The sequence below is a fragment of the Streptomyces sp. ISL-1 genome, assembly GCF_018614585.1.
In the GTDB taxonomy this organism is placed as follows: Bacteria; Actinomycetota; Actinomycetes; order Streptomycetales; family Streptomycetaceae; genus Streptomyces; species Streptomyces maoxianensis.
Map to the genome: position 1 here is coordinate 1 of NZ_JAGGOI010000022.1, position 56631 is coordinate 56631.

General features: G+C 69.0%; 55 protein-coding genes (1 of these 55 only partly in view). 38 read left to right on the forward strand and 17 right to left on the reverse strand.

Translation table 11 applies throughout. From position 1 onward, the window contains the following. Positions 1–203: 203 nt before the first annotated feature. On the reverse strand, positions 204–614 hold the full coding sequence (locus J7E87_RS16030; RefSeq protein ID WP_215094407.1) for a rodlin: 411 nt from the start codon (positions 612–614) through the stop codon (positions 204–206). A 276-nt stretch (positions 615–890) separates the two neighbouring features. On the opposite strand from J7E87_RS16030, the gene J7E87_RS16035 reads away from it, so the two are divergent. Further along, complete coding sequence (locus J7E87_RS16035) at positions 891–1130, forward strand: chaplin (RefSeq protein ID WP_215094409.1); 240 nt, start codon at positions 891–893, stop codon at positions 1128–1130. 149 nt (positions 1131–1279) lie between these two features. Here J7E87_RS16035 and J7E87_RS16040 read toward each other — a convergent pair whose 3' ends face one another. Continuing rightward, entirely contained in the window at positions 1280–1570 is a 291-nt protein-coding gene (locus J7E87_RS16040) for a hypothetical protein (RefSeq protein WP_215094411.1), read from the reverse strand. Positions 1571–1671: 101 nt separating this feature from the next. After that, a complete protein-coding gene (locus J7E87_RS16045) occupies positions 1672–1872 on the reverse strand; it encodes a hypothetical protein (protein ID WP_215094413.1) in 201 nt (66 codons plus the stop codon). Positions 1873–2121: 249 nt separating this feature from the next. Here J7E87_RS16045 and J7E87_RS16050 point away from each other — a divergent pair, with 249 nt between their 5' ends. The 3 genes from J7E87_RS16050 (at position 2122) to J7E87_RS16060 (ending at position 4340) form a co-directional block, all read left to right on the forward strand. Next, positions 2122–2622, forward strand: coding sequence for a DUF5949 family protein (locus J7E87_RS16050; protein WP_215094415.1), 501 nt, complete (start codon positions 2122–2124; stop codon positions 2620–2622). 181 nt (positions 2623–2803) lie between these two features. Continuing rightward, complete coding sequence (locus J7E87_RS16055; protein ID WP_215094417.1) at positions 2804–3667, forward strand: serine protease; 864 nt, start codon at positions 2804–2806, stop codon at positions 3665–3667. 43 nt (positions 3668–3710) lie between these two features. Continuing rightward, positions 3711–4340, forward strand: coding sequence for an alpha-ketoglutarate-dependent dioxygenase AlkB (locus tag J7E87_RS16060; RefSeq protein WP_215094419.1), 630 nt, complete (start codon positions 3711–3713; stop codon positions 4338–4340). On the opposite strand, the gene J7E87_RS16065 is transcribed toward J7E87_RS16060, so the two are convergent. Continuing rightward, positions 4341–5954: an amidohydrolase family protein gene (locus J7E87_RS16065; protein ID WP_215094421.1), complete on the reverse strand. Its 1614-nt coding sequence runs from the start codon at positions 5952–5954 to the stop codon at positions 4341–4343. 11 nt (positions 5955–5965) lie between these two features. Continuing rightward, positions 5966–7261, reverse strand: coding sequence for an alanine racemase (locus tag J7E87_RS16070; protein WP_215094422.1), 1296 nt, complete (start codon positions 7259–7261; stop codon positions 5966–5968). Between the two features lie 143 nt (positions 7262–7404). On the opposite strand from J7E87_RS16070, the gene J7E87_RS16075 reads away from it, so the two are divergent. The 4 genes from J7E87_RS16075 (at position 7405) to J7E87_RS16090 (ending at position 11430) form a co-directional block, all read left to right on the forward strand. Beyond that, positions 7405–8604: a sugar kinase gene (locus tag J7E87_RS16075; RefSeq protein WP_374195181.1), complete on the forward strand. Its 1200-nt coding sequence runs from the start codon at positions 7405–7407 to the stop codon at positions 8602–8604. Then, on the forward strand, positions 8601–9353 hold the full coding sequence (locus tag J7E87_RS16080; RefSeq protein ID WP_215094424.1) for an IclR family transcriptional regulator: 753 nt from the start codon (positions 8601–8603) through the stop codon (positions 9351–9353). Before J7E87_RS16075 ends, J7E87_RS16080 begins: the two co-directional genes overlap by 4 nt. An 81-nt stretch (positions 9354–9434) precedes the next feature. Continuing rightward, positions 9435–9845: a RidA family protein gene (locus J7E87_RS16085; RefSeq protein WP_215094426.1), complete on the forward strand. Its 411-nt coding sequence runs from the start codon at positions 9435–9437 to the stop codon at positions 9843–9845. A 112-nt stretch (positions 9846–9957) separates the two neighbouring features. Beyond that, complete coding sequence (locus J7E87_RS16090; RefSeq protein WP_215094428.1) at positions 9958–11430, forward strand: GntP family permease; 1473 nt, start codon at positions 9958–9960, stop codon at positions 11428–11430. A gap of 84 nt (positions 11431–11514) precedes the next feature. Here J7E87_RS16090 and J7E87_RS16095 read toward each other — a convergent pair whose 3' ends face one another. Then, complete coding sequence (locus J7E87_RS16095; RefSeq protein ID WP_215094430.1) at positions 11515–12855, reverse strand: M14 family metallopeptidase; 1341 nt, start codon at positions 12853–12855, stop codon at positions 11515–11517. A 317-nt stretch (positions 12856–13172) separates the two neighbouring features. Between J7E87_RS16095 and J7E87_RS16100 the strand changes: the two genes are divergently transcribed. Next, positions 13173–14498: an Nramp family divalent metal transporter gene (locus J7E87_RS16100; RefSeq protein WP_215094432.1), complete on the forward strand. Its 1326-nt coding sequence runs from the start codon at positions 13173–13175 to the stop codon at positions 14496–14498. 76 nt (positions 14499–14574) lie between these two features. Here the strand turns inward: J7E87_RS16100 and J7E87_RS16105 are convergent, their stop codons facing one another. Then, entirely contained in the window at positions 14575–16275 is a 1701-nt protein-coding gene (locus J7E87_RS16105; RefSeq protein ID WP_374195182.1) for a chitinase, read from the reverse strand. Between the two features lie 387 nt (positions 16276–16662). Here J7E87_RS16105 and J7E87_RS16110 point away from each other — a divergent pair, with 387 nt between their 5' ends. The 19 genes from J7E87_RS16110 (at position 16663) to J7E87_RS16200 (ending at position 34073) form a co-directional block, all read left to right on the forward strand. Beyond that, positions 16663–17541 carry a hypothetical protein gene (locus tag J7E87_RS16110; RefSeq protein ID WP_215094434.1) on the forward strand — a complete coding sequence of 293 codons (879 nt, stop codon included), beginning with the start codon at positions 16663–16665 and terminating at the stop codon, positions 17539–17541. 117 nt (positions 17542–17658) lie between these two features. After that, a complete protein-coding gene (gene cpaB, locus J7E87_RS16115; protein WP_215094436.1) occupies positions 17659–18372 on the forward strand; it encodes a Flp pilus assembly protein CpaB in 714 nt (237 codons plus the stop codon). A gap of 7 nt (positions 18373–18379) precedes the next feature. Continuing rightward, positions 18380–19630 carry an AAA family ATPase gene (locus J7E87_RS16120; RefSeq protein ID WP_215094438.1) on the forward strand — a complete coding sequence of 417 codons (1251 nt, stop codon included), beginning with the start codon at positions 18380–18382 and terminating at the stop codon, positions 19628–19630. Positions 19631–19698: 68 nt separating this feature from the next. Beyond that, positions 19699–20100, forward strand: a complete 402-nt coding sequence (locus J7E87_RS16125; RefSeq protein ID WP_215094439.1) for a pilus assembly protein — start codon at positions 19699–19701, stop codon at positions 20098–20100. 3 nt (positions 20101–20103) lie between these two features. Continuing rightward, positions 20104–20457: a TadE/TadG family type IV pilus assembly protein gene (locus J7E87_RS16130; protein WP_215094441.1), complete on the forward strand. Its 354-nt coding sequence runs from the start codon at positions 20104–20106 to the stop codon at positions 20455–20457. 39 nt (positions 20458–20496) lie between these two features. Beyond that, positions 20497–21837, forward strand: coding sequence for a CpaF family protein (locus J7E87_RS16135; RefSeq protein ID WP_215094443.1), 1341 nt, complete (start codon positions 20497–20499; stop codon positions 21835–21837). A gap of 59 nt (positions 21838–21896) precedes the next feature. Next, a complete protein-coding gene (locus tag J7E87_RS16140; RefSeq protein WP_215094445.1) occupies positions 21897–22838 on the forward strand; it encodes a type II secretion system F family protein in 942 nt (313 codons plus the stop codon). Between the two features lie 26 nt (positions 22839–22864). Continuing rightward, positions 22865–23752, forward strand: coding sequence for a DUF5936 domain-containing protein (locus J7E87_RS16145; protein WP_215094447.1), 888 nt, complete (start codon positions 22865–22867; stop codon positions 23750–23752). Between the two features lie 3 nt (positions 23753–23755). Beyond that, positions 23756–25126: a sensor histidine kinase gene (locus J7E87_RS16150; protein WP_215094449.1), complete on the forward strand. Its 1371-nt coding sequence runs from the start codon at positions 23756–23758 to the stop codon at positions 25124–25126. 62 nt (positions 25127–25188) lie between these two features. Then, on the forward strand, positions 25189–26181 hold the full coding sequence (locus J7E87_RS16155; protein ID WP_215094451.1) for a response regulator transcription factor: 993 nt from the start codon (positions 25189–25191) through the stop codon (positions 26179–26181). Positions 26182–26399: 218 nt separating this feature from the next. After that, complete coding sequence (locus J7E87_RS16160) at positions 26400–26669, forward strand: hypothetical protein (protein ID WP_215094453.1); 270 nt, start codon at positions 26400–26402, stop codon at positions 26667–26669. Between the two features lie 80 nt (positions 26670–26749). Then, on the forward strand, positions 26750–27301 hold the full coding sequence (locus J7E87_RS16165; RefSeq protein WP_374195183.1) for a hypothetical protein: 552 nt from the start codon (positions 26750–26752) through the stop codon (positions 27299–27301). A 29-nt stretch (positions 27302–27330) separates the two neighbouring features. After that, positions 27331–27921: a hypothetical protein gene (locus tag J7E87_RS16170; protein ID WP_251017537.1), complete on the forward strand. Its 591-nt coding sequence runs from the start codon at positions 27331–27333 to the stop codon at positions 27919–27921. Next, positions 27921–28559, forward strand: coding sequence for an OmpA family protein (locus tag J7E87_RS16175; RefSeq protein ID WP_215094454.1), 639 nt, complete (start codon positions 27921–27923; stop codon positions 28557–28559). The genes J7E87_RS16170 and J7E87_RS16175 overlap by 1 nt, the downstream gene beginning before the upstream one ends. 104 nt (positions 28560–28663) lie before the next feature. After that, positions 28664–29983 carry a hypothetical protein gene (locus J7E87_RS16180; RefSeq protein ID WP_215094456.1) on the forward strand — a complete coding sequence of 440 codons (1320 nt, stop codon included), beginning with the start codon at positions 28664–28666 and terminating at the stop codon, positions 29981–29983. A 214-nt stretch (positions 29984–30197) separates the two neighbouring features. After that, positions 30198–31760 carry a Hint domain-containing protein gene (locus J7E87_RS16185; protein WP_215094458.1) on the forward strand — a complete coding sequence of 521 codons (1563 nt, stop codon included), beginning with the start codon at positions 30198–30200 and terminating at the stop codon, positions 31758–31760. A 13-nt stretch (positions 31761–31773) separates the two neighbouring features. After that, positions 31774–32127 carry a DUF6086 family protein gene (locus tag J7E87_RS16190; protein WP_215094460.1) on the forward strand — a complete coding sequence of 118 codons (354 nt, stop codon included), beginning with the start codon at positions 31774–31776 and terminating at the stop codon, positions 32125–32127. Between the two features lie 13 nt (positions 32128–32140). After that, on the forward strand, positions 32141–33172 hold the full coding sequence (locus J7E87_RS16195) for a phosphotransferase (protein ID WP_308312952.1): 1032 nt from the start codon (positions 32141–32143) through the stop codon (positions 33170–33172). Positions 33173–33266: 94 nt separating this feature from the next. Continuing rightward, positions 33267–34073, forward strand: a complete 807-nt coding sequence (locus tag J7E87_RS16200; RefSeq protein WP_215094464.1) for a hypothetical protein — start codon at positions 33267–33269, stop codon at positions 34071–34073. Here the strand turns inward: J7E87_RS16200 and J7E87_RS16205 are convergent. After that, the gene (locus J7E87_RS16205) at positions 34066–34503 is read right to left on the reverse strand and encodes a DUF192 domain-containing protein (protein WP_215094466.1); all 438 of its coding nucleotides are present in this window, start codon (positions 34501–34503) and stop codon (positions 34066–34068) included. The genes J7E87_RS16200 and J7E87_RS16205 overlap by 8 nt on opposite strands. 105 nt (positions 34504–34608) lie before the next feature. Here J7E87_RS16205 and J7E87_RS16210 point away from each other — a divergent pair, with 105 nt between their 5' ends. The 3 genes from J7E87_RS16210 to J7E87_RS16220 all read left to right on the forward strand — a co-directional run bounded on the left by J7E87_RS16210 (position 34609) and on the right by J7E87_RS16220 (position 37654). Further along, entirely contained in the window at positions 34609–35472 is an 864-nt protein-coding gene (locus J7E87_RS16210; RefSeq protein WP_215094468.1) for an A24 family peptidase, read from the forward strand. An 88-nt stretch (positions 35473–35560) separates the two neighbouring features. Then, positions 35561–37117: a DUF2079 domain-containing protein gene (locus J7E87_RS16215; protein WP_215094470.1), complete on the forward strand. Its 1557-nt coding sequence runs from the start codon at positions 35561–35563 to the stop codon at positions 37115–37117. Between the two features lie 183 nt (positions 37118–37300). Continuing rightward, positions 37301–37654, forward strand: coding sequence for a helix-turn-helix domain-containing protein (locus J7E87_RS16220; RefSeq protein ID WP_215094472.1), 354 nt, complete (start codon positions 37301–37303; stop codon positions 37652–37654). A 269-nt stretch (positions 37655–37923) separates the two neighbouring features. Here J7E87_RS16220 and mgrA read toward each other — a convergent pair whose 3' ends face one another. Next, positions 37924–38961, reverse strand: coding sequence for an L-glyceraldehyde 3-phosphate reductase (mgrA, locus tag J7E87_RS16225; RefSeq protein WP_215094474.1), 1038 nt, complete (start codon positions 38959–38961; stop codon positions 37924–37926). Between the two features lie 106 nt (positions 38962–39067). Here mgrA and J7E87_RS16230 point away from each other — a divergent pair, with 106 nt between their 5' ends. From J7E87_RS16230 to J7E87_RS16245, 4 genes are all read left to right on the forward strand, one after another. After that, positions 39068–39829, forward strand: coding sequence for an isoprenyl transferase (locus tag J7E87_RS16230; RefSeq protein WP_215094476.1), 762 nt, complete (start codon positions 39068–39070; stop codon positions 39827–39829). Between the two features lie 317 nt (positions 39830–40146). Next, positions 40147–41469 carry a PhoH family protein gene (locus J7E87_RS16235; RefSeq protein WP_215094478.1) on the forward strand — a complete coding sequence of 441 codons (1323 nt, stop codon included), beginning with the start codon at positions 40147–40149 and terminating at the stop codon, positions 41467–41469. Between the two features lie 393 nt (positions 41470–41862). After that, entirely contained in the window at positions 41863–42555 is a 693-nt protein-coding gene (locus tag J7E87_RS16240; RefSeq protein ID WP_215094480.1) for a transglycosylase SLT domain-containing protein, read from the forward strand. Positions 42556–42673: 118 nt separating this feature from the next. Then, on the forward strand, positions 42674–44044 hold the full coding sequence (locus J7E87_RS16245) for an AI-2E family transporter (protein ID WP_215094482.1): 1371 nt from the start codon (positions 42674–42676) through the stop codon (positions 44042–44044). A 106-nt stretch (positions 44045–44150) separates the two neighbouring features. Here the strand turns inward: J7E87_RS16245 and J7E87_RS16250 are convergent, their stop codons facing one another. Continuing rightward, a complete protein-coding gene (locus tag J7E87_RS16250) occupies positions 44151–44684 on the reverse strand; it encodes an alkyl hydroperoxide reductase (protein ID WP_215094484.1) in 534 nt (177 codons plus the stop codon). A gap of 6 nt (positions 44685–44690) precedes the next feature. Further along, entirely contained in the window at positions 44691–45245 is a 555-nt protein-coding gene (locus J7E87_RS16255; RefSeq protein ID WP_215094486.1) for a peroxiredoxin, read from the reverse strand. Positions 45246–45374: 129 nt separating this feature from the next. Here J7E87_RS16255 and J7E87_RS16260 point away from each other — a divergent pair, with 129 nt between their 5' ends. Then, entirely contained in the window at positions 45375–46319 is a 945-nt protein-coding gene (locus J7E87_RS16260) for a LysR substrate-binding domain-containing protein (RefSeq protein WP_215094488.1), read from the forward strand. A 47-nt stretch (positions 46320–46366) separates the two neighbouring features. Here J7E87_RS16260 and J7E87_RS35875 read toward each other — a convergent pair whose 3' ends face one another. After that, positions 46367–46489 (reverse strand): hypothetical protein, encoded by a 123-nt coding sequence (locus J7E87_RS35875; RefSeq protein WP_285427341.1) that lies wholly within the window; start codon positions 46487–46489, stop codon positions 46367–46369. A gap of 40 nt (positions 46490–46529) precedes the next feature. Continuing rightward, positions 46530–47054 (reverse strand): PadR family transcriptional regulator, encoded by a 525-nt coding sequence (locus tag J7E87_RS16265; protein WP_215094490.1) that lies wholly within the window; start codon positions 47052–47054, stop codon positions 46530–46532. Between the two features lie 318 nt (positions 47055–47372). Between J7E87_RS16265 and J7E87_RS16270 the strand changes: the two genes are divergently transcribed. Then, positions 47373–49592 (forward strand): transglycosylase domain-containing protein, encoded by a 2220-nt coding sequence (locus tag J7E87_RS16270; RefSeq protein ID WP_215094492.1) that lies wholly within the window; start codon positions 47373–47375, stop codon positions 49590–49592. 183 nt (positions 49593–49775) lie between these two features. Here J7E87_RS16270 and J7E87_RS16275 read toward each other — a convergent pair whose 3' ends face one another. The 4 genes from J7E87_RS16275 to J7E87_RS16290 form a co-directional block, all read right to left on the reverse strand. Next, positions 49776–51626 carry a SpoIIE family protein phosphatase gene (locus tag J7E87_RS16275; protein WP_215094494.1) on the reverse strand — a complete coding sequence of 617 codons (1851 nt, stop codon included), beginning with the start codon at positions 51624–51626 and terminating at the stop codon, positions 49776–49778. A gap of 308 nt (positions 51627–51934) precedes the next feature. After that, positions 51935–52612: a DUF402 domain-containing protein gene (locus J7E87_RS16280; RefSeq protein ID WP_215094496.1), complete on the reverse strand. Its 678-nt coding sequence runs from the start codon at positions 52610–52612 to the stop codon at positions 51935–51937. 59 nt (positions 52613–52671) lie between these two features. Further along, complete coding sequence (locus J7E87_RS16285) at positions 52672–54066, reverse strand: aspartate ammonia-lyase (protein WP_215094498.1); 1395 nt, start codon at positions 54064–54066, stop codon at positions 52672–52674. Between the two features lie 338 nt (positions 54067–54404). After that, positions 54405–56096 carry a fumarate hydratase gene (locus tag J7E87_RS16290; RefSeq protein ID WP_215094500.1) on the reverse strand — a complete coding sequence of 564 codons (1692 nt, stop codon included), beginning with the start codon at positions 56094–56096 and terminating at the stop codon, positions 54405–54407. A 208-nt stretch (positions 56097–56304) separates the two neighbouring features. Here J7E87_RS16290 and J7E87_RS16295 point away from each other — a divergent pair, with 208 nt between their 5' ends. Beyond that, positions 56305–56631, forward strand: the start of a protein-coding gene (locus tag J7E87_RS16295) for a DUF1707 domain-containing protein (protein WP_215094502.1). The gene runs 333 nt beyond the window's last position; the window shows 327 of its 660 coding nt (coding positions 1–327); the start codon lies at positions 56305–56307; the stop codon falls past the right edge of the window.

Consider the following 56631-nt stretch of genomic DNA (forward strand, 5'->3'; position numbering starts at 1 on the left):
GGATCATCAAGGTTCCCGAAGGGCTGCGCAAGGGACTGCTGGGGTTCCACTGGATGCCGCCGGTGCTGTGGACCGGCATCATCGGGATGCTCATCCTGACCCGCTGGTGGGACTTCTGGACCGGCTGACCCGGACAGTGGCGTACACAGACGCAGCGAAGTCCCCGGCGACCGGCGCCGGGGACTTCGGTCTGCTGCTCGGACTCAGCCGTTGCTCTCGCCATTGCCCGACAGGACCGGGATGTTGCTGAGGACGTGCGACAGCGGCTCGTCGCCCTTGGCCTGGGTGGAGTTCTCGGTGCACTGCTGGCTCTGCGGGGCCGAGAGGACCGGGATGTCCTGGACCGAGACCGGTACGACGCCGACGAGGGAGCCGACGTCGGCCTTGGCCGGAAGGCCGACGCAGGGCTTGTTGAGCGAGCCCTGGATGAGACCGATCTGCGGGCTCATGTCACCGAAGGTCTCGGAGTTGCCGAACGTCTGGACGGCGTCGTTTCCGCTCTGCGACGTCGTACCGCCGTCGTCGCCGATGGCCATGGCCTGCGGTGCCATCGTCGCTCCCGCAGCCGCCACGGAAAGGGTAAGTGCCGCAGTCGTCATAACCTTCTTGAGCATGTTCTGTCCTTCTGTTGCATGGTCGCGTGGTCGCGTCGATGCCCGCTACCGGAGCGCTTGGAGAACCGAAGCGAGGAGAGATTGGTTCTCCGGGTTCACTCGAATGGCCCGTACGACGAGGGCCAATAAGCGGATCACATGTCGCGCCGCCACCAGGGGCGTTGGGCCGAACAGGGGGTACCGGCGCCTGTGGCCGTGTCATCTCCGGGGGGCAATCCGTTTCGATTCCTGTGAGCCCTATGTCGGGCAAACGACATCGAACAGAAAGTGCTATCCATGAATTCTGTCAAGAAGGCCGCCCTGGTTCTCGCCACCGCTGGTCTCGCTGCCGGATCCGCTGCCGGATCCGCCTTCGCCGACGCCGGCGCGACCGGCGTCGCCCAGAACTCACCGGGTGCGCTGTCCGGCAACATGGCCTCGGTCCCGGTGCACCTGCCGGTCAACCTGTCGGGTAACAGCGTCAACGTCATCGGCGCCCTCAACCCGGCCTTCGGCAACATCGCGGCCAACGGCTGACGCTTCGCCGCAGCGGGGTGGTGTCACCGGTATCGGCCGGTGGCGCCACCCCGGCATTGTGTCCCGACCTGGACGCCGCACACAACGGCAGGGGGTGCAGCCGCCGGTGGCTGCACCCCCTGCCGAACGCGTTCTCGCAGAACGCCGGTTCAGCTGCCCAGCTCGACGCCACCCAGCAGCGGGGTGACTTCGCCGGCCGCCCGGAGCACCCGCTGCCCAGTGTCGCCCTTGACGCCGTTGAGGCCGGTCGCGGTGTCGGCGACGGAGTTCACCGCGGAACGCCCGTCGGCCAGGTCCAGGGCCGAGGCCGAGCCCAGGGTCTCAAGGCCGCCGTTGAGGCTCATGGGAGGCATGGGCGTCGTACTGGCGGCGAAGGCGGGAGAGGCTCCCATCGCCACGACGGAACCGGCAAAGATTGCGGCAACCCGCGAGTACTTCATCTTTCGCATCCCTTTCCCCGGCCGCGTTCGTCGCGGCCGTCGTCATGGGTAACGAGTTCTGGCTGCGGTGGAAACCCCCGCATTCCACGGCATGGGCGGAATCAGACCGGGTGGCGGTCATGGAGCCAGCCCCTGCGCTGAGGCGGCGGACCGGGGCGGCCGTCCGGATCGCCGACCGACTGCGCCGGATAGAGGACGAGTCGGCTCCACTCCATATCGGGCAGGCCCGGCAGCGTACGGTCGGCGGCGGCCCACTCCCGGACGAGCTGATCGTAGAGCGGGGTCACGGTGGGCGAACCCACCGGGTTCGGCACTGTGGCCGGCTGGATGCGCTGCCACCGGGCAGACGCGGTAGTTCTTGCCATAAGTCGGCCAACGCGCGCCCGCGGGGCGAAGTCACTGCCGTGGCGCGGAGGTGGAGTACGGCGGGAACGTATTTCCGCCCGGTGCGGGGCACGGTGGGGAATTGCGGAACTGGCGGCTGACGCCTTCGGCCATGCAGGTGAATGGCGGAGGGGAAGGGGGTCGGCAGAGCACTAGGGTGCCGGACCATGACCACAGCCAGCTCTTCCAAGAACGCCGTTCGGCGCAGCCAGTTGGGCACCCTTTCGGTGCTCGCATGGATCGGTGACCCCGATGAAGGGCATGACATGCCCTATCTGCTCGCCTACTCCCTCGGCGACGGCGCCGACGGTGCGGACGCGGGGGAGGCGGCAGTGCGGGCGGTGATCGAGGAGGTCGGGCTCTCGGCCGGCGGCGACATGGCCGACAGCACCCGCTCGTCCAGCTCCCCGATCAGGCTGCTCGTCGAAGGCGGCCGGGCGGTCCTCAACATGCCCTACCTGAGCGCTCAGTGCCCGGCCCCGCCGGAGTGGCTGCGTGCCGTGGAAGAGCGCGGTCATGCGCACCTCCTGATCGCCACCCGCCCCTGGCCGGAAGCGGTGCCCGGCAAGCCCGTCACAGAGGAGGCGCTCCAGTCCTTCCTCGGCGACGAGCGCACGCTCACCACCGCGGCCCATGTTCTGCTGCCGGTGAGCCAACTGCGCCGCTGACAGCCCCGGATACGACTGCGGCCTCCCCCGGGCGATGGTGGGAGGCCGCAGGCGGTTCTCTTCGCGCGACGCGGTGCCCTGACCGGAATCCGTCCCTTGTCGACCGGGGCCGATCCCCTAACAATGCGCATGACAAGCCGAAGGAACCCTTCGGCCACAAGTCGCAAGAGGGGACCCCCACATGAACAAGCCTCTCGCCGGTGCTCTGCTCGTCCTCGGAATCCTCGGGGCGGGCACGGCGCCCGCGGTCGCGGCCGCCGGCCCGGACACGGCGTCGCACGCCGCGACCACCGCTTCGCAGGTCGAGGCCAGAGCAGTCGACTTCGCCGGGACGGTGGCGCTCAGCAACTGTTCCGGATCGGTGGTGCGCATGCCGGCCTCGGAGCCCGACGACCCCGCCCTCGTACTCTCCAACGGGCACTGCATAGAGAGCGGCTTCCCGGCCGCGGGCGAGGTCATAGTCGACCAGCCGTCCAGTCGTAGTTTCGGACTGCTCAACTCGGCGGGCAGCAGGGTCGCGACGCTGCGGGCCGGCAAGATCGCGTACGCGACGATGACGGACACCGACGTCTCGCTGTACCAACTCACCAGCACCTACCAGCAGATACAGAGCCGATACGGCATCAAGGCGCTGGAACTCAACGCCGCCCACCCGGTGCGGGGCGCCGCCATCAAGGTTGTCTCCGGCTACTGGAAGCGCATCTACAGCTGCGACATCGACGGCTTCGCGTACCGCCTCAAGGAGGGGGAGTGGACCTGGAAGGACTCGGTCCGCTACACCTCCAGCTGCAACACCATCGGCGGCACCTCGGGCTCGCCCGTCATCGACAACGCCACCGGGAAGGTCGTCGCCGTCAACAACACGGGCAATGAGGACGGCCTGCGCTGCACGGACAACAACCCGTGTGAGGTCGACGAGAACGGCACCGTCACTGTCCGTCCCGGGATCAACTACGCGCAGCAGACGTACGGGATAGTTCCGTGCGTAGGCCTCGACAACAAGATCGACCTGGGTCGGCCGGGCTGCGCGCTGCCGAAGCCGTGAGCTGATTCGCCAGTACGTTCGATTGTCTGGTTACTCTGGAGGTATGGAAGCGCATCTCCAGGGTTCGCTCTTCGACCAGACCGACGAGATCCGGCTCGGCCCGCTGAGGGACGTACGGCGGACCGAGCTCGGGGACGGGGCGTGGATCGACGTTCTCCCCGGTTGGCTCGCCGGGGCGGACGCCCTCTTCGAGGAGCTCGCCACCGGGGTGCCGTGGCGGGCCGAGCGGCGGCAGATGTACGAGAACGTGGTGGCGGTGCCGCGGCTTCTCGCCTTCTACCGGGATGGGGATGCCCTCCCGCACTCCGTCCTGGACGAGGCCCGCGGTGCGCTTTGCGCGTATTACGCCGCCGAGCTCGGCGAGCCGTTCACCACGGCCGGGCTCTGCTACTACCGCGACGGCCGCGACAGCGTGGCCTGGCACGGCGACACCGTGGGGCGCGGCTCCCGCGAGGACACCATGGTCGCCATCCTGTCGGTCGGCGCCCCACGCGATCTGGTGCTGCGACCCCGCAGGGGCGGCCGCGCCCCGCTGCGCCGGCCGCTGGGGCACGGCGACCTGATCGTGATGGGCGGCTCCTGTCAGCGGACCTGGGAGCACGCCGTGCCGAAGACGGCGCGCGCCGTAGGGCCACGCATCAGCATCCAGTTCCGGCCTGTGGGAGTGCGCTGACTACGCGGAAGTGCGGTCCGCCCGGCGGACCGAGCGGCCGGCCAGTACGTCCGTACGCGATCCGTCCTCGATCACGAACCTACCGTCGATCAGCACATGCGGGATGCCGACCGGCAGTGCCCGAGGGGCCTCGAAGGTCGAGCCGGCCGCGACCGTGTCCGGGTCGAACAGCACCAGGTCCGCGCGGTAGCCCTCGCGGACCAGGCCGCGGTCCGGCAGCCGCAGCCGTGCGGCCGGGCGGGAGGTGAGGTGGGCGACCGTCTCCTCCAGGGTGAGGATGCCCAGCTCCCTCGCGTACCGGCCGAGATAGTGCGGGAAAGTGCCGTACGCCCGCGGGTGCGGCTTGTCACCCTGCAGGATGCCGTCGCTGCCGCCGGTGTGGACCCGGTGGCGCATGATCTGCCGGACGTTCTCCTCGTGGCCCACGTGCTGCAGGATCGTCGAGCCGAGGCGGTCGTCGACGAGGAGACGGCGGGCGGTCACCCACGAGGCTTCGCCGCGCTGGGCGGCGGACTGCGCGATCGTCTTGCCGACGCAGCCCGCGAGCCCGGGGTCGCTCACGCCCGAGATCTCGATCGTGTCCCACTCGACGGGCACGCCATGGCAGCCGTCCGCGCCGATCTCCTCCATGTGGTGGCGGATCCTCTCGGCGCTCTCGTCGTCCTTCAGGCGCGCGAGGACCGCCTCCGGGCCGCCCTCGCTCGCCCAGCTCGGCAGCAGCGCGACGAGGGTGGTGCAGCCGGGGGTGTACGGGTAGGTGTCGAGGCTGATGTCCGCGCCGGCGTCCAGCGCCTGGTCGAGGAGGGCGAGCAGATCCGGCGCCTTGCCCTTGTTCACGCCGAAGTTCATGGTGGCGTGGGCGAGATGGAGGGCGCAGCCGGCGTCGCGGGTGAGGGAGATCATCTCCTCGTACGCCTGCAGGGCGCCGGCGCCGTACGAGCGGTGGTGCGGGCAGTAATAGCCGTCGTAGTCGGCCACCACCCGGCACAGCTCGGTCAGTTCGCAGTCGCCCGCGTACATACCGGGGGTGTAGGTCAGGCCGGACGACATGCCGACCGCGCCCTGTTCCAGGCCGTCGGCGACGAGTTGCTTCATGCGGGTGAGCTCTTCGGCGGTCGCGGGGCGGTCGTCCCAGCCGACCACGTACATCCGGACGGTGCCCTGCGGAATGAGGTACGCGGCGTTGACCGCGATGCCGCGGTCGAGGCGGTCCAGGTACTCGCCGACCGTGCGCCAGTCGAAGTCGACGGAGGTGTCCCCGGGCGCACCGCCGTTCCAGCCGGTGATGGCCTTGCGGACCGCGTCCAGGGTGCGGTCGTCGACCGGCGCGTAGGAGATGCCGTCCTGGCCGAGGACTTCGAGGGTCACGCCCTGCGCGGCCTTCGCCTCGTGCGCCGGGTCGCGGAGCAGCGCGAGGTCGCTGTGCGCGTGCATGTCGATGAAGCCGGGGGACAGGGCGAGGCCGTGCGCGTCGAGGGTGCGTCCGGCGGACAGTGCGGGGTCGCCCTGGCGACGTATGGCAGCGATGCGGCCGCCGTCCAGGCCGACGTCCGCGCGGTACGAGGGTCTGCCGGAGCCGTCGATGACGCGTGCCCCGCGGATGACGAGATCCATGGCCCGGCCTCTCAGAAGAAGGTGCGGATGTAGTCGGTGACCGTGCCGTCGGCCTCGACCAGCGGGATCAGCTGCCACTTGTCGAAGCTCGTGCAGGGGTGGGACAGGCCCATGCCGATCCAGTCGCCGACCTCCAGGTCCGCGTCCGGTGTGGTGCGGACCCAGCCGTGCTGGTCGGACAGGCCGCTGACGGTGATACCGGCGGCCGGCCGGATCTCGCCGGTGCGGGCGTCGCGTACGACCTGCGCCTCGGGGAGATCGAGGTCGTACGCCGCGTCCCGTTTGCCCGCGTTGACGAAGGCCTGCTCCGGCGTGGGGCGGGAGACGACCTGTGCCCAGAGGCGGAAGGCCGGCTGGAGGGCGCCCTCGCCGGGCACGCGGTTGAAGGGGGTGAGGTGGCGGTAGTGGCCGTCGTCGTGCGAGACGTACGCGCCGGAGCGGAGCAACTTCAGTACGGGGAGGGAGAGTTCGGGGATCTCGGCGAAGACGTCCGCGACCGCGTCGAACCAGGCGCTGCCGCCGGCGCTGACGACGATCTCCTCGGTCCTGGCCAGGGCGGCGAAGCGGCCGGCCTTGTCGAAGTCGGCCGCGAGCGAGACCAGGCGGTGCAGCCAGGCGCGGACGCGGTCGCCGTCGGCCTGCGGGACCTCGCCCTCGTAGCCGGCGACGCCGACGAGGCGCAGGGCAGGGGCGCCGGCCACGGCGTCGGCGACGGCGGCGCAGTCGGCTTCGCTGCGGGCTCCGGTGCGGGCGGCCTCACCGGCGCCGAGTTCGACGACGACGTCGAGGGGGCGGGTGGCGCCCGCGGAACCGAGGGCATTGTCCATCAGCTCGACGCCGCGTACGGAGTCGACGTAACAGATGAAGCGGAAGTCGGGGTCGGCCTCCATCTCCTGCGCGATCCAGCGCAGCGCGGCGGGGTCGACGACCTCGTTGGCGAGGAAGATCCGCTGGATGCCGTAGGCGCGGTAGACGCGGGCCTGGTGGGGCACGGCGGCGGTGATGCCCCAGGCGCCGTAGGCCAGTTGGCGGGCGAAGAGCTGGGGGGACATGGAGGTCTTGCCGTGTGGGGCGAAGGCGAGGCCGTGGCGCTCGGAGTACGTCTCCAGGAGGGCCAGGTTGTGCTCGACGGACTCGGCGGAGAGGGCGAGGACGGGGGTGGTGAAACCGCCGGTGAAGAGGTTGCGGCGCTCGGCGGCGAGGGCGCCGACGGTGAGGCCGGCGGACGCGGCGTCCGGAGGGAGCGCCTTGAAGCGGTGATCAACCGGTTCGTCGGCGAGTCGTCCGACTGCGTTGTCGGCTGCCATGGGGCCTCCTTGAGGTCGCCTGCCTTGGTTGCGTTGCATTATGCGCAACGGCCATTGCGTACTTCGCTTAGCGCTGTCTAACATCCGAGCCAACGCCGGGTCAATGATGTCCGGCGGCCGACCAATGAGGAGCTCGAGCGCTCGTGACCGCGACCGTGACCGCGACGGCGACTGTGCCCGGAGCCGTGGACATCGTCTGTCTCGGCGAGGCCATGGTCACGTTTGTGCCGACGGCTCCTGGCCGCCTCGCCGACGTGCCGTCGTTCGTACGCGGCATCGGCGGAGCCGAGTCCAATGTGGCCTGCGCTCTGGCGGCGTCCGGACACCGTGCGAAATGGGTCGGCCGGGTGGGCGCGGACGGGTTCGGCGAGCACCTCGTCGCCGCGATCGGGTCGTACGGCGTCGACACGTCGGCGGTCCAGCGCGACCCGGACCGGCCGACGGGGATCTACTTCCGTACGGCGGGCGAGCGGGCGACGGGCACGGCGGGCGAGGAGCCGGACCGCGCGGAAGTCATCTACTACCGCGCCGGTTCGGCGGCCTCCGCGATGTCACCGTCGACGATGCGGTACGAGGACCTGTTCTCCGGGCGGATCCTGCACCTGTCCGGCATCACGGCCGCGCTCTCGGCGGACTGCCTGTCCCTGATGCGCACCCTCACCACGCGCTTCCCGGGCCGTCCGCTCGTCTCGTTCGACGTGAACTACCGCGTCAACCTGTGGCACGACGCGGCGGGCCCGCGGGTGCTCCTGGACCTGGCACGGGGTGCGGACATCGTCTTCGTCGGCGAGGACGAGGCGGAGGCGGCGTGGGGTGTACGGGGCTCGGCTGCGATCCGTGAGGTGCTCCCGGAACCGGAGGTCCTGGTGGTGAAGAGGGGCGAGCGGGGTGCGGTGGCGTACGCCCGCCGCGCGGCGACTTTCCCCACCCCGCCCCATCCCGAACCGGGGGCTCCGCTCCCCGAACCCAGAACCTCAAACGCCGCCGGGGCTGAATTTCCAGCCCGTCAGGCGCGCCCCGACACCGTCACGGACGAGCCCGCACCCGGCGTCGATGTCGTCGCACCCGTCGGCGCCGGGGACGCCTTCGCCGCCGGGTTTCTCTCCGCCACCCTGCGCGAGCTCTCGGCTCGTGAACGGCTGCGGCACGGACATCTCATGGCCGCCGCCACCCTCACCGTCGCCGCGGATCTCGCCGTGCCGCCCGCGCGGGCGTATGCCGACCGGTTGGTCGCACTGGACGCACGCGCCTGGGGGACACTGCGACTCGGCCCCGGCTGGACCGCGACCGCGGAGCAGCACCCGCAGGGCAGGCAGGACCCGCAGGAGGTACGTATCCCATGAGCCAGACCGTCGACCGCGCGCTGAGCATCCTTCCGTTGCTCGCCCAGGGGCCCGCCGACCTCGGGCAGGTCGCCGAGCGCCTCGGTGTGCACAAGTCCACCGCGCTGCGGCTGCTGCGTACGCTCCACGAGCACGGGCTCGTCTACCGCCAGCAGGACCAGCGCTACCGCCTCGGCGCCCGGCTCTTCGCCCTCGCCCAGGAAGCCGTCGAGAATCTCGACGTACGCGAGATCGCCCACCCCCACCTGGTCGCGCTCAACGAGCAGATCGGGCACACCATCCATCTCGCCGTGTACGAGGAGAGCGAAGTCCTCTACATCGACAAGGTCGAGAGCCGCTATCCCGTCCGGATGTACTCGCGCATCGGCAAGCCCGTGGCCATTACTGTCGCCGCGGTGGCGAAGCTGCTGCTCGCCGACCTCCCCGAGGCGGAGCGGCGGGCCCTCGCCGAGAAGCTCGACTACCCCATGTACACATCCCGTTCGATCCCGAACCCCGCCGCGTTCCTCAGGGAGCTCGCCGTCGTCCGCGATCAGGGATGGGCCACCGACCTCGGCGGCCACGAGGAGTCCATCAACTGCATCGGCGCTCCCATCCGCGGTGCGGACGGCCGCGTCGTCGCCGCCATGTCCGTCTCCGCGCCGAATGTGGTCGTCACCGCTGAGGAACTCCTCACCCTGCTGCCGCTGGTGCGCCGCACAGCCGACGCCATCAGCCGGGAGTACTCGGGCGCTGTATCCCCCCAGTAGGCGCTGTATCCCCGTCCCCGTCCCCGTCCCCGTCCCCTCAGTAAGAGACCGCCCCTCCCAAGGACCGCAGAAGGAAGTTTCATGACCGAGAAGACCGCGATCACCCCCGCCACCCACACCGCCCCGCCCGCCAAGTTCTCCCACGGCGTCCGCAAGGGGAACATCCTCCAGGTCGCCGGTCAGGTCGGTTTCCTTCCCGCCGTCGAGGGACAGCCGCCGACGCCCGCCGGGCCGACGCTGCGCGAGCAGACCCTTCAGACCCTCGCCAACGTCAAGGCGGTCCTCGAAGAGGGCGGCGCGACCTGGGACGACGTGATGATGACGCGCGTCTACCTCACGGACGTGGACCACTTCGCCGAGATGAACGCGATCTACAACACGTACTTCGAGGATCAGGGCCTGGGGGCGCCCGCCTCCGCCCGTACGACGGTCTATGTCGGCCTCCCCCAGGGCCTCCTGATCGAGATCGACGCCCTGGCAGTCCTCGGCTGACCCTCCGGCAGATCCTGCTCCACCCCGCACCTCACGACGCGGCGCGCTTCCCCGGGGCGCCACGCCGTGATCCCGCACACCCAAAATCCCCCGAACAACGAGGTCCCCCGCCATGCAGACAGCCGCTGACTCCCCACCACCAGCCCCGCCGCACACTGGCGGACTGCTCCTGCTCATCGACGGCACCGCCGGTCTGCTGACCGTCGCCGCCCTCGGCATCGCGCTCCTCCTCTTCCTGATCATCAAGGTCAGGCTGCAGCCGTTCGTCGCACTGCTCGCCGTCTCCATAGCCGTCGGCCTCGCGGCCGGCCTCTCCGTCACCGAACTCTTCGGCACGGTCCAGAAGTCCGCCGCCGTCTCGGTCATCGAGCAGGGCATGGGCGGCATCCTCGGGCACGTAGCGATCATCATCGGCCTGGGCACCATGCTCGGCGCGATCCTCGAAGTGTCCGGCGGCGCCGAGGTGTTGAGCGGCCGCCTGCTGCGCCTCTTCGGCGAGAAGCGCGCCCCGCTCGCCATGGGACTCACCGGCCTGATCTTCGGCATCCCGGTCTTCTTCGACGTCGGCATCTTCGTCCTCGCGCCGATCGTGTACGCCGCCGCCAGGCGCTCGGGCAAGTCGATCATCCTCTACGCGATGCCGCTGCTCGCCGGTCTGTCGATGACCCACGCCTTCCTGCCGCCGCACCCCGGCCCGGTCGCCGCCGCCGGACTGCTCCATGTCTCGCTGGGCTGGGTCATCCTGATGGGCGTCATCGTCGGCATCCCGGCGGTTCTGGCCGCCTGGGCCTACGCCGCCTGGATCGGCAAGCGCCTGTTCGTCGAGGTCCCGCAGGACATGGTGGAGGCCGCGGAGGACGCCAAGGCCGCCGTCCTCGCCGAGCAGAGGGCCGCCGGCCGCACCCCGCAGGAGAAGCCGGTCTCCCTCGGCACGGTCCTCGCCATCATCGGTACGCCGCTGGTCCTCATCCTCGCCGCGACGTTCTCCTCCATCGCGCTGGACCCTTCGACGCTGCGCTCGGTCGTCGAGTTCTTCGGCAACCCCTTCGTCGCCCTGACGATCGCGCTGCTGCTGGCGTACTACCTGCTCGGGCTTCGCCGTGGCTGGTCCCGCAAGTCCCTCGAGGCCGTGTCGACCTCCTCGCTCAAGCCGGTCGGCAACATCCTGCTCGTCGTCGGCGCGGGCGGCATCTTCGGCGCCGTACTGAAGGGCAGCGGAGTCGCTCAGGCGCTCTCCGACACCTTCAACGGCATCGGCCTTCCGGTCATCGTCCTCGCCTATCTGATCTCGCTGGTGCTGCGCGTGGCCCAGGGATCGGCGACGGTCGCGATCGTCACCACGGCCGGAATCGTGCTGCCGCTGGTCGAGAACGGCGGCCACTCGCAGGCCTTCCTGGCGCTGGTCATCATGGCGATCTCGGCCGGCTCGATCTTCGCCTCGCACGTCAACGACGGCGGATTCTGGATCGTCGCGAAGTACTTCGGCATCTCCGAGCGCGACACCCTCAAGTCGTGGACGGTGCTGGAGTCGGTGCTGTCGGTCGCGGGCTTCGCGGTCGCGGCGTCGCTGAGCCTGTTGGTCTAGGCACTGAGACTGCCGGCCTCGCGGGCAGGGACACCTACGCAGGAGGGCGCCCCGGGACGACATGTCCCGGGGCGCCCCTGTCCGTCAGCTCGCGCAGTACTGCTGCTCCTTGCCAATTGACCGATACATGCAGTCCGCGTTCTCAACCAGCTGCAGCACCGCGTCCCGGTTGCGGCTCGTCTCGCGCTCGATCACCTCGTCGGGCGGGTAGAAGCCGCCACCGCCGAAGCCCGTCGGGTACATCTCGAAGGTGTACGCGAAGATCTTCTGGTTTCCCCACAGCCAGTCGTCGATCGACCCGTCCGTGATGTAGAGGTCGCTCGACTGCTCCGGGGTGTAGCCATTGCTCGCCGCCATCTTCTGGCCGACCGCGGCGAAGGCGTTCCGGTCGTCCTGCGTCATACCGGGAGCGGTGTCGGCGTTGGTGTAGCCGTACGGCCAGAGAACCAGCTCGCTGTATGTGTGGAAGTCGACGCCCGCCTTGATCTGCTGCTTGCCGCCGACGACGCGGCTGCGCGTGAAGTCGGCGACCACCTTGACCTCGGGCGCGGACTCGGCCCGCGCGCCGCGGTAGGTCTCGGAGCCCGGGGAGCCCGAAGAGCCGCCGCAGCAGCCCCACTTGAAGTTCCAGTTGCGGTTGGGGTCCGTGCCGACTGACGATGAGCCGGAGTTGGGCTGGCGGTTCTTGCGCCAGCTGCGGTAGGAGCCGGTGGCGATGTCGTACTCGCCGCCGTCCGGATTGACGTCCGGGATGATCCAGATCTCGCGGCCGTTCACGGCATTGGTGACCCGCGGGTCGGTGCCGTAGTCGTCGCCGAGCTCGCGCAGCAGATAAAGCGCCATCTCGACGGTGAGGTGCTCGCGTGCGTGCTGGTGGTGCGTGAAGAGCACCTCGGGCTCGTTCTCGTCCGTCGCGACGTTGTCGCTGATCTTGATCGCGACGATGTCCCGGCCCTGGTAGCTCTTGCCGATGACGCGCTTGCTGATGATGTCCGGGTGTGCGGCGATCCGCTGGTCGATCTCGGCGTTCATCTCGGCGTAGTTGTGATAGCGCGCGTCGGCGGACGGGAAGTCGAACGGCTCGACGGCCCGCCCGTTGCTCCTGGCCGGGGGCGCGGGCAGTACTTCGAGTTGATAGCCGAGTGCCCGCAGCCGCTTCGCCTGGGTGGCGGTGGCGCTGACGACGGCCGAGTGCGCGTCCGCCTCGTCGACCGACACGCCGGTGGCGGCGAGTGCGGTACGGGCCGCGGCATCGGCCGCGCCATGAATCTCGTACTGCCGGATCTGCTCCTCGGCGGGGGCGGCCGGTGTGGGCGTGGCCTTCGGGTCCGGGGGCGCGGCCTCGGCCGTGAAGGGGGCGGCTACTGCGAGCGCCAGCAAGGCCGCGAGGGTCGCGGTCTTTCTGCCGCGAATGCGAAGTCGCATGCTGTCTCCTGGGTGGGGAGTGTGGGGGGTTGTTCAGGTGCGACGCCATGTCGGGTGCGGGTGTTCGGGCTGATGTTCGGTCTGTTCGGTTGTTGGGGCCGGGTGTTCGGTTGTTCGCGCACATCGTCGGGCCATGGCATGGCACGGTCAAGGGGTCACCTTCGGCCATGACTTCGCCCGCGGAACATATCGGCACATATGCGGCGGAGCCCAAGCGTGAGGAGCGCGGGGGCCGCAGACCCTCTTGCGCGATCTCTCCCGCCCCGCTTTGGTGACCCCAGTCACATCCTGGGACGAGTGGGAAGGCGGCCAAGCTCATGGCAGGCACCACCGACAGCAGTACCGACGAGTCCATCTCCCGTCCACGCAAGTCCAGTTGGAAATACATCGGTCCCGGAATCGTCGTCGCGGCGACCGGCGTCGGAGCGGGTGACCTCGTCGCCACGCTCATCGCCGGCAGCAACTTCGGCTACACGCTCCTGTGGGCCGCCGTGATCGGGTGCGTCGTCAAGATCTCCCTCGCCGAGGCGGCAGGCCGCTGGCATCTGTCCACCGGGCGCACGCTCTTTGACGGCTGGGCAAGCCTCGGCCGCTGGACCACCTGGTTCTTCGTCGTCTATGTCGTCGTCTGGGGCTTTGTGTACGGAGCCGCGGCCATGTCGTCCAGCGGCCTGCCCCTCCAGGCGCTCTTCCCCGGCGTCATGGGCCTGAAGGCGTGGGCGATGCTGACCGGCGTCGTCGGCCTGGTCTTCGTCTGGTTCAACAAGTACGACGTGTTCGAAAAGGTCATGACGGCGCTGGTCGGCGTGATGTTCGTGGTCACCGTCTATCTGGCGATCCGGGTCACACCGAACCTCGGCGACGCCTTCGCCGGACTGCTCCCGGTCCTCCCCGACGAGAAGGACTCGATCCTCAACACCCTCGGCCTGATCGGCGGCGTGGGCGGCACCATCACCCTTGCCGCGTACGGGTACTGGGTCAACGCCAAGGGCTGGACCAACGCGGGCTGGATGAAGGTGATGCGCTTCGACAACCGAGTCGCGTACGTCACCACCGGCATCTTCGTCGTCGCGATGCTGTTCGTCGGCGCCGAGCTGCTGCACTCCTCGGGCGTCGCCATCGCAAGCGGCGACAAGGGCCTGATCCAGCTCGGCGACATCCTGGAGGAGGAGTACGGGAACGCGACCGCCAAGCTGTTCCTCATCGGTTTCTTCGCCACGTCCTTCACCTCGCTGATCGGCGTATGGCACGGCGTGAGCCTGATGTTCGCGGACTTCGTCGAGCGCTACCGCAAGGACCGTGTGGGAGCGGGCGAGCGGGCCGTGAGCGGCGAGGAGGTGGCATCGGGGGCCCGTGAGAAGTCGGTGCCGTTCCGGGCGTATCTGCTGTGGCTGACCTTCCCGCCGATGATCCTGCTGTTCCAGGGCCAGCCGTTCCGGCTGGTGATCATCTACGGAGTGCTGGGCGCCGCCTTCATGCCGTTCCTGGCGCTGACGCTGGTCTGGCTGCTCAACTCCGACCGTACGCCTAGGGAATGGCGCAACGGCTTGCTGAGCAACGCGATGCTGGTCATCGCGGGCCTGCTGTTCCTGGTGCTGTGTGTGAAGCAGATCGCCGACCAGCCGTGGGCCGAGTTCTTCTGACCTACCCTCGCAGCCGTACGGCCCGGACGCCCGCTGTGTCCGGGCCGTACAGGCCGTACGGCTTTGAGCGGAGGACTTACGGCAGAGCGTGGACGTGCGGGCCGACCGCGTTCGACCAGGCGTTGCCCGACTTCGCGTCCCAGTTCGTGGACCAGGTCATCGCACCGCGCAGCGACGGGTACGTCCTGGACGGCTTGAACGATCCGCAGTTCGTGCCCCGGGCCAGGCAGTCCAGGGCGTTGTTCACGATCGCGGGGGAGACGTAACCGCTGCCCGCACCGCTGGTCGAGGCCGGCAGACCGAGCCCGACCTGGGACGGCGCGAGACCGCCCTCCAGCTGGATGCAGGCGAGCGCGGTGAGGAAGTCCACCGAGCCCTGTGAGTAGACCTTGCCGTCGCAGCCGAGCATCGAACCGCTGTTGTAGTACTGCATGTTGACGACGGTCAGGATGTCCTTGATGTTGAGCGCCGTCCTGAAGTACTCGTTCGACGTCGACTGCATGTCGATGGTCTGCGGTGCCATCGTGATGACGAGCTTCGAGCCCGCCTTCGACGACAGCGAGCGCAGCGACTGCGTCATATAGGTGGAGTTGAGGCCGTTCTCCAGGTCGATGTCGACGCCGTCGAAGCCGTATGTCTGCATCAGCGAGTGGACGGAGTTGGCGAAGTTCGTGGCGGATGCCGAGTCGTTGATCGTCACGGTGCCGTTCTGGCCCCCGATGGAGATGATCACGGACTTGCCGGCGGCCTGCTTGGCCTTGATGTCGGCCTTGAACTGGTCGACGGTGTAGCCGCCGAGACCGGCCGAGTCGAGGTTGAAGGTGACACCGCCCGGTGTGCCGGTCGCGTCGGCGAAGGAGACCGCGATGATGTCGTAGTTGGCAGGCACATCGCTAATCTTCTGGACGGTGGCGCCGTTGTTGAAGTTCTGCCAGTAGCCGGTCACCGCGTGCTTGGGCACGGTCCCGCCGCCCCCGCCGCCTGAGCCCGAGGTGGTACCCGTCACCGCCGCGGACTTCGCCGACTCACCGGCCGCGTTGGTCGCGGTCACCTGGAACTGGTACGAGGTGGAGGCGCTCAGCCCGGTCGCGGTGGCGGAAGCCCCGGTCACCGACTGCACCTTGGCGCCGTTCTGGTAGAGGTTGTACCCCGTCGCGCCCGACACGGGGCTCCAGGACAGGGCCACGGACGACGAGGTCACGGTCCCGACGCCCAGCCCGGCGGGCGTGGACGGCACTACCGGGTCGGGGTCACCGCCGCCGCCACCGTCCGGACCGAAGACGCTCACATCGTCGGCGTAGTACGCGGCCTGTCCGTACCAGCCGTGCGTGTACACGGTGACGGAGGTGGTGCTCGCGCCGGTGGTGAACCTGGTGGTCAGCTGCTTCCAGCCGGAGGTGTCCGGCGTCCAGGTGGAGACGTCGGTGGTGCCGGTGCCGGTCGCGCCGAGGTAGGTGTAGCCGCCCTGCACCCAGGCGCTGAGCGTGTACGTCGAGTTGGGCTTGACGGCCACGGTCTGCGTGCACTTGGCGTTGTCCTGCCCGGCGGGGGTCGCCTTGAGAGCGGAGGCACCCCCGTGCACGGGGGAGGTGGTGGTGGCGCCGCTGCCGCCGGAGCAGGTCCAGTTGGCGAGGCCGGACTCGAAGCCGGCGTTCTTGGCGACATTGACGTCGGCGGCCTGCGCGGTCCCTGCGGTGCCCATGAGGGTGAGACCGGTCCCGACGGCGAGCGCCAGCGCTCCGCCGAGCCATCTCCGTGAGCGTGTGGTGCGGTCCACTTGCTGCCTCCGGTGGGGGAGTTGGGGGGTGTGGAGGGGTACGGGAACGGTGGCCACCGCTGGGCGTACAAGCTGGTCCAGACCAATGGGGTTGTCAAGGGCTCTGGCGGCGATTCGTATACAGAAGGCAGGGGCAGGTCCGTGGGTGCACCAGGGGGTGAAGGTCGAGCGCCGAATGCCGCCGAGTTGACTGACAGGGTGCAGGAGTCAATAGATGACCGCTTCGCCCGACTTTGCCTGTGCGCAGCGTGTGCATGTTGAAGCTCTCGGTTCTGAAAGGTGTTCTCTGCCTCCCTGGTCGTGGATAAAGTGCTGGAGCAGGAGCACGGAGCAGTAGGGATCTGCGGGCGTCGGGACTCCGGCGGCCGGAGCGAACGGGGAACCAGCGTGCCGACCGCGATAGCTGTCACCAGCGCAGATCTGGTGCTGCCGCCGACCGACCAGCAGACGCCGACCGCGGCGCTGCTGCAGTCGCCGGCCGCCCAGCCCCTGGACGCCGCCCTCGCCGACATGACCGTCCTGCTGGAGCAGCACGGGTATGTGATCGCCCTCTATCCCGCCTCCATCCCCGCGGTCCACGAGCGCCGGCTGCACACGATCCGTTCCGTGCTGGAGAGTGACCGCATCGCGCTCCTCAAGCTCGATCTGCCCCCGCTGGGGGTCGCCGTGCTTGTCCGCCAGATGCGTCAGCTGTCGATCTGTGACTTCAGTGCGGGAGTCGTCGCATCCGCGGCCCGGCTGCTCTCCCACTATGTCTACGCGGGCGCGCTGCTCAGCTCGGTCACCAAGCTCGACCGGGTTCCCGTGAGTCTGAAGTCCCACGCCAAGTCCTGGGTGCCCGGTTCGCAGTTCGGGGTGCTGGCCAATCCCCGTCCACAGCTGGTCAAGATCGGCAGCGGCGATCTCGCGGGACCCGAGTTCGGCACGCAACTGATCGTGGCGAGGGGGCAGTTGCAGTCGGACTGGGTGACGGGAACCCTCGCGCCCGCGTGGCGGGTTCAGAATGTGCAGGAATCCATACTGCCCGCCGAATCCCCCCGCTGGTGGGGAACGGCCAGGTTGATCGAATTCGCCGCCTTCCTTCCGGACATCTCTGTTCTTTATCAATTGGTTTCGTCCGTACGGCGAGAGGTGTGCTCCTGGTGCGGCATTCAACTGATCGGTGATCGCTGCGGGTTCTGCCTGTCCCCCCTCTCGTCCGTCGAGAACCAAACTCGCGCGCTCGGTGTCCTGAACCAGGGAACACCTACGCATCAAGGGCCGTGAGCCGCCGGCCGGGCGGTCCGCACGGTGCGCGGCGGCCGGTCAAAAGCGCGAACCAACCCGCTCCGTTCTACATGCCCGCCCCGTCAGTCCACGTCTTCGAACGAGGTTGTCCCGCCAATGAATTCACGGCAGCGCCGCGGCGTCATACTTCTGCTTCTTTCGGTCCTGTGCGCCTTCGGCGCGTTCGCCGGCGTGCTTTCGGTGATCAGCGACGTGAATTCAAAGGTCGGTCCCGAGGTTGGCGCCTACCGGGTCAAGGCTGACATCGCGCCCTATACGCCCCTGACGCCCGGCCAGTTCGAGAAGGTCACCATGCCCAAACGCTGGCTCTCCCAGAGCGCGGTGACCGATCTCGACGTGATCAACGGAAAGATCGCCGTCACCCAGCTCCGCAGAGGATCCCTGCTCCAGGACGACATGATCGTGAAGCGTCCGAGCCTGGAGAGCGGCCAGCAGGAGATCGCGATCATGATCGACGCGGCGACCGGTGTGGCGGGAAAGATCAGGCCCGGCAAGCTGGTCAATATCTTCGCCACCTTCGCCGCGCGCAACGACTCCGAGGTGGACCAGTCCCGGATCATCGTCGCCAATGCCAAGGTCCTGGACGTCGGCGAGCTCACCGCCCTCGACCCGAAGAAGAGCGACCGCGACAGCGGCCCCACCGAGGCCGTGCCGATCACCTTCGCCCTCAACACCACGGACGCCCAGCGCGTCGCCTACGCCGAGTCCTTCGCCGAGCACGTACGCCTCGCCCTGCTTCCCGACGGCAGCCCCACCACGCTGCGCCCGGGCGACGGCAGCTACGACCTCTCCGAAGACAGGAACAAGTGAGGGCCGGATGACGACACGAATCCTCCCGGCCGTCGGTGACGCCGACGCCTCCCGGTCCATCACCACCCTCCTCAGCCAGCTCCCGGACGCCGAACCGGCCTCGCCGGTCGCCGACTCGACCTCACTGCTCGACCTATTGGCCCGGCTGGCGGGCGAATCGCTCGACGAACTGCCCGAGGTCGTCCTGGTCCACGAGCGGATCGGGCCGGTCCCCGCCCTCGAGCTGATCAGGGAGGTGGCGCTGCGCTTTCCGGCCGTCGGGGTCATCCTGGTGACCTCCGACGCAAGCCCCGGCCTCTACTCGGCGGCAATGGATTCCGGCGCCCGCGGCCTGGTGGGACTGCCGCTGTCGTACGAGGAGTTGGCGCAGCGCGTCCAGGCGGCGGCCGGCTGGTCCGTCGGCGTACGCCGTCACCTGGGCCAGGGAGCCGATGTCTTCACGGGCCCCGGCGGCACCGTCGTCACCGTCAGCGGCGCGAAGGGCGGAGTCGGCACCACGGTGACCGCGATCCAGCTCGCGCTCGCGGCCCGGGCATCCGGCCACACCGTCGCGCTCGTAGACCTGGATCTGCAGGGCGGCGATGTGGCCTCGTACCTGGATGTGCAGTTCCGCCGGTCCATCGTGGACCTGACCGCGATCCAGGACATCTCCCCCCGGGTGCTGCAGGACGCGCTGTTCAGCCATGACTCCGGCCTCGGGCTGCTGCTCGCGCCGGGCGAGGGCGAACGGGCCGAGGAGGTCAACGACCGGCTGGTCCGCCAGATCGTCAGCGCGCTGCGCCACCGCTACGAGATCGTCGTCATCGACTGCGGCACGCATATGAACACCGCCAACGCCGCCGCCATCGAGATGGCGGACACCGCACTGCTGCTGACCACTCCGGACGTGGTGACCGTCCGGGCCACCAAGCGCATGGTCCGGCTCTGGGACCGGCTCCAGATCCGCAAGGCGGAGGAGACGGTCACCGTCGTCAACCGCCATACACGCAATACGGAGATCCAGCCCGCGCTGGTCGAGAAGATCACTTCCACCCGGGTGGCCAGGATTTCGGTCCCCGCAAACTTCAAGGAACTTCAAGCGGTCGTCGATGCGGGCCGAATGCAGGATTTGGAGTCCAAGTCCACGGTGAAACAAGCACTGTGGGGACTGGCGGGGGAGTTGGGGCTCGTGAAGAACGCCACCGCCGAGAAACAGAGCAGGTTCCGCCAGGATCGCGGCTCGCTCGGCAGCGGCCGCCGCCAGGGGCGTACGAAGTGACCAGAGCCTGCGGAGTGATCAGGGCGTGCGAAGTGATCAGGCACACGGGTGAGGGGGAACGTTGAGCCATGACGGGTCCAGGAGTACGCGCGCTTTACCGAGACCCGCGCCTGCGCGGTGACAGGGGCCAGTCCGTCATCGAATTCACGGGCATGGTCCCGATCATTCTGGTGACGATGGTCCTGCTGTGGCAGGCCGCGCTGGTCGGCTACACCTTCGTACTCGCGGGGAACGCGGCGGACAAGGCCGTGAGCGCGGGAACGGCGACCGAGGGGGATCGCGACGCGGCGTGCAAACGAGCCGGGCAGGAAGACCTGCCCGGCAGCTGGTCGTACGAGATCTCCTGCGGGCAGGACGGTGATCTGGTCAAGGCGAAGGCCGACCTCGAAGTGCCGCTGCTCTTCCCGGGGGCCTTCAACCTCCCCATCACCGTTCCGGGCCGCGCCGCCGCCGCGACGGAGAGGAACTGAGCCATGCGCAAGCAGGCAATCCGGCGGGACAGGGGCCAGGCGGTCATCGAGTACGGCGGCTGGCTCGTTCTGCTGCTCCTGGTGGCGCTGATCGCGGTCCAGGTCGGGCTGGCCGTGTACGCCGCGCAGCAGGCGGGCACGGCGGCCCGCGCCGCTGCCCGGGTGGCCTCGCAGGACCAGGCCCGTATCGGCTATGAGGAGGCGGGCCGGGCATCGATGAGTTCCTGGCTCGACGCGGGCTTCGACAAGACCGAGCAGGGCGACGAGATCAAGGTGACCGCCACCGTCGGAATTCCCTTTCTCGTACCGGGCTTCGACTTCACCACCACCAAGAGCGCCACCATGCCCCGCGACTGACCGGCAGCACCAGGCAAACCGTACGAGGGAGTTGAACCCATGAGCCTGCGGGCGCGCATCAACAACCCCGAGCCGACGACCGGGCACACCGAGGAGAGTCGGCTTGTCGGGGTTTACCGCGCCAAGCTGCTCGAGGAGATCGACCTCGCCGAGATGTCGGCGCTCGCCGCGGCCGAACGACGGGCCCGCCTCGAGCGGGTGCTCGGTCACATCATCAGCCGCGAGGGCCCGGTGCTGTCCACCGTCGAGCGCTCCCAGCTCATCCGCAGGGTCGTCGACGAGGCGCTCGGCCTCGGCATCCTCGAACCGCTGCTCGAAGACGCCTCCATCAGCGAAATCATGGTGAACGGCCCCGACCAGGTCTTCGTCGAGCGCAGTGGACGGCTGGAACTGCTCCCGATGCGCTTCTCCTCCAATGAGCAGCTGATGCAGACCATCGAGCGCATCGTCTCCACCGTCAACCGGCGGGTGGACGAGGCGAATCCGATGGTCGACGCCCGCCTGCCCAGCGGTGAGCGCGTCAACGTCATCATTCCGCCGCTCTCGCTGACCGGGCCGATCCTCACCATCCGGCGCTTCCCCAGAGCCTTCACCCTCCAGGAGATGATCGGCCTGGGCTCGCTCGACGAGCAGATCCTGATGCTGCTGGCCGGCCTGGTCCGCGCGAAGTTCAATGTGATCGTCTCCGGCGCCACCGGCACGGGGAAGACCACCCTGCTCAACGCGCTGTCAGGGCTGATCCCGGGCGGAGAACGCATCGTCACCATCGAGGACTCGGCCGAGCTCCAGCTCCAGCAGTCGCATGTGATCACCCTGGAGAGCCGGCCGTCCAACGTCGAGGGCAAGGGCCAGGTGACCATTCGTGACCTGGTGCGCAACTCCCTGCGTATGCGCCCCGACCGCATCATCGTCGGTGAGGTCCGCGGCGGCGAGACGCTCGACATGCTCCAGGCGATGTCGACCGGTCACGACGGCTCGCTCGCCACCGTCCACGCCAACAGCGCCGAGGACGCCTTGATGCGTCTGCAGACCCTCAGCTCCATGTCCGAGGTCGAGATCCCCTTCGTGGCGATCCACGACCAGATCAACAGCGCGGTCGACGTCATCGTGCAGCTCACCCGGCACGCGGACGGAGCCCGCAAGATCACCGAAATCGCCATCGTCGACTCCTACGGCCGCGAGGACTACCGGATCGTCACGGTCTGCCGTTTCGACGCCCGGCCCATGACCGCGGACGGCCACATCCACGGGAAGTTCGTGTACTTCCCGCTGCCCCGCCGGATCGCCGACCGCCTCTACATGGCGGGCGAGTCGATTCCCCCGGCCTTCGGCGTAGCGCACACCAAGGAGCAGCTTGCCTCGCGCACAACGACGGCCTGACCGGCTCGCCGTCCCCACCCGCCCCAGTCCGCACGCTCACCGAGAAGGCCCCGCCCGACATGGATAACCTCCCGCTCCTGACGATGGGTGTCACCCTGCTCGGCTGTCTGTTCGCCGTCGTCGGGGTGCATGTCTACTCCTCGGGCCAGGCCCAGCGGCAGGCCCTGCTGGAGCGGATGACGCAGACAGGACAGCTCGCCATCGAGGGCGGACGGCGTCGTCGTTTCAGCGCCGTGGACCGATGGCTGCGCAGAACGCGCCTGGGGAAGCGGATCGAGCGGCAGATCTCGGCGACCGGTCTCGATCTGACTGCGGGCGAGTACTTCGTCTACGTGGTCGGCGCGCTGCTCGCTCTGTACTTCATCGCCGGATCGGTCTTCGCGCCGTTCTTCGGGATCATCGCGGCCGTCATCGGCGTCTGGGGAGCCAACGGTTTCCTCAACTGGCAGCGCCAAAAGCGCACCGAGGCGTTCATCAACCAACTGCCCGAACTCACCCGCGTACTCGCCAACGCGACACAGGCCGGTCTCGCGCTGCGGACAGCCATCAGCATGGCCGTGGACGAGTTGGACGATCCGGCCAGGGAGGAGCTGCGGCGGGTCGCCGACCAGCTGACCCTCGGCCGCTCACTGGACGACGCGCTGAACGATCTCGTCGAGCGGCTGCCCTCCCGTGAGCTGACCGTCCTCGTATCCACCCTCATCCTCTCCAACCGGGCGGGGGGCACCATCGTCTCCTCGCTGCGCAACCTCACCCAGACCCTGGAGGAGCGCAAGGAGACCCGCCGCGAGGTCACGACCCTGCTCTCCCAGGTCAAGGTGACCGCGGTGGCCGTTCCCGTTCTCGGCGTGGGCTTCTTGCTGCTCATCGACGGAATGCGCTCCGGCGCCCTCGAGGACATGACGAACGCCCTCGCCGGCAGGCTCGCCGTGATCGTCTCGGCGGCTCTCTACGCGCTCGGCTTCTTCCTCATCAACCGACTCACTCGCGTCCGTATCTGACCCACACCGAAGGGAGGGAGCACACCATGGGACTGCTGCTCGCGGCCGTCATCGGACTCGGCGTCTACGGAGCCTTCCAGGGCGTACGCATGTACCGCGCCGACGCCAAGCTTCCCGGCGACCTCGCCGTCGCCCTGGAGGTCGGCGCCGGCCGCACCACCGCGACGGGCTCCGCCATCGACCGCATCGGCATGCGCTACGCGCCGTATGTACTGCGGATGATGGGCCCCAAGCGAGTCGACGCCGTCCGCCGGAAGCTGGACATGGCGGGCAACCCCGGTGGTCTGACCCTCGACCGCTACGCCGCCCGCCGCGCCGTGTACGGGGGCCTGGGTCTCCTGGTGGCCCTGGGCATGCTGATGAACGGCCACATTGTGTTCGCCGTGCTCTTCCTCCTCTACGGACTCTTCTGGACCGATGTCCTCATCCGCGCTGCCATCAGCAGGCGCAGGGACGACATCGAGCGGACCCTTCCCGATTTCCTCGACGTCCTGGCCGTCGTCGTCTCCGCCGGACTCGGCTTCCGCCAGGCGCTGGAGCGCGTCGCCGAGAAGTACGAAGGTCCCTGGGCCGACGAACTGCGCATCACCCTGCGCCAGATGGACATGGGCGTGGGCAGGCGCGACGCCTTCGAGCAGCTGCGCAAGCGCAATGAATCCGACCAGGTGTCGATGTTCGTCTCCGCGCTCCAGCAGGGTGAGGAACTCGGCGCCCCCATCGTCGACACCCTCATCCAGATCGCCAACGACATGCGCAGGACCGACGCCCAGAACGCCCGCCGCAAGGCCGCCAAGGCCGTCCCCAAGGCCACGCTCATCGTCACCAGCTTCATGCTCCCCGGGACGATGATCCTTATCGTGGTCGGCTTCTACTACGCCTCCAATGTCAACTTCAACGACATCTTCGGAGGCTGAGTCATGGTCTTACGGGCGGCCAGGGCGGCACTCACCAGGACCGCGCTGAGCAGGGCCGCACTGACCGGCGGCTCCGAGGAGGGCGCCCCCGAGAGCGCCCCGGGGCTTGTGCCGTCACTGCCGATCCAGGTCAACGCCCTCCAGGCGCTGTGCCGGCAACTGTTCGGCTTCCGCCTCGCCATGACCGCGCTCGCCGCGCCGTTCGCGCTCTCGGGCGTCGACCGGGGCCTTGGCGGCTGGCTGGTGGGCGCGGCGGTCCTGGTCACCGTCATGGTGTCCTATGTGCTGCTGCGCGACTGGGAACGGTTCGGCCCCGTGCTGCTGCGCCATCCCTCGCTGCTGGCGGTCGACATGCTGTTCGGCGCGCTGCTGCTGTTCTCCGCCTCGCCGGGATCCACGCTCACTTACGTCACCTTCTGCACCCCACTGCTCGCCGGACTTGTATACGGGTGGCGCGGCGCCGCGATCTTCGCACCGCTCCAGACGCTGCTCCTCGCCGCCTCCTACGCGATCAACGAGAAGATCGAGGCAGACGCCTCGGCGCTGCTGATGGCGGGCCTGTGTGTGATGGCCGGAGCCGTGGGCAGCGCACTGCGCAGCCTCCTGCTCGGATTCGGCGCCGCATCCCAGGCGCTGACCGAGACCCGCGCACGCCTCGCCGTCAGCAGCGCGGTGGAGGAGGAACGCGCCCGGCTCGCCCGCGAGATGCACGATTCCGTCGCCAAGACGCTGCACGGCCTGGCGCTCGCGGCCGACGGCCTGGCCGGCACCGCCGACCGGATGGACCCGCTGACCGTCAAACACCAGGCCGAGCTGGTGGCCCGCTCGGCCCGCCGCGCCGCGACCGAGTCCCGCGAGCTGCTCTCCGATCTGCGTCGCGAGTCCGGTCTGGACGGCGGAATCGACATCATGGCCGAACTCCACGCCAGGACGGATGACTTCGCTCGCCGGTACGGCATGCGGGCCACGTTCCGCCGGCTCGGCGACTTTCCCGTGCCGAAGGCGCCGCCCGCCGTCGCCCGCCAGGCCCTGACCATCGCCACCGAGGCCATGGAGAACGCCCACCGCCACGGTCACCCCAGCTGCCTCGACGTCTCGGCGGGTGTCGTCGGCGACGTACTGAGGATCAGCGTGTACGACGACGGGCGGGGCCTTCCGCCCGGCACCACCCTCGACGACCTCAGACGGGCAGGCCACTTCGGCCTGGTCGGCATGGTCGAGCGGGCCGCATCCATCGGGGCCCGCATCCGGATCGGCAAGGGCTGGGCGGCGAAAGGAACCGAAGTCCGCCTGGAACTGCCGGCCGCCGCACTCAGGCTCGTCCCCGGCATCCCCGCTCAACCCACGCGGCACCGAACCCCACTGCTCCACTGACCGCCTCACCGCTCCAACCCAACCCAACCCGACCGTTCCCCCTTCCGAGAGGAGGCTGCAGCATGCCGGACGACATCTCCCACAGCTCGGGGCAGAACTGGACCCAGCAGTCCCATGTCTCGCAGCACACGTCCTCGCACGCCACCCCGCTCAGCTCCGACCACACCACGGGTGTCCCCCTGGCCTCCGCGCCGCCCGTGACCACCGGCGAATTCCCCGCTCTGCCGGGACCGGCCACGATGCCGGCCGCCCCACCTCTGCGGGTTGTCGTCGTCGACGACAACCCGGTCGTACGCGCCGGGCTGACCGTTCTGCTGCAGGGCCGCGACGACCTGGAAGTCGTCGCGGAGGCGGCCGACGGCCGCCAGGCCTATGACGTGACCGTCCAACACCGCCCGGACGTGGTTCTGCTGGACGTTCGCATGCCGGGCGTGGACGGCATCTCGGCGCTGCCGCACCTGGTGCCGCTGGCGCCGGTGCTGATGATGACTTACAGCAGGGAGAGCGAGATCGTGCACGAGGCCCTGCGCCTGGGCGCGACCGGTTATCTCGTACACGGTGAATTCACCGCCGACCAACTCGTCGCCGCGGTACGGGACATCAAGATGGGCCGCGTCCACTTCACCCACTCCGCCTCCAGCGCGCTGCTGGCGACGGTGCGGGGTGAGGGCGCGGGCGACGGAGGCGGTCAACCGCTGCCCGAGGGGCTGGGCACGGCGTTCACCGGACCTGGACACCGGCCCACGTCGTCGGAGCAATTTGCTCAAGCGTCTTCGCTTACGCAATCAAATGTGGCACATTCATCTCGGAGCCCCGATGTAGTCGACGGACTCCGCGGAGTGATCACGGAGCTGAGTCAGCGGGAGGTGGAGGTGATGGAGCTGATTGCGTCAGGCATGACCAACCAGCAGATCGCCGCGTCCTGCTTCATCAGTCAGAAGACCGTCAAGAACCACATCAACCGCATCTTCGCCAAGTTGAGCGCGGGCAGCCGTGGCGAGGCCATCGCCATCTGGCACAGCATGGCGCGAGGGGGGTCCCAGCGGCATGGCTGAGCGTGTGCGGAACCCCCGCTCATACGGGGCCCGCGGGGCCCAACCGGTGAATTGGGCCCCGGGTTGGGCCCTGAGGCCCATGCCCTGGGATGCGACCCCGACGTACGTTGCTCCCGTCGGAAGCGAGACCGGCCAGGAGGAAGCCGGAAGCGTGGACGGCATCGAGGAGTCGTACGTATCGGCCGGTTTACGGCCGGCCGAAACCGGAGGGGAACGTCATGAGGGACATCGGTCTGAAGGCGGCGACACGGGCCAGGGTTCATGTGACCGACTGGAGGGACTCGGTCCTCGACGGCATCAAGTGCCGCAAGGACAAGGGGCAGGGGGCGATCGAGTATGTGGGCATCACCATCCTGGTGGTGGCCATCGTCGCCCTGCTGCTGCAGACCAATCTCGGCGGCGAGATCGCAGGCAAGTTCTCGGAGAAGATCCGTTCGGTCCTCAACGGCGGGGGTGGGGGCGGCGGCGGAGGTGGCGGCGGCCAGTAGGTCCGCCGGTTGAGTCAGACGCAGGGCAGGCCACACCGCTGTACATCACAGCGGTGGTTGGCCTGCTCTTCTTTGCGCTCGTGTACTTTGCGTTCGGTCAGGCCGACATCACCCGCAACGGCACGCAGACAGCCGCGGACGCGGCAGCCCTGGCAGCCGCACAGGATTCCCGGGACCAGCTGAAGCTGGAGGACTTCCTGGACGACCTCGGGAACCTCTTCGACGGGAAGCCGGCCGAGACTGCCGACGGCTGTGCGGAGGCCGCCCGCTTCGCCGCCAGGAACGACGCCGACAACCTCCACTGTGACGCGCTGACGGACGGACGGTGGGGCTTCACGGTGGAGTCCCGGTCCAGCAGGCCGATGGGCGACAGCATCATCGACGGTACGGAGAACGAGCACGCGAAAGCCACAGCCACGGCTGTGGTGGAGCCACGCTGCAGCTTCGCGCCCGATGAGTCGGCGGCGCCCTCGGAGGGCGGGGACGATCGGGAATCCGCCAATGCCAATCACAGAACGCCGTCCCCGGGCAAGCTCGTCTGCGACACCAAAGACTGGATCATCGATCCGGAAAAACCGGATCTGCTTCCCGATATGGCGGACCTCTTCACCGTCCGACTGGCCGAGGACTGACCTCGAACGAGCGTTAAGGAACAGGATTGATGACGATGCGACACGTGAGGACCATGCGCCGGGCCGGGGCGGCAGCCTTGCTGTCGGCGGCCCTGACCTTTTCGCTGGCCGCCTGTGGCGGGGACGGCGGCGGTTCGGAATCCAAGGAGCCGGCCTCGACGGCGCCCCAGCAGAGCAAGGGAGGCGACAAGGGGACCACTTCCCCAGACTCCGTGCCCAGGGAGCCGATCGCGACGGTGAAGGGCGACGGCGGGCTGGAACTGTCCGTATTCGCGGCGAAGCGTGATGACGGCGGCTTCCTCACCGTGGACGGTGAGTTCAAGAACACCGGCTCCGCGGGGTTCTCCGTTCCCGTCAGCTGGTACGGGCTGGAGCAGGATGTGGCTGCCACAGGCCACTCGTTCGCGGGAATGACGCTCGTGGATTCCCAGGGCAGGAAGCGCTACTACGTGCTGCGCGATACCGACAATCGCCCGCTGACGACATACGCGTACGACGGGTACATCAAACCCGGCCAGAGCCTCACCTTCTTTGCCCAGTTCCCGGCGCCCCCGCAGACGACCACCAAGCTCGGCCTCCAGTTCCCGGGGTTCCCCAGCGCGTCGATCGAGCTCTCCTGATGAGCGCCGCAACCACCCGCACCGGGTGCGTCTACGCGCGCACGACCGTGACCGTCCTCGCCGGCGCCCTCTTGTTCGGTCTCCTGGGCGCCGCCGATGCCCTCGCCGATGAGGATCCGTATCCCACACCCTCGGCGGCGGCCCCCGTCAAGATCGACCCCGAGGACTCCGACCTCAAGCTCCCCGAAGGTGCGAACCTCGCCGAGCCCAAGGTCCTCGACATCAAGTCGGTCGTCGAGGAGATCGGCGGCGAGGAACGCCGCGAGGAGACCAACTCCGACATCAAGTTCGCGCTCCAGGCCGAGGTGCTCTTCGGCAAGGACAGTGCGAAGCTCTCCAGCGCGGCCAATGCCCGTATCGCCGCCATCGCCGCGGAGATCAAGAACCAGGACGCCAAAAAGGTCCGCGTCTTCGGCTTCACCGACGACCTGGGTACCTCCGAGCACGGAGACGTGCTGTCCAAGCAGCGCGCGGACGCGGTGCACGGGGTGCTGTCGCAGCAGTTGAGCGCCCTGGGCGTCACATACGAGATCCGTGGATACGGCGAGCAGTACCCCATCGCGAACAACGCGACCGAAGAAGGACGCAAGAAGAACCGCCGCGTCGAGGTCTCCTTCCCCAGGGGCGCGGGCAACTGAACGCGGACGCGAAGTGCTGAATCTCGGGGGAGCCGGTCCGCAGCGTGCCGCGGACCGGCTCTCGCCTTTGTCGAGGGACTGGTGCGGTGCGGAGGAGCGGAGCAATGACGAGAGGCAGAGCCGTTGCGCTCAGCACGCTGGCCCTGTGTGGGCTCGTGCTGGGTGTGCATCCGGTGGCGGCCGTGACCACCGCGGGTTCCGACGCAGTCGCCCCCTACCGGACGGCCCCGGGCGCCGAGCCGGTGCGCGGCTCCGCGACCAGCGCCGACGGCCCTTCGCTCAAGCCGGGCACGTACACCGACACCATCTCCGCGGGCGAGAGGAAGCACTACCAGGTCGTGCTGGACGACACGTCCAATGCCTTCGTCTCGACGGTTCTCGCCCCACCGCCGGGGACCGAGGTCGGAGTGCTCAGCGGAATCCGCGTCTCCTTGGCAAGCCCGAAGGGCGAACGGTGCAGCAACAGCAGCGACGTCACATTCAAGGGCACGACCGCCCGCCCGATCGCCGGTTACGCCACTCGTCGTATTGAGGCCAACAGGACCTGTCAGGAAGCCGGCAGCTACCTCTACGCCGTGGAATGGATCGGCTCGGACACCGGTCCGGGCTCCGCCGGCTGGCCCATCGAGCTGAAGTTCATGTCGGAGCCGGGCCTGAAGGCGGACGCGCAGGCACCGTCGGCCCCGGTCACCTGGAGCTCGCAGGCTCCGACCGCGCGGACGGGTACGGCAAAGCGCCTGACGGGCGGCACCGGGTTCAATGACGCGCCTGCGGTCGGCGAAGGCGTATGGCGGGACGAACTGAGCCCGGGCGAGAGCCGCTTCTACAAGGTGCCGGTCGACTGGGGCCAGCAGCTCTTCCTCGACGCCGAGCTGGCGAACTCCCCGACCGCGCAGGCGTCCGCGGTCGTCGACGGCCTGCAGATGGCCTTGTACAACACCGCGCGCGGGCTGGTCGACGGAGCCGGCACGAGCTACCTCGGCAAGCAGGCGGCGGTGTCACTGGGCACGGCGCCGGTCGCCTTCTCGCACCGGTACCGGCCCCAGGTGGACGCCATCAGCGCGATGCGCTTCTCCGGCTGGTACTACGTGCGGGTCACCCTGGACCAACGGATCGGCGGCACCCTCCCCATGGTCCTGCGTGTGGGCGTCGAGGGGGATCGACAGACGGGCCCGGCATACGACGGGGACGCGACGGCTGCAGGCTTCGGGATCACGGAAGAGGGCCGGGAGGCGGCTGAAGAAGGCCTCGTCGAGAACGGCGGCGCTCAGAACGCCACGCTGAGAGCCGTCGGCATCACGGGGATCAGCCTGGGGACGGTGCTGCTGCTCGGGCTCGCCGCGTGGACGGCCATCTTGCGTGGCGGCGGAACCGGGCGCCGCCGAAAGGCGGCGGAGACGGTCCCTCTGCCCTGGGAACCGTGAACCGGCCGCGGCCGTAGTCCGTACGGCAATCCATACGGCAATCCATACGGCAACCCATGCGGCAATCCGTACTGGCAATCCGTACGACAACAAGCCGGGTCCCACGCGGAGTTGAGCCCTTCTTTGGGCCCGGGGGCCCACGACCTCCCGCCCGTGGCGCATTAGCGTCGCATCCATGTCGCCACAGGGGGTTGTGCGTCGGATTCGCCGTCAGGTGCGTAGGGCTCTGCCACGCACACACGCGCGGCTGCTGGGCCTGCGAAAGAGGAGGCCGGGCCAGTCGGGCCAGTCGGCGATCGAGTACGTGGGTCTGGTCGCGGTGGTCGTGGCGATCGTCGGAGCCCTGCTGGCAACGGGCCTCGGGCCGGCCATCGCCGAGGAGTTCAGCACGCAGGTGTGCAAGATCACCGGCGGCGAGAACTGTGGCGGCGGTGGCGACCCCGAGGCCCAGGACGAGCGCGGCCCCGGCAGCCAGGGGGACGGCCGCCCCGCCTCCGACGACGACGGTCCCGGCGACGGCCACAAGACGCCGACGCAGCTCGACTACGAGAAGGCCCTGAAGGAGCTTCAGGACGCCCAGGCCGCCGAGAAGTCCGATCAGGACAAGGCCATCGAGGCCGCCAAGGAGCTCGCGAAGATCCTCGCCGAGGAGCTCGGCATCACCGACGCCCTCGACTGCATCACCAAGGGCGACATGGGCGCCTGCACCGAGACGCTCGTCAATGTGCTCCTCAGCCTCATCGGCGGCGCGGTCGGGAAGCTCACCGCCAAGTACGGCGCGCCGTGGAAGTGGAAGAAAGCCGTGGAGCTCGTCAGAAAGCTCAAGAAGCACGGCGGGGATCTGTACGACGGGCTGAAAGGGCTCATCAAGAACCGCAAGCGGGTCGCGGACGCGGAGAAGAAGCTTGCCGACGCGAAAAGGAGACTCGACGCGGACAAGAAGAAACCCAAGGACGGCGAGAAGAAGCCGGACGACAAACCGGCCGCCTGCCGCCGGCACAGCTTCCCTCCTGGTACCCCGGTGCTGCTTGCCGACGGGCGCCGGATTCCCATCGAGAAGGTGCGGATCGGCGACCGGGTCAAAGCCACGGATCCGTACAGCGGGAAGACCGGGACGCGGCGGGTGACGAACGCCATCACCACGCACGACGACAAGGACTTCACCCGGCTCACGGTGCGTACGAATTCCGGTACGGCCATTGTCGAGGCGACCGACACCCACCCCTTCTGGCTGACCGGGCAGGGGCGCTGGGCCGACGCCGGCGAGATCGCAGCCGGTGACAGGCTGCGCGCGCTCGACGGGACCGGGCTGAAAGTGCTCACCGCGCGACACTTCACGGGGCGTCAGACGACCCACGACCTCACCGTGGCGCGGACGCACACCTATTACGTGCTGGCCGGGCGGACTCCCGTACTGGTGCACAACGAGGACCCGGCCGGATGCGGTCCGCTCGACGGTGAGCGTGAGTACGATGTGTACGATCCGAAGACCGGAAACAGGATTACCGATATCGACCACATCGACGGCGGAGTCCTGTGGGAAGAGAAGAGCGCGCTGTTCGGCGATGAGACGTGGCTGACCAAGCAGGTGGACGGAAAGCTTGCGAAGTATCTTCAGGCCCGTAAGGAGATGAAGGGGTACGAACAGGCCCCCATCGGTTTCCGTTTCACGAACGCCAATGTCGATCCGCGTTTCCGTGCCGCACTCGAACAGCGTATTGAGAAGCTCAGGGACGAGAATCCCGGGCTGGACATCAGGCTGGAGTTCACGGGATGAGTTGCTACAGGCTATGAGCTACTACTTCGAAGTCTCCGGTGAAACCGTCTGGGATCCGGCCCTGCGCATCGCGAAGTGGTACATCGCCCTCGCCGGGACCACGGCGGAGCTGATGCGGCTGCGGACCGGTCTCACACCGTCCGAGCAGGACACCTGCGAGATCGACCCGAAGCTGTTCAGGGGGTTCGTGGAGGGGCTGTACGAGGTCTACTTCTCGACCCGTCACCCGGTGCAACACGGCCTGATCAAGGGGGTGTTGCTCCCCTCTCTGGTTGTGCTGGAGCGTACGGGTACGGTCATCCACCCGAAGTCCGAGAGGGAAAAGCCCCTGTGGGAGGAGAAGCAGACACTTGCACGGTCGATGTAGCAGGCGAGTACGGGTGCCCTTCGGGGAGCGGCTGCGGGACGAGTTGGGCGCGCCGCGAAAGGCCCGGCTGATCGACAGCAGCCCGCGTTCGGCGGTGTGGCGGGTGGAGCTGGCGGACGGTAGGCCCGCCGTGGTCAAGCAGCTTGCCGCGGAAGCGGAGGCGGAGGCGACGCAGCGGTACGGGCGGGAGGTGGCCGCGCTGCGGATGGCCTCGCGGGTGCGGCCGGCCGTAGTGCCGCGGGTGCTCGGGGTGGACGCTGACGAGCGCGTACTGGTGCTGGAGTACGTCGAGCACGGGCGGCCGCGTGAGGGGTGGGAGACCGAGTACGCGACGGCACTGGCCCGGTTGCACGCGGCCGGTGAGGATGGGGCGGAGCTGCCGCGCTGGACGGGGCCGGATGCGGGCGACGTCGGCTCCTTCGTGGCGTTCGCGAGAGCTCTCGGTGTCCACGACACGGCCGGAGCCGAGGACGAGCTGGGCGAACTCACCCTGCGGCTGGGCAAGGTGAGCGGACGGCAGGCCCTGCTGCACGGCGATCCCTGCCCCGGCAACGATCTGCACACCGCCGACGGAATCCGCTTCATCGACTTCGAGCAGGCAAGCCTCGGCAACGGGCTCATCGAGCTCGCTTATCTCCGCATCGGCTTCCCGACCTGCTGGTGCGTGACCGCCGCGCCGGAACCCCTGCTGGCCGAGGCCGAAGCGGCGTACCGCACCGCGTGGCGGGAGGCGACCGGCACGGACGTCGAGGGCGATCTCGCCGACGCCTGCGCGGGGTGGCTGATCCGGGGCGAGACGCTGGTCCAGCGGGCGCACCGGGGGACCGTCGACCAGTTGGCCCGGGTTCTGGGCGAGGACTGGGAGTGGGGGACGGTGAGCGCTCGGGAGCGGTTGGCCCACCGGCTGGGGGTCGTCGCGCGGATGACCGAGGGCAGTGACGTACTGGGCGGGCTGAGCCGGCTGAGTACGGATGCACGGCGGCGCATGCTCGACCGCTGGCCCGCGCTCGGGACGGTGCCGCGCAGCCGGCCACAGGGGTCGTGATTGGGCCCGTGGGCCCATGCGCGGGCGCGCACGCGGTTGTTAGCGTGCGGCGACGGGACGGCTTCACGGCAGCGGGAAGCGGGATGGGGCGCGGATGAGGCAGCGTACGGCAGTGGTGGCAACGGCCCTGACCCTCGCGATCGGGCTCACGGCCGGCTGCGGCGGCGAGGGCGGCGGTGACAGCGCCGACAAGCCCCGGCACAAGAAGGCCGCAACGTCGACGCCCGTCCCAGCGACGCCCGTCCCAGCGACGCCCGTCCCTTCGAAGTCCGTTCCCGCGACGCCCACACCCGCCGGTCCCGCGCAGCCTGCCGCCTCGGCCCCCAAGGCCCTCTCCCAGGCCCAGTTGGAGAAGGCCATCCTCGCCAAGAGTGACGTTCCCGGCTTCGATGTCGCACCCATGGACGCCCCGCCGCCCCAGGGCGAGAGGGCCGACAAGAGCGAGTGCGCCCCGCTCACCGCCGTCATCAACGGCAGGCCCGAGCCCGCTGCCCAGGCCTCCGCGTACCGCCAACTGACCGGTGCCAAGGACAACCGCCCGGCCGTCTCGGAGTTCCTCACCACCCACGGGGTGCAGGACGCCACGACAGCGCTCAGCCGGCTGCGCGCCGCCGTCGAGGCCTGCGAAGGCGGCTTCAGGGCGAGCGGCGGCGGCGAAGGGCCGTCGACGTACCAGGGCGCGAAGGCGCTACCCGTCGCGGCACAGGTGGGGGACGACGCGTTCGCCTACCAGGTCACCGGCGACTACGAGGGCGAGCCCGTGCCTCTCGTCTTCCACGTCGTACGCTCCGGCGGCACGCTGGCCACCTTCTATACGGCCAACCTCGAAGGGCCGCAGACCCCGCGGATCCCGCCCGCCCTGCTCACCGCCCAGGCGGACAAGCTCACCAAACTCAAGTAGTGGCCGCGATTGTCAGCTGTACGCCCGGGCGCACGCCCCAGCCCGCCATCGCCCCGGCCTCCGCCTCCAGCACATGCCGTGCCCGCAGCCGCGGCCTGCTGAGCCTGCCCGGCTTCATCGTGTGGACGTCGATGACTCTCAACTCCCGGTCCAGATAGGCCACATCGATGGTGAAGCGCATCCGGAAGGTGTGCACGCTGTTGCACGGGGTGAGCAGGATCGCGCCCTCGATCCGGTCCCGCCCGAGCAGGCCACGCCGCCGGGGTCCGTACGTAGCCGCGATCTCCACCGTCAGCGATTCGTCGGCCAATGACGCGTCGGCCAATGACGCGTCGGCCAACGACGAGTCAGTCGGCGATGCGCCGGCCTGCGACGCGTCCGCGATCCGCAACGTCCCCGTGCCGTTGTTCCATTGACGCCGTCGGCCCATGGCCGTAGACCGTAGCGTCCGGCGCACACCCGTGGGCCCCGGATCACCAGGATTGGGCCCCAGGGCCCATGACCGCACCCGCGGTGCTCGCCTACGCTCGCTGTCGTGTACGCCACGCTGATCGCCGTCGCCGCCCTCTGGGGCGCCGCCGCGGGGCTGCTCGTCCCGCGCGCCGCATACCGGCTCTCCGTCGAGCCGGAGGAGGCGTGGCGCGAGAGCTGCCCCGCCGGGCACGCGTTCACGGGGCCCGCTCGGGGCTGGCTCGGCTTCGCGCGGTGTGCGGGCTGCGCCACGGCGGTTCCGGCCCGGAAGGCCGCGGGAAGCGCGGCAACCCGCGACACCGAGGCACCCGCACCGCTGCTCGACACCGAGGCACCCGCACCGCTGCTCGACACCGAGGCACCCGCACCGCTGCTCGACACCGAAACACCCGCACCGCTGCTCGTCCCCGTGGTGACCGCCCTCAGCTGCGCCGCCCTCGCCGCCGCCACCGGGCCGCGCCCCGAGCTCGCCGTCTGGCTGCTGCTCACGCCCTTCGCCGTGCTGCTCGCCCTCGTCGACCGCAACGTCCATCGACTCCCCGACCAGCTGACCCTCCCGCTCGCCGCCGCGGCCGCCGCGCTTCTCGGGCTCGCGGGGCTGCTCCCCGGCGACGCGGGCTCCTGGCCGACCGCGCTGCTCGGCGGACTCGTCCTCGGCGCCGCCTACCTCGTGCTCTTCCTCATCCACCCGAACGGCATGGGCTTCGGCGACGTCAAACTCGCCCTCTCGCTGGGCGTTGTCCTCGGTTGGTACGGCTGGGCGGTGCTCTTCGCCGGCGCCTTCGCCGGCTTTCTGTTCGGCTCGGTGTACGGACTCGGCCTCATCGCCCTGCGTCGCGCCGGGCGCAAGACAGCGATCCCGTTCGGGCCCTTCATGATCGCGGGGGCGCTTGCCGGACTGCTGCTCGGCGGCCTCGCCGCAGCGTGAGGACCGGCGAGCGGTTGGCGAAGCCGCTCCGCGACATCGGGGCGGTCAAGCCCGGCCCGACCGGCAGGCACGTCTAGCATCTGGACGTATGCGGACATTTTCTGACAATGCGGAGACTCGGCGGCGTGGTCTGCTGCGCTCCCTCGTCCCCGCCCCCTTGCCGGAGCCCGGAGGCCGCCCCACTGCCCGCTTCCCCGCCGGCCTGCTCCCCTGGAGCTGGGCGGCGGCGTTCTTTCTGCTCTACGCCACCGTCTCCGTACGCCGTCATACGCTGCTGCGCACCACCGGCTACGACCTCGGCATCTTCGAGCAGGCCGTCCGCGCCTACTCCCAACTGCGCGCGCCCGTCGTCCCGTTGCGCGGCGAGCAGTTCAATCTGCTCGGCGACCACTTCCACCCCGCGCTCGCCGTCCTCGCCCCTCTCTACCGCCTCTGGCCGTCCCCCGTCTGCCTTCTTCTGGCCCAGTCCGCGCTCCTCGCCCTCGCCGCCGTACCGCTCGTGCGCTGGGCCCTTCGGGTGCTCGGCCGGCGCTCCGCCCATGTCGTCGCCCTCGGCTACGGACTGAGCTGGGGCACCGCATCGGCCGCCGCCTTCGACTTCCACGAGGTCGCGCTCGCCGTGCCGCTGATCGCCTTCGCCCTGGAGGCACTGGGCCGGCGGCGCTGGGGGCCCGCCGTCGCCTGGGCCGCGCCACTGGTCCTGGTCAAGGAGGACCTCGGGCTGACCCTTGCCGCCCTCGGCTGTTACGTCGCCTGGAAGGGCCCGCGTCGCCTCGGCATCGTCGCCGCGGTGGCCGGTCTGCTCGCATCGGCCGTGGAGATCAAGCTGCTGCTTCCCGCCTTCAACCCCGCGGGCGGGTACGCCCACGGCGGACTTCTCGCCGAGAGTGCGCACAGCTCCCTGCTCAGCACCATCGCATTCGCCCCGCTCGACGCGCTGCGACCCGACATCAAGGCCATGACCGTGATTCTGGTCTTCGCCCCGTCCGCGCTGCTCGCCCTGCGCTCGCCGCTCGCGCTCCTGGCCCTGCCCACGCTCGCCTGGCGCATGCTGTCGCAGAACGGCTTCCACTGGGGCACTTCCTTCCACTACAGCGCCGTACTGATGCCTGTCGTCTTCGCCGGCCTCATCGACTCGCTGCGGCAGTGGCGCGGTACGGACCACCCACTGGCCACCCGCCAGATCCGCGCCTCGCTCGCCACCGTCCTGGCCGTCACCGCCGTCATGCTGCCGTCGTTTCCGCTCGCCCAGCTGGCCCAGCGCGCGACCTGGCGCACGACGCAACACGTCGAGGCGGCCCGCTCGCTGCTCGACCGGATCCCCGACGGCGCGACGGTCGCCGCATCCAACCGCCTCGCTCCCCAGCTCACTTCGCGCTGCGAAGTCGTCCTCTTCCCGACCTTCCCGGTCGGTGCGCGGCTCTATGAGTACGACAAGAAGCAGCTGCCCCGGCCCACCGCCGAGTGGATCATCCATGACAGCAGGGCGCCCGAGGCCTGGCCGTACAAGACGGGTCACTGGCCCTACCCGCCCGAGCAGCAGGCCGCCGAACTGGACGCCGCGCAGCGGAAGTACGGCTACGAGCGCATCGCCCAGCGCGACGGCGTCACCCTGCTACGCCTCAGGCGTGCGGCCCGACCGTGATCCTCGCCACCGTCGGCCGGCGGGCGTCGGCTTCGGTCGACGTCACACTGCGCGTCGTCATGCGAACGACCTCAGGGTTCATCCAGACGGCGCTCATCCAGGACAGTCCCTGTCCGCACGCTCACTCCCGTAGAATGGTGTACTGGCGAAAAGGAAAGTGTTGGACGAGTCCGAGGAGTTGCGGTGGCCGAGATCAAGCCTTCCTACAGCTGCGGTCTCGACGCAGCCGTGGACGTCGTCGGCGGGAAGTGGAAGGCGCTCATTCTGTGGGCGCTGCACGACGGGACGCACCGCTTCGGGGAGCTGAAGCGCCATGTGAGCGGCGTCAGCGAGAAGATGCTCATCCAGCAGCTGCGCGAGCTGGAGGCGGACGGCATCGTGCACCGCGAGGTGTACCGGGAGGTGCCGCCGCGCGTCGAGTACTCCCTCACCGAGCTGGGGCAGGCGCTCAACGCCGCTCTGCTGCCGCTCGGCGAGTGGGGCGACACCTTCATGGAGCGGATCGTCGCCAACAAGACGAAGGAACCCGTGGCCTGAGGAGTCGTCGCGGCGGCCTTCGGCGTCAATCCGGCTCCCGCGTCCGGGGGTCACCCTCAGGGGTTACGACTCCGGGCCGCCACGGGGCCGGTACCAGGCATTTTCCGCCCCGGGCCACCCGCCGCCCCGCCGTCCGGCGCATTCGGAGCGTAGTTACGGCATGGCGTGGCACGCACCATCACTCACGAAGGGTTATGGTGGAAACCCCCCCTCGGGCCGGTCCGTATCCCCCCCCACGGACCGGCCCGTTTTCTCTTTCCCGGCTTGTGTCAGCTCCGCCCGGCCCAGATGTTGGTGCCCTCGGTGTCCACGGCGAAGACGTCGATCTCCTCCAGCTCCCCGGCGCTCAGCGGCGGTCCGGCAAGCGCCGCGACGTTCTCCTCGAGCTGCTGCACGCTGGAGGCGCCGATCAGCGCGGAGGTCATCCGCGGGTCCCGCAGGACCCAGGCGATCGCCAGCTGGGCGAGCGACTGGCCGCGCCGGGCGGCGATGTCGTTCAGTCCGTTCAGCCTGCGTACGACGTCGTCCGAGAGCAGGTCCGGATCCAGGGACTTGCCCTGTGTGGCCCGCGAGCCCTCCGGGATGCCCTTGAGGTACTTACCCGTGAGCAGGCCCTGTGCGAGCGGCACGAAGGAGATGCAGCCCATGCCGGTGCTCTCCAGCGTGTCGAGCAGTCCGTCGTCCTCGATCCAGCGGTTGATCATCGAGTACGAGGGCTGGTGGATAAGGGCCGGGACGCCCATCTCCTTCAGCAGACTTGCCGCCTCGGCGGTCTGCTCCGCGTTGTACGACGACACACCCACATACAGCGCCTTGCCCTGCTGCACGGCGGAGGCCAGCGCGCCCATCGTCTCCTCGAGCGGAGTGTCCGGGTCGAAGCGGTGGGAGTAGAAGATGTCGACGTAGTCCAGTCCCATCCGCTTCAGGGACGCGTCGAGCGAGGACAGCAGGTACTTCCGCGAGCCCCACTCGCCGTAGGGACCGGGATGCATGAGATAACCCGCTTTGGTCGAAATGACCAATTCATCGCGGTATGGGGTGAAGTCCTGAGCGAAAATCTTGCCGAAATTGAGCTCGGCCGAACCCGGCGGCGGACCGTAGTTGTTCGCCAGGTCGAAGTGCGTCACGCCCAGGCCGAAAGCGCGGCGCAGGATCGCGCGCTGCGAGTCGAGGGTCCGGTCGTCGCCGAAGTTGTGCCAGAGGCCGAGGGAAATCGCGGGAAGCTTGAGCCCGGAGCGGCCGGCGCGCCGGTACTCCATCGACTCGTAGCGGCTCGCGTCGGCGCGGTAGGGGGAAGTTTCAGTCACGCAACCCTGCCTATCACGGACTTGTGACAGACCGGGTTGGGCCGCCGTGGCCCGTGCGCAGTACTGTGGCGGCTTCGGGGACTGCCGCACGGAGGGTACGAGAACAGTGAACCTGCGCGACCTGGTGTACGGGCTCTACGCACGCCGGGTGGAAGGCCGACTCGACCACGACCAGGTGCCCAAGCACATCGGCGTCATCCTTGACGGCAACCGTCGCTGGGCCAAGGCGTCGGGCGGCACGGCCGAGCAGGGGCACAAGGCCGGCGCGAGCAAGATCCAGGAGCTCCTCGGCTGGTGCGCGGAGACCGATGTCGAGGTTGTCACGCTCTGGCTGCTGTCCACGGACAACCTGGACCGCCCCGAGGAGGAGCTCATCCCGCTCCTCGGCATCATCGAGAACGCGGTCCGTGACCTCGCCGCCGACGGCCGCTGGCGGGTGCACCACGTCGGCACGCTGGACCTGCTGCCCGCCCGCACCCAGTCTGTACTGAAGGAAGCCGAGCAGGTGACCGCGGGACGCGACGGGATACTCGTCAACGTCGCCGTGGGCTACGGCGGCCGCCAGGAGATCGCGGACGCCGTGCGCTCCCTTCTCCTGGAGCACGCCGACAAGGGCACGAGTTTCGAGGAGCTCGCCGAGATCGTCGACGTCGAACACATCTCCGAGCACCTCTACACCCGTGGCCAGCCCGACCCGGACCTGGTCATCCGCACCAGCGGCGAGCAGCGTCTGTCCGGGTTCATGCTCTGGCAGAGCGCCCACTCGGAGTACTACTTCTGCGAAGTTTTCTGGCCGGCTTTCCGCAAGGTCGACTTCCTCCGCGCGCTGCGCGACTACGCCGCACGCCACCGCCGCTACGGCAATTGAGGCATCCCGGCCCCTCCCTCCCGTAGTCCCGGGGGAGGCGATCACCCCGTGTTCATCTACGCGTCGTCATATGCCATGGCATGGCTGCGCGTGTTCGAGGGAATATCCCTTCCAGGTCGACGTCCGATCCACGAACGTCGTATCTCAGTGAGCGGCCCAGACCGCTCACCCGGGAGGCCCTTTGCACACGAAGGACCGCACCCCTGGTGCGGACCACGGGGGGGCCGGAGCTCGGCCCGTGAATCGTGGCCAGAGCCCGGTCCCATCGCTCGCGACGCCGTCGCACCCCGATCTCATTCGAGGGGGTACGTCCTTCCGTGGTGAACAGCACAAAGCGCCGCATGCCCGACAGGCGCACCTATGTTCTCGACACCAGCGTCCTGCTGGCCGACCCGAATGCCCTGACCCGCTTCGAGGAGCACGAGGTCGTGCTCCCGATCGTGGTGATCACAGAGCTTGAGGCCAAGAGGCACCACCCGGAACTCGGTTACTTCGCCCGGCAGGCGCTGCGCCTGCTGGACGACTTCCGGATCCGGTTCGGACGCCTCGACGCCCCGATCCCCCTGGGCGATCTCGGTGGCACGCTCCGTGTCGAGCTCAACCACTCCGATCCCGGCGTCCTTCCGGCCGGCTTCCGATTGGGGGACAACGACTCACGGATTTTGGCGGTAGCGCGCAATCTGCAGGCCGAGGGGTACGACGTCACGGTCGTCTCCAAGGATCTGCCCCTTCGTATCAAGGCCTCGTCCGTCGGTCTGCTGGCCGAGGAGTACCGGGCCGAGCTGGCCATCACCGACTCCGGCTGGACCGGTATGGCCGAACTGCCCCTCTCCGCCGAACAGGTGGATCTGCTGTACGGAGAGGAGACGCTGTACGTCCCCGAGGCGACCGAGCTTCCTGTCCACACCGGGCTCGTACTGCAGTCCGAGCGCGGCAAGGCGCTGGGCAGGATCACGGCCGAGGGCAATGTCCGGCTGGTGCGCGGCGACCGGGAGGCCTTCGGCATCCACGGCCGCAGCGCCGAGCAGCGCATCGCCCTCGATCTGCTCCTCGACCAGGATGTCGGCATCGTCTCGCTCGGCGGCCGGGCCGGCACAGGAAAGTCGGCCCTGGCACTGTGCGCCGGCCTCGAGGCGGTCCTGGAGCGCAGGCAGCATCAGAAGGTGATGGTCTTCCGGCCGCTGTACGCGGTGGGCGGGCAGGAGCTCGGCTATCTGCCCGGCACCGAGGCCGAGAAGATGAGTCCCTGGGCGCAGGCTGTCTTCGACACTCTCTCGGCCGTGGCGGGCCGTGACGTGATCGAGGAGGTGCTGGGGCGCGGCATGCTCGAGGTCCTGCCGCTCACCCACATCCGGGGTCGCTCGCTGCACGACGCGTTCGTCATCGTCGATGAGGCCCAGTCCCTGGAGCGGAACGTCCTGTTGACTGTTCTGTCCAGAATCGGGGCGAATTCCCGGGTCGTTCTGACTCATGACGTGGCACAGCGGGACAATCTGCGCGTCGGCCGATATGACGGAGTAGTCGCCGTTGTCGAGAAATTGAAGGGACATCCGCTTTTCGCGCATGTCACCCTCACCCGCTCCGAGCGCTCGCAGATCGCCGCGCTCGTGACCGAAATGCTGGAGGACGGCCATATCTAGTACGGAATAAGGCAGTTGACGCCGCCCGGTGAAGCGCACGAGCGTAGCCGGGCGGCGTCTTGCTGTCCGCCGTTTTCCGTAAAACTCCTGGCCGAAACAGGGTGTGAGCTTTCACACGCAACGGAGAATTGCCTTGCGGCGTCGGCTTCGGGCAGAGTCTTGCTTCCGTCAGGCCCCGCATACGGCACACGAGCACCTCCAGAGGTGCACAGCACCACACACAACTCAAAACTTGCCGTCGTATGCCGCCCGCGAGCATCATGCGGCAGCCCTCGCAAGAGGGTTGCCCACCGGGCCCGCGTCTCCCGTGACCCAAGTATTGGGGAGACCAGCGCCAGGGGCACGATTGCGCTCGCGAGGTCACCTATGCGGGCGTGGCTGGAAGGAATACGTGTGAGCCGGATCTCGGTGCGGGGATTCGCGGTGGCATCTGCCACGGCGGTCACCACCGTCGGCGCCGTAGTGGGCGTTGCGTCGGGCAATGCACAGCCCTCGGGCGACAACTTCGAGGCAACGGCAGCCGACGCGACGCTTCTCGCAGACATACCCGTGGGCCAGCAGGCCCAGATTCAGGTCTCGTCCCTGACGCAGCAGGCCGACGCACAGGCGGCTGCCGCCGACGCGGCCGCGCAGAAGTCTGCCGAGGAAGCCGCGCGCATCCAGGCCGCCAAGACCGCCAAGGCGAAGAAGGAAGCCGCCGAGGACGAGGCTGAGCGCGAGCGCGAGGCCGCGGAGGCGCGCGCCAACCGCGACTCCGCGCGCGACGCGACGAGCTTCTCCACGCAGAGCTCCTACACCGTCGCCGAGGTCAAGGCGATCGCGCGACAGATGGTCCCCGCCGACCAGTTCCAGTGCTTCAGCAACATCGTGGACCACGAGTCCACCTGGAACTACCGCGCGCAGAATGCCTCTTCCGGCGCCTACGGTCTCGTTCAGGCACTGCCGGGCTCGAAGATGGCCTCGGCCGGCGCCGACTGGCAGACCAACCCGGCGACCCAGATCAAGTGGGGCCTCAACTACATGAACAGCCGCTACGACAGCCCCTGTGGCGCGTGGTCGTTCTGGCAGGCCAACAACTGGTACTAGGGTCCGTCGGCACTCAACTTCTCGGAGCCCCCCACCGTCCTACGGTGGGGGGCTCCGTGCGTGTACGGTCGGTCCCGGACAAATCCCGGGGGAGTGGTGGGGGGAAGAGGAAAAGATCATGTCGACACTGCCAGGATGGCTCGCCGGGCTGGGTGCCGGTCTGACCCGGATCTCCGAGCGCCTGGACGAGCGCCGTGAGGCCGCGGCGGACGACTTGTCCGAGGTACCCGCCACCGCGCCCGTCCGGGACAGCGTCCCGGCGCCGCCCGCCTACGCACCCGCGATCGCGGCCGGGCCCGACCCGGTCGTCGCGATCGCGGCCAGGCCCGACCCGGTCCTTGCGATCCCCTGGGGCATCCGCGTCGCGGCCGAGGCCGGCTGGCGGCTGCTCGTACTGGGGGGCACGCTCTGGGTGTTGATGCGCATCATCAGCGCCGTGCAGCTGGTGGTCCTCGCCTTCGTCGCCGCGCTGCTCGTCACCGCGATGCTTCAGCCCACCGTGGCCCGGCTGAGGAGGCTCGGCCTGCCGCGCGGGCTCGCCACCGCGGTCACCGCGATCGCCGGCTTCGTCATCATGGGCCTGGTCGGCTGGTTCGTGGTCTGGCAGGTGATGGACAACCTCGACAACCTCTCCGACCGGGTCAGGGACGGTATCGAGGAGCTCAAGCGCTGGCTGCTGGACAGCCCCTTCCATGTGACCGAGTCCCAGATCAACGACATAGCGAAGAACCTCAGCGACACCATCGGGACCAACACCGAGGAGATCACCTCGGCCGGTCTGCAGGGCGTGACGGTGATGGTCGAGATACTGACCGGCATTCTGCTGGCGATGTTCTCCACGCTCTTCCTGCTGTACGACGGGAAGCGCATCTGGCACTGGGTGTTGGGGCTGGTCCCGGCGCAGGCCCGCGAGGGAGTCGCCGGAGCGGGGCCGCGAGCGTGGGGCACGCTGACGGCCTATGTGCGCGGCACGGTGATAGTGGCCCTGATCGACGCGATCTTCATCGGCCTCGGCATCTACTTCCTCGATGTCCCGATGGCCGTGCCGCTCGCCGTGTTCATCTTCCTGTTCGCCTTCATCCCGCTGGTGGGCGCGGTCGTCTCCGGTGCGCTCGCGGTCGTCGTCGCGCTGGTCACGCAGGGCGTGTTCACCGCATTGATGGTGCTGATCGTCGTCCTCGCCGTACAGCAGCTCGAGGGCCATGTGCTGCAGCCCTTCATCCTGGGCCGCGCGGTGCGGGTGCATCCCCTCGCGGTCGTCCTGGCCGTCGCGGCGGGCGGGTTGATCGCCGGGATCGGCGGCGCGGTCGTGGCGGTGCCGCTGGTGGCGGTGACCAATACGGTGGTCGGCTATCTGCGGGCGTACAGCAAGGAGCAGACCCTGCACGGCACGCCGCCGCCGCACAGCGCCCCGACGGCTGAGGTTGCGTCTGCTCCGGGGCCTTCCCCGGCGGCCGCGACCGCCCCGGTCGTGGAGGAGGGTGTCTGACAGGGCACCTGACAGCCAGGCTCAAGAGCTACAGCCGGGCTCAAGACTGACGAAGGGCCCCGCCGACTCCGGTCGGCGGGGCCCTTCGTACGCGTAGGCGCTGAAACTACTCGGCCAGCGCGGCTTCCGCGTCCAGCGTCGTGCCCACGGCCTGGATCACCGCGGCGATCTTGAAGGCTTCCTGGATCGTCTCGCGGTCCACGCCGGCCTTGCGGAGCACCTGCTCGTGCGAGTCGAGGCACTGGCCGCAGCCGTTGATGGCGGAGACGGCGAGCGACCACAGTTCGAAGTCGACCTTCTCCACGCCCGGGTTGCCGATGACGTTCATCCGCAGGCCCGCGCGAAGCGTCCCGTACTCCGGGTCCGACAGCAGGTGCCGGGTCCGGTAGAAGACGTTGTTCATCGCCATGACGGCGGCGGCCGACTTGGCGGCGGAGTACGCCTCGGGGGAGAGGTTGGCCTTGGCCTCGGGCTCCAGCTCGCGCAGCACCTTCGGCGAGCGCGAAGCGATCGCGCAGGCCAGGACGGTGCCCCAGAGCTGCTGCTGAGGCAGGTCGCTGTTGCCGATCACCGAACCGAGGTTCAGCTTCAGGTCCTTGGCGAAGTCCGGTACCGCGGACTTGAGTTCATCGAGAGACATTCCGGATCACTCCCCTGACAGCAGCGCGACCGGGTCAAGGGTGTTCTCGCCCTTGGTCCAGTTGCACGGGCACAGCTCATCGGTCTGCAGGGCGTCGAGCACCCGCAGGACCTCCTTGGGGTTACGGCCGACGGAGCCGGCGGTCACCATGGTGAACTGGATCTCGTTGTTCGGGTCGACGATGAAGACGGCGCGCTGCGCGAAGCCGTCCTCGCCCTCGATTCCGAGGTCGCTCATGAGCTCGTGCTTGGAGTCGGCCATCATCGGGAAGGGCAGGTCACGCAGGTCGGCGTGGTCCTTGCGCCAGGCGTGGTGGACGAACTCGGAGTCGCCCGAGAAGCCCAGGATCTGGGCGTCACGGTCGGCGAACTCGTCGTTCAGCTTGCCGAAGGCGGCTATCTCGGTGGGGCAGACAAAGGTGAAGTCCTTGGGCCACGCGAAGACGACCTTCCACTTGCCCTCGTAGGACTTGTGGGAGATCTCCGCGAACTCCTTGCCGCTCTCCATCGAGACGCAGGCAGTCAGTTCGAAAGTGGGGAACTGGTCACCGACAGTGAGCACGCGCTCTCCTTGCATACAGGAAGTCCCTTTTGAGGCCTTCCAGGGGTTGGACGGATCTTGATCCTGGCACAGAGTGCATTGATCACGGAAATAGCTAGACTCGGTCATCGTGATCGGAGGTACCTATCAGTGTCACTGTCAAACAGGGGTAAACAGCCCACTCTCGCCCAGCTGCGCGCCTTCGCCGCCGTCGCCGAGCATCTGCACTTCCGGGACGCGGCGGGCGCAATCGGGATGAGTCAGCCCGCACTCTCCGGCGCCGTGTCGGCGCTGGAGGAGGCACTCGGTGTCCAGCTCCTGGAGCGTACGACCCGCAGGGTGCTGCTCTCCTCGGCCGGTGAGCGGCTCGCGGTGCGGGCCAAGGCCGTGCTGGACGCGGTCGGCGAGCTGCTCGAGGAGGCCGACGCTGTACGGGCTCCCTTCACCGGGGTTCTCCGGCTCGGCGTGATCCCGACCGTCGCGCCCTATCTGCTGCCGACCGTGCTGCGGCTGGTGCACGAGACGTACTCCGACCTCGACCTGCAGGTCCACGAGGAGCAGACGTCCTCGCTGCTGGACGGGCTGACGGGCGGACGGCTCGATCTGCTGCTGCTCGCCGTGCCGCTCGGAGTGCCCGGTGTCACCGAGCTGCCACTCTTCGACGAGGACTTCGTCCTGGTCACGCCGGACGACCACTGGCTCGGCGGGCGCCAGGACATCCCGCGCGAGGCACTGCGCGAGCTGCATCTGCTGCTGCTTGACGAGGGCCACTGTCTGCGTGACCAGGCACTCGACATCTGCCGGGAGGCGGGCCGTACCGAAGGCGCCCCGGTGACCACTACCGCCGCCGGTCTGTCGACCCTGGTCCAGCTGGTCGCGGGCGGGCTCGGCGTGACGCTGCTGCCGCGTACCGCGGTCGAGGTGGAGACCGGCCGTGCCGGGCGGCTGCAGACCGGGTACTTCGCCGAGCCGGCCCCCGCACGCCGGATCGCCCTGGCGATGCGCGCGGGTGCGGCACGCCACGGCGAGTTCGAGGAGTTCGCACAGGCGCTGAGGGACGCGATGCGCCGGCTGCCCGTACGAGTACTGAGCTGACCGACGGGGCCGCGCCGGTTACTTGAGTACGCAGCCCTGCGGGCGCATCATCCGCGCAGCGGCGACAGGCTGAGCGGCGTCACGATCAGTATCACCGCCGCGCCCGCGCCGGCCGGCGGCAGGAAGAGCCGCCGGTCGGTCACCTGCCCGGCGATCGGCTCGAGCATCACGGCGCCGAGCCGAGGCCGACGAGGAGGAAGCCCGCGGGGGTCATCCGCGCACCGCCTTGGCGAGCGGGTCGAGGCGGGCGACGGTCAGTTCCAGCCAGCGCAGATCCGCTTCGAGATGGAAGAGCGCGTGGTCGCAGATGAGTTGATCGGCGAGGTCACCGCCGCGCTTGCGGTCGGTGAGGGTGCGCATGAGCCGCAGATGCTCGGCCCGCTGCGAATCGAGCAGCTCGGCGGCACTGCGGCCGGTGAGCAGGGCGAGGACGACCTTGGTGTAGAGGGTCGACTGAAGATACGGCTCGGGCTTCTCGGGCTGCGCGAGCCACTGCGACATGTCGGTGATCCCGGCGTCGGTGATGGCGTACCGCTTGCGCTCGGGCCCACCGCCGGCCTCGATGCCGTCGACCTCGACGAGGCCGTTCTTGAGGAGACGGGACAAGGTGGCGTAGACCTGCCCGTAGTGGAGGGGCCGGTCGTGGCCGAACTTTTCGTCGAAGGCGCGCTTGAGGTCGTAGCCGTGGCGTGGGCCGGACTCGAGGAGACCGAGGAGGGTGTGACCGATGGCCATGAGCGGGACTATACACCTCGTGTATACGCGTGGTGTACAGATCTTTTCCGGCCATGAAAGGGGGCGGGTGCGCGGGCTTCGCCGCCCGGGCGGGCAGCGCAGGCTCTGCTAACACTTTTACTTCGATCGCAACCTTGAGCCCCTCTCGTGAGTCGGTTCCTTGAGACGGGGTGCTCATTGTCACGTCCTGACAAGACCGGATGAGTGGCCCTTTGTCTGTACCGGCGGTGTTAGCTTTCTGAGCTGATCTGAGACCGAGCAGACCGAACAACCGAACAGACCAAGCAGACCGAACAGCGAGAGCGGAGCAACGAAGCGATGGGCCGAGCGGAAGCGCGACAGGCCCGGCAGCGTGGGGCGCGCCGGGCGCAGAATGCCAGGCCCACGGGCATCCGGCGGTTCTTCACCTGGAGGAAGCTGCTGGGTACCTTCTTCGGCTTCTGCCTGCTGGCGATGGGCGCGTTCTTCGTGATCTATCTGATCGTGCCGGTGCCCTCGGCCAATGCCCAGGCCGAGATGCAGAGCAACGTCTACAAGTACAGCGACGGCAAGATCCTCGGCCGCACCGGCACCGTCAACCGCGAGATCGTCGGGCTCGAGAAGATCCCCAAGGACGTCCAGTACAGCTTCGTCGCCGCCGAGAACAAGACCTTCTTCAAGGACTCCGGAGTCGACCTCAAGGGCACTGCCCGCGGCCTGATGAACACCCTCACCGGCAAGGGCAAGCAGGGCGGCTCGACGATCACGCAGCAGTACGTCAAGAACTACTACCTCGACCAGGACCAGACGGTCACCCGCAAGCTCAAAGAGCTGGTGATCTCGCTCAAGGTGGACCAGAAGAAGGAAAAGAGCGAGATCCTCGCCGGCTACATGAACACCAGTTACTACGGGCGAGGCGCGTACGGAATCCAGGCCGCCGCCCAGGCGTACTACCGCGTCGACGCGTCCGAACTGACCGTCGACCAGGGCGCGTACCTCGCCGCTCTCCTTCAGGCCCCCAGCCAGTACGACTGGGCGCTCGCCTCCGACACCGGCAAGAAGCTGGTCACCGAGCGCTGGAACTACGTGCTCGACAACATGGTCGAGGAGAACTGGCTCGACTCCGGCGAGCGGGTTGGCCTGAAGTTCCCCGCCCCCAAGACTCCGAAGGCGGCCCCCGGCATGGGCGGCCAGACCGGCTACCTGGTCAGCGCGGCCAACGCCGAGCTGCAGCGCCAGGGCGTCAGCGAGGACGAGATCGAGGCCGGCGGCTGGACGATCACCCTCAACATCGACGAGAAGCGTCAGAAGCAGCTGGTCAAGGCGGTCAACGAGCAGCTCGAGGAGAAGCTCGAGCGCAAGAGTGACAAGGCCGACGCGACCGTCCAGGCGGGGGCGACCTCCGTCGACCCGAAGACCGGTCATGTCGTCGCGCTCTACGGCGGCATCGGCGCCACCGAGCACTGGCTGTCCAACGCCACCCGGCGCGACTACCAGCCCGCCTCGACCTTCAAGCCCGTCGTCCTCGCCTCCGCCCTGGAGAACGGGTCCAAGACGCAGGACGGCGAACCGATCGGCCTCAAGACCACGTACGACGGCACCAGCAAGCGGCCCGTCGAGGGCAGCGACACCCCCTTCGCGCCGGAGAACGAGGACGACCGGGACTACGGCCCGGTCACCGTCCAGAGGGCCACGAACAGCTCGATCAACTCCGTCTTCGCGCAGATGATCGTCGACGTCGGCCCGGACAAGGCGAAGAAGACCGCACTCGACCTCGGCATGAAGGACGGCCAGGGCTGGCCGGAGAGGCCCGCGATGTCACTCGGCACGATGGGCGCCTCCACCTGGGACATGGCCGCCGTGTACGCGACTCTCGACAACCACGGCAAGAAGGTCACGCCGACGATCGTGAAGTCCGCCGAGCACCAGGTCCGCGAGGCCGGCCTGGTGGACCCGATCGGCGACCAGGTCATCAGCCGTGAGGCGGCGGACACCACCACCGCGGCCATGACGGGAGTCGTCAGGAGCGGCTCGGGCAGGAACGCGGCCGGCGAGTACGAGGCGGCGGGCAAGACCGGTACCTCGGAGAACAACCGCTCGGCGTGGTTCGTGGGCTACACCCCCGAACTCGTCACCGCCGTCGCCCTGTTCGGCGAGGAGCCCAAGGGCGCGCAGGTCACGCTGACCGACACCGTCAACGCGGGCCGAGCCAACGGTGGTGGCGTACCGGCCAAGATCTGGCAGCAGTACACGACGGGCGCGCTGAACGGCGGCTCGGACGCCGCGTTCAGCCTTGAGGTCGACGAGACCGCGACCGCGGACCCGGATCCGACGCCGACGGACACACCGACCGAGGCGCCGACGCCGACGCCGACCCGGGAGCCGGAGGAGACGCCGACGCCGACCCCGACGCAGACGCCCACCGAGACGCCGACGGACGATCCGACGCCGACCCCGACCAGGACGCCGACGGGTGAGCCGACCTTCACGCCGCCGACCGATCCGATCGACGGCGACCCGGGCAGGCCGAACAGCGCCCAGGGCGCCGTCGAACCGTAGGCCGGTAGCCGTCAGGCCATGGCCGTCATGACACGACTGTGCCCGCGACGCCCGGCTTCCGGGTCCGCGGGCACAGTCGTATGCGCTGTCGGCCGCCGTTCACGTTCGACACCAGCCGGTGAGGCGCGGCGTCGTCGAGGACTTGGCGGACCATGATCTGGCCCTGGTACGAGCTATGCCGTTCTAACCGGGAGTAGGCAGCTCGAACCACACCACCTTGCCGGTCGACAGGCGGGTCGCTCCCCACCGTCTGGCCAGCCGGTTCACCAGGAACAGCCCTCGTCCGCCCTCGTCGGTGTCCCGGGCCCGGCGCTGCCTCGGCAGCTGCGGAGAGTCGTCGCCGACTTCGCAGCGCAGTACGTCCGTACGCAGCAGCCGCAGGGTCACCGGCCGCTCGGCGTACCGCACGGCATTGGTCACCACCTCGCTGACCAGCAGCTCCACCGAGTCGCTCAGCTCCTCCAGGCCCCAGCGGGCGAGCGCCCGGCGGGCCAGTCTGCGGGCCCGGCCGGGGGCCGCGTCCTCCGGGTCCAGGAACCAGTACGCGACATCACTCGGCGCGATTCCGTCGAAACGGGCCGCGAGCAGCGCGATGTCGTCGTCCCGGTCGCCCGGTCCGAGCATGTCCAGCACGTCGTCGCAGAGCGCCTCCAGCGGCGGCGAGTGGTCGGGACCGGTCAGCTGGGCGGTGGCGGCCAGGCGCTCCCGCAGCTGCTCGATGCCGGTCCATACGTCCCGCAGCCGGGACTCGACCAGGCCGTCGGTGTACAGCAGCAGGGTGGCGCCGGCGGGGGCGTCCAGCTCGACGGCCTCGAAGTCCACGCCGCCGACCCCGATGGGCGCGCCCGGCGGTACGCGCAGCACTTCGGCCCGGCCGCCCAGGTGCAGCAGGATGGGCGGCGGGTGGCCCGCGTTGGCGATGGTGATCCGGTGCGCGACCGGGTCGTACACGGCGTACAGGCAGGTCGCCATCCGGTCGGTGCCGAGCCGCTGGGCCTGCTCGTCCAGATGGTGCAGGACCTCCTGCGGCGGCAGATCCAGCCCGGCGAGGGTCTGCGCGGTCGTCCGCAGCTGGCCCATGATCGCGGCGGACGTCATGGAGTGGCCCATGACGTCGCCGACGACGAGCGCCACGCGGCTGCCGGGCAGCGGGATCGCGTCGTACCAGTCGCCGCCGACCCGTGCGGTCTCGGCGGCAGGGAGGTACCGGCTGGCGAGCCGGACGCCGGTCGGCTGGGGCAGCGAGTCCGGCAGCATGGTGCGCTGCAGCTCGTCGGCGATGTACGCCTCGCGGCCGTACAGCACGGCCTTGTCGATGCCGAGCGCGGTGTGCGTCGCCAACTGGGCTGCCACCAGCAGGTCGTTGGGCTCGAACGCGGGCCGGTCGGGCCGGCGCAGGAAGACGGCAGCGCCGATCACGCGCCGCCGGCCCCGGAGCGGGGCCAGTATCGCCCGATGGCCGCCCGGCACGGTCCGGCCGTCACCGAGCAGCTCGGGCAGCGCTGCCCGGGCCGCGGCGGAGTCGCCGAAGACCGGCCGCACGCCGCGCAGCACCTCGGAGAGCGCACCGCCGGAACGCACCTCGCACAGCTCGGCGGCCGGCGTGAGGTCGTTCGGCGGGTCGATGACCGGGATCGGGACGGTGGCACCGAGGTCGGCGTCCTCACCGGCTAAACGCAGCCGGTCGGTGCGGCGCAGCCGTAGCACGAACGGCGACACCGGCCGCTCGTCGCCCACCGGCAGCGGGTCACGCAGATAGACGAGGATCGCGTCCGAGAAGGTCGGCACGGTCGCCCGGCACAGCCCCAGCACGATCTCGTCCAGGTCTATGCCGCGCGCGATCCGACGCGTCGCGGCCCCCACGAACCGCAGCCGGTCCCCCTCCCGCCGCGCGGTGCCCGTCAGTTCCTGCGTGGGTCCGGGGGGCCCGGGCACGGCCGATGGCCCGGTCGCCTCCGCCCGCGGCCGGGTGCGTTCCTGCGGCCGGGCAGCCAGGGGCTGCCGGCCTTCGTGGGAGGTGGGCTGCTCCGTCACGCGTTGGATTCCGTCCGTCCGGGCCGGTTGTGCGATGCAATCGCCTTGTGAGGCGGTATACCCGCTGTGAGGGTGCCGCTGACAGGGTGGCAGGCATCCGGCACAGCTCCACCCCCTAGTGGTGACTCGAGATGACTTACGGTCAGGTCGTGTGCTGCGCTCAATGGTTGCTCAAACGGCGCAGCCTTGCGGACGACGATCCTACGTTTGCCCCCAGGGGGCACATCAAGAGTCTCACGAGGTCGTATGCGACGGAGCGGGTTCCCGGGCCGGAATCGGTCACTTCGCCGATCGCCCCCGCGGGACGCTCAGGAGGCCAGCTCCGCGGCCGTCCGTCCCCAGTCCGACGGCAGTTGAGGAACCAGCCACGCGGGGTCCGGCCGCCAGTGCTCCCAGCCGTCGCGGAACGGGGCTCCCCAGGCCCGGATCACCTCGACGGCCGCCTCTCCCGCCTCCCGTACCCCGCGCGCCTTCTCGGAGTTCATCAGGCCGACCCGCTGGGCCTGGTCGAACTCGTCCTCGTCCAGCCAGCTCCAGCTCCGGTCGGGCCGGACCGCGATGTCCAGGAAGTGATCCTCGGAGTCGACGCCGCCCGCCCAGCGGGTGTGCGGCTCCTCGAGGTTCACGTACCAGTTCTTGAACCGCCAGCCGCGCTCCCAGAACAGCCAGACCGACCACGGCTCGCCGGGCCGTGCCAGCTTCAGGACGCCCGTGCCGAACCAGCGGGAGACGGCGGTGGTGCGCGGGGCCGTGTAGCGGGTCGCCAGCGGCTCCTCATGGACAGGCGTGCCGTCCGCGAGCACCGGCCTCACGCACTCCGTGCCCGGCGCCATCCACACCGCGAGAAGCTCTTCGGTGTCCTGTACGACGGTCACGGGGCGGCAGATGTGGACAGCGCCGCCCGACAGGTCCGGGGCATGGCCGCGATAGCGCCAGAGGATGTGGTCCCCGCGCGTCCAGCGTGCGATGCGTTCTGTGCCTGTCATGAGCAGATCTTAGGAGTACGGCCGGGGAGCTGCTGCGACGCAGATCACGGCACGTCGCGTCACGGATGCGTCATACGCAGCACGTCTAGCGCCTCGTCGAGCTGTTCCAGGGTCAGCGCGCCACGCTCCACGTACCCGGACTCGAGGACGACCTCGCGGATCGTCTTGCGTTCGGCCAGTGACTTCTTGGCGACCTTCGCCGCTTCCTCGTAGCCGATGTACTTGTTCAGCGGCGTGACGACGGACGGTGAGGACTCGGCGTACTTCCTGGCCCGCTCCGCGTTCGCCGTGATGCCGTCGACGGTGCGGTCCGCCAGCAGCCGCGAGACGTTGGCGAGGAGCCTGACCGACTCCAGCAGGTTCCTGGCGATGACCGGGAGCATGACGTTCAGCTCGAAGTTCCCGGCGGCGCCCGCGGCCGCGACAGTGGCGTCGTTGCCGGTCACCTGCGCCGCGACCATCAGCACGGCCTCAGGGATCACCGGGTTGACCTTGCCCGGCATGATCGAGGAGCCGGGCTGGAGGTCGGGGAGGTTGATCTCGGCCAGACCGGTACGCGGGCCCGACGCCATCCAGCGCAGATCGTTGGAGATCTTGGTGAGCGAGACCGCGATGGTGCGGAGCTGACCGCTCGTCTCCACCACGCCGTCGCGCGCGCCCTGCGCCTCGAAGTGGTTGCGGGCCTCGGTCAGCGGCAGCCCGGTCGCGCGCGCCACCTCGGCGATGACCGCGGCCGAGAAGCCGGGCGGGGTGTTGATGCCGGTGCCCACCGCCGTTCCGCCCAGGGGGAGTTCGGCGAGCCGGGGCAGCGAGGCCGTCAGCCGCTCCACGCCGTACCGGATCTGCGTGGCATAGCCGCCGAACTCCTGGCCCAGCGTGACGGGAGTCGCGTCCATCAGATGTGTACGACCGGACTTGACCACGTCCGCGAACTCGGCGGACTTGCGTTCCAGCGAGGCCGCCAGATGCTCCAGCGCCGGGATCAGATCGCCAGTCACGGCCGCCGTCGCCGCGATGTGGATGGAGGAGGGGAAGACGTCGTTGGACGACTGGGAGGCGTTCACATGGTCGTTGGGGTGCACCTCGCGGCCGAGGCGCTCGGTGGCCAGCGTCGCGATGACCTCATTGGTGTTCATGTTCGACGAGGTGCCGGAGCCCGTCTGGAACACGTCCACCGGGAAGTGCTCGTCCCAGCGGCCCTCCGCCACCTCCGCGGCGGCGTCGGCGATGGCGCCGGCGATGTCCTTGTCGAGCACGCCCAGTTCGGCGTTGACCTGCGCAGCGGCCGCCTTGATCCGGGCCAGGGCCTCGATGTGGGAGCGCTCGAGACGCTGTCCCGAGACCGGGAAGTTCTCCACGGCCCGCTGCGTCTGGGCCCGCCACTTGGCGTGTGCGGGCACCCGCACCTCACCCATGGAGTCGTGCTCGATCCGGTACTCGCTCGTGTCGGTCATCGTCCTCGTACCTCCCAGAAAAGGTGAGCACTCGTCTTGTTCCATCTGTTCCCAAGTGCGCGCTGGCCGCCAGTAAATACCGGCGACAACCACAAACAGTGGTGGCGTCGGGTGGGAAGCCCGAGCCGTACGCGGGAGAGTGGGACGCGGTGCGGTTTCGGGGGCGCGCGGGCGCGGCGAACCAGCGCTTCGCCTGAACGAATCGGGGGCTCAGCCCCCGGACCCCCCGCCCCACGCCCGCCAGGGCGCAGGGGGAGGTCTGGGGCGCCCCCATGCGGCGGAGCCGCAAATGTCACAGCCGGGAAGGGGCGGGTGGGGGAACAGGCTCGCCGCAGGTGTTACGCCGGCCCAGGACCCCGCACCGGGATCGACGTGAACGTCGGCGCCGGTGCCGGCTCCGTGAAGAAGTCGTTGCCCTTGTCGTCAACGACGATGAACGCGGGGAAGTCCTCGACCTCGATCCTCCACACCGCCTCCATCCCGAGCTCCTCGTACTCGACGACCTCGACCTTCTTGATGCACTCCTGCGCGAGCCGCGCCGCCGGACCGCCGATCGAGCCCAGGTAGAAGCCGCCGTGCGAGCCGCACGCGTCGGTCACCTGCTTGCTCCGGTTGCCCTTGGCCAGCATGACCTTGGAGCCGCCCGCCGCCTGGAACTGCTCGACGTACGAGTCCATCCGGCCGGCCGTGGTCGGACCGAACGAGCCGGACGCGTAGCCCTGTGGCGTCTTGGCCGGGCCCGCGTAGTAGACCGGGTGGTCCTTCAGGTACTGCGGCATTTCCTCGCCCGCGTCGAGCCGCTCCTTGATCTTGGCGTGCGCGATGTCGCGGGCGACGACGAGTGGGCCGGTGAGGGACAGCCGGGTCTTCACCGGGTACTTGGTGAGCTCCGCGAGTACGTCGTCCATCGGCCGGTTCAGGTCGATCTTCACGACGTTGCCCGCCTCGTCGAGGTGCTCGTCGGTCGTCTCCGGCAGGAACCGTGCCGGGTCGGTCTCCAGCTGCTCCAGGAACACGCCCTCCGCGGTGATCTTCGCGGTCGCCTGGCGGTCGGCCGAGCAGGACACGGCGATCGCGACGGGCAGCGAGGCGCCGTGCCGCGGCAGCCGGACCACGCGGACGTCGTGGCAGAAGTACTTGCCGCCGAACTGCGCGCCGATGCCGATCTTCTGGGTGAGCTCGAAGACTTTCTCCTCCAGCTCCTTGTCACGGAAGCCGTGGCCGGTCGGGGAGCCCTCGGCGGGCAGCTCGTCGAGGTAGTGCGCAGAGGCGTACTTCGCGGTCTTCAGCGCGAACTCGGCGGACGTGCCGCCGACGACGATGGCGAGGTGGTACGGCGGGCACGCCGCCGTACCGAGCGAGCGGATCTTCTCCTCCAGGAACTTCATCATGGAGGTCTCGTTGAGGACCGCCTTGGTCTCCTGGTAGAGGAACGACTTGTTGGCCGAGCCGCCGCCCTTGGCCATGAACAGGAACTTGTACGCGCCGCCGTCGGTGGCGTACAGCTCGATCTGGGCGGGGAGGTTGGAGCCGGTGTTCTTCTCCTCCCACATGGTGAGCGGAGCCATCTGCGAGTAGCGCAGGTTGAGTTTGGTGTACGCGTCGTAGATGCCGTGCGAGAGGGCTTCCTCGTCGCCGCCCGCCGTCAGCACGTTCTGGCCGCGCTTGCCCATCACGATCGCGGTGCCGGTGTCCTGGCACATGGGCAGAACACCGGCGGCGGCGATGTTCGCGTTCTTGAGCAGGTCGAGCGCGACGAACTTGTCGTTGGAGGAGGCCTCGGGGTCGTCGACGATCCGGCGCAGCTGCGCGAGGTGGGCGGGCCGCAGGTAGTGCGAGATGTCATGCATGGCCTCGGCGGAGAGCTTGCGCAGGGCCTCCGGCTCGACCTTGAGGAACGTACGCCCGTCGGCTTCGAAGGTGGAGACTCCCTCGGCGGTCACCAGCCGGTACGGCGTTGTGTCCTCTCCCAGCGGGAGCAGCTCGGAGTACGCATACGCAGGGCTGGGCGGGCGGGAGACAGGGGACATTACGGCCATTCCTCACTCGGCAGACGGCGTGCCTCCATTGGCAACGCGCACCCCAGCGTAGAACGCCGTGCGGGAGCCGAGCTTGTGAGGTAGGGCTCACCCGAATCAGCCCTTGGGGGCTCCCCCGGGACGTAGTCCGCGGGAGATTGGGGACTCAAGCGGCGTGGGCCACTAGTCGCGATCTATCGCGTTTCGCTACGCTGGCTACGTGGACCTCGACAAGCACCCCCAGAAGCCGGTCGCCCACGCGGAACCCGGCGTTGCCATCCGTGCCTCCGATGCCGACCGCGACCGGATCGCGGACATCCTCAGGGACGCCCTGGCCGAGGGCCGGCTGGACGCCGAGGAGCACTCCGAGCGGATCGAGGCCGTCTACCGCGCCAAGACCGTCGGCGAGCTCGAACCGATCGTCCAGGACCTGCCGGCGACCCGCAGGCGCCCGGACGCCACCTCGTACGCGTACGGGCCCGAAGAGCCCGCCGGACCCGCCGACAACCTGATCGCCGTCTTCTCCAGCTCCACCCGCAAGGGCCGC

Excerpts from the sequence above, each read along its gene's own strand:
- J7E87_RS16270 (WP_215094492.1), top strand. The coding sequence starts at position 47,373 with ATGGGCCGAGCGGAAGCGCGACAGGCCCGGCAGCGTGGGGCGCGCCGG.
- J7E87_RS16120 (WP_215094438.1), top strand. The coding sequence starts at position 18,380 with ATGACGACACGAATCCTCCCGGCCGTCGGTGACGCCGACGCCTCCCGG.
- J7E87_RS16265 (WP_215094490.1), bottom strand. The coding sequence starts at position 47,054 with ATGGCCATCGGTCACACCCTCCTCGGTCTCCTCGAGTCCGGCCCACGC.
- J7E87_RS16095 (WP_215094430.1), bottom strand. The coding sequence starts at position 12,855 with ATGCGACTTCGCATTCGCGGCAGAAAGACCGCGACCCTCGCGGCCTTG.
- J7E87_RS16085 (WP_215094426.1), top strand. The coding sequence starts at position 9,435 with ATGACCGAGAAGACCGCGATCACCCCCGCCACCCACACCGCCCCGCCC.
- J7E87_RS16190 (WP_215094460.1), top strand. The coding sequence starts at position 31,774 with ATGAGCTACTACTTCGAAGTCTCCGGTGAAACCGTCTGGGATCCGGCC.
- J7E87_RS16070 (WP_215094422.1), bottom strand. The coding sequence starts at position 7,261 with ATGGCAGCCGACAACGCAGTCGGACGACTCGCCGACGAACCGGTTGAT.
- J7E87_RS16200 (WP_215094464.1), top strand. The coding sequence starts at position 33,267 with ATGAGGCAGCGTACGGCAGTGGTGGCAACGGCCCTGACCCTCGCGATC.
- J7E87_RS16205 (WP_215094466.1), bottom strand. The coding sequence starts at position 34,503 with ATGGGCCGACGGCGTCAATGGAACAACGGCACGGGGACGTTGCGGATC.
- J7E87_RS16245 (WP_215094482.1), top strand. The coding sequence starts at position 42,674 with ATGTCGACACTGCCAGGATGGCTCGCCGGGCTGGGTGCCGGTCTGACC.
- J7E87_RS16290 (WP_215094500.1), bottom strand. The coding sequence starts at position 56,096 with ATGTCCCCTGTCTCCCGCCCGCCCAGCCCTGCGTATGCGTACTCCGAG.
- J7E87_RS16150 (WP_215094449.1), top strand. The coding sequence starts at position 23,756 with ATGGTCTTACGGGCGGCCAGGGCGGCACTCACCAGGACCGCGCTGAGC.
- J7E87_RS16125 (WP_215094439.1), top strand. The coding sequence starts at position 19,699 with ATGACGGGTCCAGGAGTACGCGCGCTTTACCGAGACCCGCGCCTGCGC.
- J7E87_RS16030 (WP_215094407.1), bottom strand. The coding sequence starts at position 614 with ATGCTCAAGAAGGTTATGACGACTGCGGCACTTACCCTTTCCGTGGCG.
- J7E87_RS16155 (WP_215094451.1), top strand. The coding sequence starts at position 25,189 with ATGCCGGACGACATCTCCCACAGCTCGGGGCAGAACTGGACCCAGCAG.
- J7E87_RS16060 (WP_215094419.1), top strand. The coding sequence starts at position 3,711 with ATGGAAGCGCATCTCCAGGGTTCGCTCTTCGACCAGACCGACGAGATC.
- J7E87_RS16130 (WP_215094441.1), top strand. The coding sequence starts at position 20,104 with ATGCGCAAGCAGGCAATCCGGCGGGACAGGGGCCAGGCGGTCATCGAG.
- J7E87_RS16080 (WP_215094424.1), top strand. The coding sequence starts at position 8,601 with ATGAGCCAGACCGTCGACCGCGCGCTGAGCATCCTTCCGTTGCTCGCC.
- J7E87_RS16180 (WP_215094456.1), top strand. The coding sequence starts at position 28,664 with ATGACGAGAGGCAGAGCCGTTGCGCTCAGCACGCTGGCCCTGTGTGGG.
- J7E87_RS16215 (WP_215094470.1), top strand. The coding sequence starts at position 35,561 with ATGCGGACATTTTCTGACAATGCGGAGACTCGGCGGCGTGGTCTGCTG.
- J7E87_RS16175 (WP_215094454.1), top strand. The coding sequence starts at position 27,921 with ATGAGCGCCGCAACCACCCGCACCGGGTGCGTCTACGCGCGCACGACC.
- J7E87_RS16250 (WP_215094484.1), bottom strand. The coding sequence starts at position 44,684 with ATGTCTCTCGATGAACTCAAGTCCGCGGTACCGGACTTCGCCAAGGAC.
- J7E87_RS16285 (WP_215094498.1), bottom strand. The coding sequence starts at position 54,066 with ATGACCGACACGAGCGAGTACCGGATCGAGCACGACTCCATGGGTGAG.
- J7E87_RS16055 (WP_215094417.1), top strand. The coding sequence starts at position 2,804 with ATGAACAAGCCTCTCGCCGGTGCTCTGCTCGTCCTCGGAATCCTCGGG.
- J7E87_RS16280 (WP_215094496.1), bottom strand. The coding sequence starts at position 52,612 with ATGACAGGCACAGAACGCATCGCACGCTGGACGCGCGGGGACCACATC.
- J7E87_RS16035 (WP_215094409.1), top strand. The coding sequence starts at position 891 with ATGAATTCTGTCAAGAAGGCCGCCCTGGTTCTCGCCACCGCTGGTCTC.
- J7E87_RS16145 (WP_215094447.1), top strand. The coding sequence starts at position 22,865 with ATGGGACTGCTGCTCGCGGCCGTCATCGGACTCGGCGTCTACGGAGCC.
- J7E87_RS16135 (WP_215094443.1), top strand. The coding sequence starts at position 20,497 with ATGAGCCTGCGGGCGCGCATCAACAACCCCGAGCCGACGACCGGGCAC.
- J7E87_RS16040 (WP_215094411.1), bottom strand. The coding sequence starts at position 1,570 with ATGAAGTACTCGCGGGTTGCCGCAATCTTTGCCGGTTCCGTCGTGGCG.
- J7E87_RS16050 (WP_215094415.1), top strand. The coding sequence starts at position 2,122 with ATGACCACAGCCAGCTCTTCCAAGAACGCCGTTCGGCGCAGCCAGTTG.
- cpaB (WP_215094436.1), top strand. The coding sequence starts at position 17,659 with ATGAATTCACGGCAGCGCCGCGGCGTCATACTTCTGCTTCTTTCGGTC.
- J7E87_RS16160 (WP_215094453.1), top strand. The coding sequence starts at position 26,400 with ATGAGGGACATCGGTCTGAAGGCGGCGACACGGGCCAGGGTTCATGTG.
- J7E87_RS16090 (WP_215094428.1), top strand. The coding sequence starts at position 9,958 with ATGCAGACAGCCGCTGACTCCCCACCACCAGCCCCGCCGCACACTGGC.
- J7E87_RS16065 (WP_215094421.1), bottom strand. The coding sequence starts at position 5,954 with ATGGATCTCGTCATCCGCGGGGCACGCGTCATCGACGGCTCCGGCAGA.
- J7E87_RS16170 (WP_251017537.1), top strand. The coding sequence starts at position 27,331 with ATGACGATGCGACACGTGAGGACCATGCGCCGGGCCGGGGCGGCAGCC.
- J7E87_RS16100 (WP_215094432.1), top strand. The coding sequence starts at position 13,173 with ATGGCAGGCACCACCGACAGCAGTACCGACGAGTCCATCTCCCGTCCA.
- J7E87_RS16140 (WP_215094445.1), top strand. The coding sequence starts at position 21,897 with ATGGATAACCTCCCGCTCCTGACGATGGGTGTCACCCTGCTCGGCTGT.